A 57,671-nucleotide genomic window follows, 5' to 3' on the forward strand; every position below is an offset into this window, starting at 1 on the left:
TTCACTCGGTGTCATTTGAAATAATTTCTTAAAGGCTCTCGTGAACGTTTCGTGAGATTGAAAGCCATGCTCAAATGCGATATCAATAACTTTTTCATCCGTATGAGAAAGTTGATAAGCTGCCCGGGCTAACCTCCGCTTTCGAACATACTCCATTACTGTATCACCTACTAATGCCTGAAATACACGATGAAAATGCGACTCAGAAAAACCTGCAATACGTGCTAAATTACGCAGCGTCTGTTTTTCCATTACATCTTCCTCAATATAATCAATTGACCTTTGAATTTGTGTTTCATAGCTTTCCATCTCTGTTCACCCGCCTTATATGTATTATGATAAAAGAGAATCCTATCCAATTCTTGACGTTTTTTACTATAATTCCATAAAAAATTGTAACTTTTTTATATGTATTTCGTTGTTATGTATGAAGGGAGGGAAATGTAGTGAAACGCAAACAATCATTAGAAGACATTTACTCCGAGCATATGAAAGATTTATTTCGCTATCTTCTCTCCCTAACCGGAGATTCCCACTATGCGGAAGATCTCATGCAAGAAACCTTTTACCGAATGCTCGTCCATATTGATTATTATAAAGGAGAAGAAATTAGGCCGTGGTTATTTACAATAGCCTACAACGCCTTTATCGATTGGTATCGAAAAGAAAAAAAGTATAACACAACTACAGTGGAAGAATTCCATTTACCAAACGTGCCAAGTACAGAACATGAATATTTCGTAAAACATGAGATTGCTAGTTGGTTAGACAGTTTATCTTCTCTTCCGCTCGAAAGACGAAATGCCCTGATACTACGAGATTACTATGGATTCTCCTATAAGGAAATAGCAGAAATGACTGGTCTCTCATTAGCGAAAGTGAAAATTGAATTACACAGGGGACGAAAAGAAATAAAAAGCATAAAGGAGTGATACAGATGGGCTGTACAGAATTTAAAAAACTATGGAAGAAGTATGAAACCGGAACGCTCACGCATGATGAACAAGAACTGTTAGAAAGTCATATTGAGTCATGTGAAGAGTGTGAAGCTTACTTAGATGAGCTGTTAACAAAGACAGAACCAATTAAGAAAAAGTTACCTCCAAAAGATCTTAAAATTCCTTTTTGGAGAATTAAGTGGAAACATCGTTTACAAACGTTTGGTTTTATATTATCAATTTGCATCGTTATCTATATAATCGGCGGGGTATTATCAGCCTTTTATTTTCAAGCTAATAATGATAAAAGGCTAAAAGAAATTAGAGAGGTTCCTTCGCTGGCACTTGAAGCAACTATCCCAAATAGCCGCGTTATGGGAGGCGGAACAAGTGTAGAAGCTTTTTTCCGTACAAATAGCCAATTTGATTTAGTAAGAACCGTCGGTAAAAAAGAAATGCCACTCGGTACAATAGAAACAAAAAGCTTCTTATCATCTGTAGATATCACGAAGCAAACTTGGATGAATCCGTTCTATCAACCAAAACTCTTCTTTGTTCATCCAAAAACAGAGCAGGGTGATTATTTAAAGAATTCATCAAAAAAAGTATGGGATACACTTGCAAAAGTACATGATGGAACCGTTGCAGAAGTAGCAATTTCTTTTGATAAAGCTTACACTTTAAAAGAATTAGAACCGCTTTTATATAGCATATTCGAGGCACAAGAACTCCCTCCAACTCCTGTATGGTACGCTTTAGATACAGGACAAGAAAGAAAAAATGTAGATGACTATATCCTACATGGCGGAGAAGCTATAGGGTTTCCAGAACATGTAAGATTCCTCGATAATGAAACTGACGGGCAGAAAACGCAAGAAGACAAAGTAACCGAAATGATGCGCGTCCTTTCTATCCATAAAAAAACGGTAAGCAAAATAGCAGCGCTTTCTGAGAAAGAACTAAACTTAGATAAACGTTATCAATATGTAAAGGATAACGGTGTAAAAGTATACGGAATTGTTATTACTGGCCCATCGAAAGAGTTATTAAAATTACAAAACTCCCCGCACGTACGTTATGCGACTCTTGGAGATATTGAGATTTGGAATTGGTTTGATCATTAATAAAAAAGAAGTAGCGCTCTAAAAACGATGCGCTACTTCTTTTTTAATTCGAAATCACTTTCACATACATCCCTCTCACCGCTTTTTCATAAGCAATATCACTCATCTGTCTTATGTTTTCTGACACAACAGACGACTGAACGATTTTCCCTTCACGAAGTAACGGCGGATCAATAAGACGCACTTTATTTTTCTGATGTAAATCATAATCGTTTCTATCTTCTTTTACCTTTACATTTCGATGAACTTTGCTTAATAAAGCTTCTACTTCGGGGTCATTACATTGCTGCAATTTCGAAATAAGCTCCTCATCTTCAAGAAGAAAATCATCTGCATGAATAATCCTTTTATGAAGAGCTACCTTTAACGTTTTCGCTAACATATCATTTCCGTAAATATTCATTGGTTCCATAAAGAAATCGATTACTTCCTTGTAATACGTTTCTGTAAACCATTCCGCTATTTCGATATTTTGCAGAACCATTTTCCCCTTTACTTTGATGACATCCTCTAAAAAACTGTGAACTTCTTCTAAAGAAATATACCCATATGTATACATATCTCGTAACGTATAATCCACTCGATCTGCACATAATTCGGGCGCTGACCTTTCCAGTAACGTCCATTTCGAATCATCTAACAAAATATCTTCATAGTTATAACCATACTTCGCAAGAATCGCTGGAATTTCTGAGTTTTTCACAACAGAACTAAATATCTCTTCATGATAACTTTCATCTTCATTATCAAAAACGTAATCAATCACATGGGAAAAAGCAGTATGCGATACGTCATGCAGTAAACTAGCAATCTGTTCTTTTACTGAACCACCTAATTTTTTAACTAATAACATAACACCAACTGAATGATCAAAGCGCGTTACATTCCATTTCTCGTTCATTAAGTAACTTGCGCCATTTTGATGAATACCTTTTAGCCTTTGCATAGACTTACTTGAAATTAATTCTTCTACTACTTGATCCACTTCAAATTCTCCGTATAGTACATCTGATATGATCACTTACAATCCCCCTTTATTTTAATCGAGTCTTATAATCTTATCTCTTTTATGAAATTAGCACCAACATAAATATTTATTGTTATTTGTTTTTATTTAAAAAAATAGAGAGCCATCAGCTCTCTATTTCATAACCCCTATTCAAATGTAACTTCTACCTGCACAATCTCCGACCTACTACCAAGTCTAAGCGGTGGTCCCCAAAACCCAAATCCAGAAGAAACAATTGCGTGGAACGCGCCTTTTTGTGCGTATCCCCAGTCTAGCTCGTACATTCTTCTCGTTACAATATGATTGGGCGCCATTTGTCCGCGGTGCGTATGACCGGATAATAATAAATCTACACCTGCCGCTGCTGCTTGTTTCAACTCAAATGGCTGGTGATCCATTGCGATAACAGGCATCGATTTATCTACCGTACTCATTAATTGTTCAAAGCTTTGACGATCTCGCTCTGTTTTATCTCTTCTTCCAACGAGATAAAAGTCATCTTCAATTGTAATTACTTCATCTAAAAGAATACGAATATCAATCTTATCCATCTCTTGTAAAAACTCTGGAACCGCTCTACCATAGTATTCATGGTTCCCTAAAACACCATATACGCCTAATGGTGCTTTCATTTGTTTCATGATTGGTCCCATATTCTTTTGAATGAACACACCTGGATGATCATCGATAATATCACCTGGCAGTAAAATAATATCAGGTTCCATCTCATTTACATGACGAACAAGCCTTTTTAAATGCGAAACGCCAGACAGTTTACCGAAATGCATATCAGAAGCCATCGCAATGCGTAAACTTTTACGTCCCTCTACTTTTTTCGGTATGTGCACCTCGTACTTTCTTACTACCGGGCTATACGCATTAAATACTCCATACGCAAAGATAAAGATAAATGCAGCTATCACAGCCGCCCCTGTCCAAATAATTGCCGCTTCTTTCTCTACTGAAAACTGTAAAAGAAAGACCATAATATTAGCTAATGGCAACAGCATAAGCGCATATTGTATAACCGCAAACCAAATCGAACCTATCGTTCGCAGAAATGGCAAAAACTTAAACACTTGCACGAGAATGTACGCATATGAAATAAATGCAACTATAAAAGCATAATATCCCCAAGATTCCCAGCCAAATACCGCATGAAGCCAAACCCATCCGTTCCAGCCGATGTAAAACATAAGTAGTGTGTATATAATTAATATGGTAAATATATTGAGATAACGAAGATTCTTCACAGCCAGCCTCCTTATTGATTTCTTTTATTATAACTTGTTATGCACTTATAACGTAAATATTAAGCACTTCGCTCATCATAGCAAAAACCTATAGTTGTTAGACTTGTATCTAACAACTATAGGCACCATTTATATCAACATTGTTTTTACAAATGCTCTTTATAAAAACTTGTTAATTTTTCAACTGCAATTTTTACTGGTTCTGGTTGATCGTATAAATCGTAATGACTCACACCTTCCACAACAAGTAAATCCTTTTTCTCTGAAGCTGCTTTCTCATAAAGCTCATGACCATCTTTATAAGAACCAAATGCACCTTGCTTACTGCCGACAATAATTTGCAGCGGCTGCGTTAATAACGTATCTGCTAAATGGAACGCATCAAAACCGATTACCGATCCCATACTCGTAAAGTTTAACTTATTTGGCGAGTTCAAACTTTGACCTCGCGGCGTTGTGTAATACTCAACTGCTTCTACAATATCTATATCGGTCATACCCGCTGCTACTAACTCTTCCTGATTTTTAGGAATCCAATTTGTAATCATTTCCTCTGCTCCGCGTGCTTCAGCAGTACGTTGTTTACCAATTGCCTCTAACACACCAATCGGGTTAGACTCACGATTTAAACGACCGATATTTGCACCAACAACTGTACCAACCGCTTTAATGCGGCGCTCTGTCATCGCAGCATTTACCGCATAACCACCGCCTGCACAAACACCTAACACACCGATACGTTCTTCATCTATATAAGGAAGAGTAGTTAAATAATCTACTGCTGAGCGAATATCCTCAACTCGCGCAGCTGGCTCTTCAATATATCTCGGTGTACCTTCACTTTCACCTTGATATGACGCATCAAACGCAAGCGTTACATATCCTTGTTCCGCTAACTTCTCGGCATACAATCCTGCTGTTTGATCTTTACAGCTACTACCTGGATGCACACAAACAATCGATGGATTTTGTTTCTTTTCCTCAGCACCTTCAGGAATGTTCAAAATACCTGTAACTTGTAAACCTCTTGCATAAAATCTTATATTTTCCTTCATAACTGCCATATATAAAACCACCCTTATCTTATTATTAATTTTACACTTGTGAGAGTTATTACTCACATGTATATTTATAATAAAATGAGTAGAACCTTGTTTCAATGACCACATTTACGCATTTGGGTGATAATACACACATAAAGAAATATGTGTATCAACAACGGAGGGACACGATATGGAGAAAATCGATAGAAGAATTATAAAATCACAAAACGCCATTCAATCGGCATTTATAGAAATGTTAATTACAGATGGATTTGATGAAATTACAGTTAAAAACATTACCGAAAAAGCAAACATCGGAAGAAAAACGTTTTACTTACACTATCTAGATAAGTACAATTTATTAGATAAAATTGTGGACGATCATTTAGACCAATTAAAAGAAATATGCTACGAGAAGCAAAACAAAGAATTTATAGAAGGAACAATCATATGGTTTGAATACTTCAAAGAACACAAACCATTTTTTGCGGCACTATTTAGAAGTAACAGCACCTTATCATTTCAAAAAAAATTACTAACTTTCATCATGGGTGAAATAGAGAAAAAATTAAATACGAATACGTCAGTAAATAAAAACATCGATAAACATATCGTTTTAAAATTTTTAGGAACAGCTGTCATGGGCATTTTGGAATCTTACGTATTGGATGAGATTGATAATGATATTGAGTACGTTGCCACGCAAGTTGGGGAATTGATGAAGAGGAATATATAACGGTTATGAAAAAGTGCACCCAGATCGTTGGGTACACTTTTTATATTTATCACCTCACATATTAAGTGCATCAACATAATACAGCATATCGTCCGTCTGAAAATACATAACAGATCCGCGGCTATAATAAGTACCAAATTGAATCGGTTCTCCAAGTTCATTACGAAGATTCATATCATGCACATGATTATTATTTAAATCATAAACAACCAATTTTTTATCTTGCGTAATGAATACTACTTTGTCTTGAGCAACCGCAAAACTTTCCGACCGTATTTCCTTAATTACATTTATTTCATTCCATGACATATGAATTTCTTTATCTTTCATTTGAACTAAAGGAAATTCTGAATAATAATAGAGCCAAACGTCTCCATCTATAACGTTCATCGCATAACAATCATCTATAGGAGGCACATTAAGCCTTTCTACATATTGATCATAATGATTAAAAATCAATTGACCTTTAGAATCAAAAGCAACTATACCATTTACTCCAATTGGGCACTCTCCGAAAACCCCTTCATCACAATAACTAATCCATATATCTTCATTCGCATCAACTTGACAATCTTGAATCCCTTCTCCGGCATAAAACTTAATATATTCACTTCCGTCTGGGTTATAAATAACTGCATTATCACCTTCATAATTAAATATAAGCAACCATCTCTCTCCGATTCGTTGCATACATTGAACAGATTCAACATCAATATCCACAGTTAAATTGAAACTCTTTATATGTAAATTATTTTTATCCAGGTAAATTATACAAGGCTGATCTGTATCATTTTGTACGAGTAACATTACATTTTGTTTATAATCCAAACTCATTTTTTTAAACTGATACGCTTCAACAATGGACTTATAGCTTTTTAACTCTTTACAGACGATATCTTTCATATAGATGAAAATCCTCTCAGTGATTCTAAATATAGAAGTTGTAAAAAAACGCACCCGAAAATTCGAGTGCATTTTCATTCTCAACGTAAAAACTTTAGTAGCTTTTATTTTATTCCATAATCCGTTCTTCCGCATAACAAACAAATACTTGATTTTCCGAACATAAAGATACTATATAATACTCATCTTTAAAATGCCCTACTATATACTCACGTTGATATCAAAAATTTGTAAAATATCTTGCTCTAACTTTATTGCATTAAAATCAGACTTAGCCCTTCCCCCTAATATTCTAATAGATTGAATAACATTTCTAATTATCAGTATTTTTCTCGTAGCATAATCTGCAGATAAAAATGTTTCATAATCAATCCTTAATCTAAAATCTGCTTCTTTACTCTTCCTTTTAAAGAGCTTTCTTTCTTTATGAAAACCCGCATCTTCATATGCCGGAGTTATTTTAGCTACTATAGGGATTATAGCTATTTCTTCTACTTCCCTACCATAATCATTACTATTTAATCCTTCAAGTTCACTACCGATTTCTGAAATTATATTTATAAATTCCTCAGCAATGTCACCTTCTAATTCACCACTTAAAAAAAATCTCATAATTACTCATCCTTTTCAATAGTCACTTTTATTTAGTGGAGGACGCTTTCCATTATTTTTCTTTTTATATGCTAAAATCTTTTTATATTGCTATTATCATAATATGTTAACGATTCATTTCTGAATTTTACAAGCTGATTTCCTTCATTAAATGTTGCCGTTGTAAACTTTGTTTCTTTTCCATTCTCTCCAACTTTCAACCTTGTACGGTTTCTAAATCCCTCATATGTGTAGGATTTACTTGTTCCGTTTGGTAATGTCTCATTTAATAGTTGGTTAATCGGGTCATATACAAAGTTTGTTTCTGTTACTTTTCCGCCCGAACCTTCATGTTTAATTTTCGTACGGTTACCCGATTGGTCATATTCATATCGTTCAGATAGAAGAATACTGTTTGATGTACCTACTACTAAATCTTTAATCTTGTTCGCATGGTCATAGTTAAAGGTAGAACCCGAACCATTTCCAGCTGTATACGTACGAACATTTCCTTGATCGTCATAATCAAAGCGATACGTTTGAGAACCATCTGTCACACGAATATTTTGATCTAACGTATTATAGTCATACGATACTTTATTTGTGTATCCGCCTTGCGTTATTGTTTGTTCTTTTAATTTTTCTGTCTTACTGTTTGCTTTATCGTGATATGCCCAGTCAATTTTTCCGCCTCGGCTATCTGTTGCGCTTGTGACGCGGTCAGCCTTGTCGTATGTTTTCGTGCGTTCTATACCATTTGTGGTTATTATTAATTCAGTACCTATTTTTACAATAAAAAAAGACTATCTAAAATTTAATTTAGAATAGTCCTTCTTTATTATCACTCTACAACTTGTGTTTCCCATCCATCATAACTATCACATGTCCCACTATATAAAATCGCCAACTCAGCCATTTGCTTTGTTTCTTCCCACACATTTTCTTCTGTTGGTATACAATTTTTTCCGACTATAAATACATAAAAACTTAATCCGTCTTCTGATACTTGTTCAGATGGTTCATAAATATCATAACCTTTTTCATGTAGTACATCTGCAATTTTCTCTGCAATCTCTATTGTATCTACTAAAAAGTAATGTTCTAGATAATGTACTTTCGTTAAATTAGATCCTGCATCCTTCAAAGCTGCTAATGTTTCTATATCCTGATTTTCTCGTTTTTTTCTTTCATGAACAGTTTCTAACATTTTTATTCTCCTTCAAATCACTTTCTAAGTGTAAATCTTCTACAAATCCAATTTTCTCTTCTAATTAGTAATTTTCATTCTATGAAATTCCTTAATTCCCCTTTGTTTAGGGACTAAATTTCTTTAATTCCACCTATAAATTCTTCCTGCACCTTTTTAAATTCTTGCTCATATTTTCTTATTTTTTCAGCATCTATCTTCGAATTAAGGAAAGGTCTTTTTCTACCAATCATCATTATATCTTTTCCTTCTGTGGGCTCCATGCGTACATATGGTTTAAAAAATTCACATTCTGTATTCTGTAATACCACTGATAATTTGGCGTATTCTTCCATAGGGAATTGGTTGGATAAATTTAATTTTTTTAGCCCTTTCAAATTCATTAATGGCTCTAAAGAATGATCTTGAACTTTAATATTCATTAAAGTTAACTCATTTAATCGTACTAAATCACCAATTGGTTCCAACGTTTTTACATTTAATGCTTTTGTTGTCCCGCCTCCTAAATAAAAACCTCCTAAGTTTTCTCCATCTTTTATTGGTGTTAAGTCTTCTAATTTCGAGAAGTCTTCTATTAATAAATAAGTAAGATTTTTATTATAACTAAAATTCCACAAATCAGTATTTTTAGTATTCCAACACAAATATACTTCCCTTAAATTAGACATCATTTGTAGGGTCGATAAATTTTCTACTCTCATTTCATAAACATATAATAATTCAGGATTAACATGCATCATAATTCTATCAAATTGCTTCTGATTCACTGCAAAAACCCATAATTCCTTAATTTTCAACTTACCTAAAAGTTCTATATTCTTTGTTTTACCATCAACAGACAACTTTTGCACATCATTATTAACTCCAACTAAATCTCTAGTAACCTTAGGTTGTTTGCCTAATGGAAACATAAAATCCCCTCCAAATATTATTCAGATTAAAAATCACACTACTCCAATATAAGTGAAAATAAATCACTTTGAAAAAATCCCCCTCTAATTCGCTTAGGGGGATTTTTTTAATACTGCTCTACCCAAAATTAAAAATAAAATATCCACTTACTTTCACTTTTTATATTTTGCACGACTTTGCTGCATATAGAATTTATAGTTTTTATTTGTTTTACTTACCGGTCTAATTTTATTTCGTAATGCTTTTTTTCCACCATATTTTAGATAGAAGCGCTGTTCCATCCCTCTGGCCTGAAAATAATCTAAATTACGTCTTACACGTGTAAATTTCAAGTCAGGATGTGCCGCTTTATGAGCTAATTTCCTAGTAGCTGGATTAACAGTTCTGCCGACATATTTCACTTTACCTGCACTATTTTTCAAAACATAAACAGTATGCCTTTTAGCCAAATGCTTAGCTGTTATACGGCCAGCATACCTGATAACGTGAGGAGCAGCTACTCTGGCTCCCATTACTAAAAGTGGAGCAACAGGTATATTACCATCTGGATCTATTAACATTACTGGATTATTATCTACATACGTATATCCATTTTGTGTCACAGGATCATCTTCGTCACCCGGCTCTGGATCTATCGACAAGAACACACCATGATCCGGATTATAGTATCGCGCAATCAGATAATACATCCCAATTTCTTTATCATACATGTATCCCGCATATCCAAATGGATTATCTGCGGCGATACCTTTCGTCTCACTCTTTACTACATTACCCCATGAATCATATTCATACGTTGCTACAACTTCTTTATCCTGATTCGTCATCGCAACGACATCACCACGAGGGTTGTAGTGATAGTATAACGTTTGTCCTTTTGATTTCATGGCTAGACGCGCGCCACTTGTTGAGTATACATATTGACGAAGAACATTTCCACTACCATCAGTCTCATATAACGGATTAATACTATCTCCATCATAGAAATAACGTGTTACTTGACCATTCACACTCTTTTCAATACGACGATTATCCTCATCATACTTATATGTTGCGAATGCATTGCTTTCACCTTGTTTTGTGATCGCTACAATCTGATCGTCTTCATTCCATGTATACTTGTACTTTCCATCAGATGTACGATTTCCATTCGCATCATACGTTAACGATTCGTTTCCGAATTTGACAAGTTGATTTCCTTCATTAAACGTTGCCGCTATAGACTTTGTTTCTTTTCCATTCTCTACAACTTTCACACTTGTACGGTTTCCAAATCCATCATATGTGTATGATTTAGTTATTCCGTTTGGTAATGCTTCATTTAATAGTTGGTTGATCGGGTCATATACAAAGTTTGTTTCCGTTACTTTTCCGCCCGCACCTTCATGTTTAATCTTCGTACGGTTACCCGCTTGGTCATATTCATATCGTTCAGAAAGTAGAATACTATTTGACGTACCTACTACTAAATCTTTAATTTTGTTCGCATGATCATAGTTGAAGGTAGAACCCGAACCATTTCCAGCTGTATACGTACGAACATTGCCTTGATCGTCATAATCAAATCGATACGTTTGAGAACCGTCTGTCACACGAATGTTTTGATCTAACGTGTTGTAGTCATACGATACTTTATTTGTGTATCCGCCTTGCGTTACTGTTTGTTCTTTTAGTTTTTCTGTCTTACTGTTTGCTTTGTCATGATACGCCCAGTCTACTTTTCCGCCTCGGCTATCTGTTGCACTTGTGACACGGTCAGCCTTATCGTATGTTTTCGTGCGTTCTACACCATTGACATGGTCTTTTACTTTCGTAACTTGTCCATTTTGATCACGTTCAAATGTAAATGAATCTTTTCCGTTGCGCTTTTCACCAACGACACGATCTGCTGTATCATATACAGATTCTAGAATAGAGCCGTTTGGCATTTTTGTTTTAATCTTGTTTGCATTTTCATCGTACGTATTTTCAATACGACGGTTTAACGCATCGATATATACTGTATTTTTATTATCTACATCATATTCATATTTGTGTGTTTGCGTTTTCCCACCAAACATGACAGATTTCTCTGTTGTGTTTCCATTATGATCATAACGATAATTTACAGAAGTACCATTTTTTAATGTAACCTTTGTTAATAGATTATCTTTGTTATAATCATATAGTTTTGTATTTCCTTTTTCATCTGTCTCGCTCTTTTTATTTCCTGATGCATCGTATGCGAATGTATTTTTCTGTCCTTCTTCATCATACGTCGCAACAACATTTCCATCGTTGTCGTACTCGTTTTTAATAAGAGCGTTTCCTTCTAATAGGCGTATATCATCAAACCAAACTTTTCCTTTATTCTCTCTTCTAAAGAGCATATAAACTTCCATACGTTTAATTGGTTTAGTGGCAGGGATTACAACCGCACTACGATTCCAATCATTTGTCCCACTTGGGAATTTCGCTTGGAAATTTTCCCCACTACCATCTTGATAATGTACATCTGCCCAAATAGAGTAATCTCGAGAGAGTTTATCTGGTGCAGTATTTTCTACATTTACTGATTTAGACATTCCTGTTAGCGTAATTGGTTCTGCTTTTTTCTGATTTATAGTAATATGCTTGCCATATCCTACATCTGAACCACCATATTGGCTACGCTCTAATACAATAGATGAATGTCCCGTAAAGCTCTCTTGCTGAGAAACATCTTTCGGATCACAGCTTGTTCCATCTCCTCTAATCCAACCTGGCATACAGCCATTTCCCGCCATATTTTCTAAACTACTATTTTCAATTGGGTTAAAGCTAGAAGAAACTTCACCTTTTTCTAGTTGAATCTTATCAAACCAGACTGAACCACTCGTAGCAGAACCGCCATTTTCTACTTGTAAATAGATTTTTACTTTTCTCGTTTGTTCTGTTGTTTTAAAAGTAACTTGACGGTTAACCCAATCCCTCGTTCCTTGAACTTTATTGTGACGAGTATCATGCCATCCACCATCTACACCAGCACCGTTTTCATTTAATAACTGTACATTGAAGAAAGCGGCACCATTGGCTAAATCCGTTTTCATCATACCACTTAACGTATACGTTGTATTTGGTTCTAACGTTACTTCTTGAATTGCAGCAATATAGCCCCAATCATTATTCGTTGCTTTTGTTGAAATTTTAAGTGATGATTCTCCGCCCAGACCACCTGGTGCTGATGTTGCATCTTTTGTAATAGCTCCGGAATTATTCACATTTACTGGTACCCATTTTTCCGTACCATTCATTTCAAAGCTTGGATTTTGAATCAGGTTTTCTCCTGTTCCCAGCTCTCTAGTTGTCGCAATTGGATTTCCAAACTGATCATACTGCATGAAAGATGATGTATTTGCTGCTTGGTCTGTTTCAGATACTTCTGTATTTGCAGCCTTATAAGCAACTGTTGTTTCACGATTTTCGTTATCTGTCGCTTTTATAAGCCCGTTGTCTTTATTGTACTCAAACTTTTCTGTTCCCATTTCATCAGTAACAGAAGTTACATTCCCATTACCATCATAGGTCGCTGTTTCTGTTTGATTTTTAGGAGTTGTTGTTTTTACTAGGTTATTTGCATTATATTCATACGTTGTCGTTAAATTTAGACGTCCAGAATCTTCAACTGTTTTGACTGGGTTTCCAGCATCGTTATACGTATAAACAGTTTTACGTCCTTTAGGATTCGTTAACGTAACTTCCTTCGCATCTGTATTATATGCTAATGTCGTAGCTTTTCCTAATGGGTCCGTTACTTTTACTAATCTATTATTCTCGTATGCATACGATGTTTTATATGGTTTGGCATCGGTATGTTGCGGATCATAAATAGATGTTAGTAATCCATTATCATATCCGTATTTATATACTTTTCCTTCTGGTGTTGTAGAAGAAACGAGTAAATCTCCATCATATTTAAATGTAATCGTCTTGCTATCTGGGCCGATTACTCTTGCTGCTTTTTTATTATTTCCATCATATTGTACGACTAACTCTTTGCCAGAAGCATTTTTCACTTTTGATAAACGTGATTCACCATCATACTCATATGTCGTCGTATTTCCGTATTTATCTTTTGTATACTGGATACGACCTTGTGCATCTCCAGATTTATAGAAAGTAACCGTTTGGTCTTTATCTTTTATTTCATATCCGCCTGATACTTGTTTAATTTCTAAATATATACCAGTAGGGGCTTGATACGTATTATCTCCCGTTCTAGTAAAAGTAATATTTGCGCCATCGGCAGAAATTAATAGTAAGTTTCCATTTCCTTCAGCCAAAATTCTTTCTTCTAATCCACTAGACCAACCTGTACCAAATAAACCTACTTTTTTACTTTGGCTATTATACGTTCTTTCCACTGATACATCCGGTCCGCGCCCTGATAACGTAATATCTTTTTCACTCATGATAAAGTTACCATTTGTAGCATTTACTTTACCATTTAGTACTGGAACTGATGCCCAGTAATCAAACATCCCTATAAACCCAAAGTCTTGAGCAAATTTAGGTACAAACTCATGCGAAATTTCACTTTCAGCATGTCCGGCTTTACTATACGCTGTTACACGGAACCAATAATTTTTAAAGCCAGCATAAATTCCGCCAGAATTCTTATACACAGGTGATGGATCAACTGCTAATTCTGCACCTTTTTTATCATGATGAAGTAAATATTGGCCTTTTGCAATTTCATCTTTCGTTGGCCAAATTTTCTCATTTTGCGTTGTCCAATTTGTTTTATTTCCTACGTCGAACGCTTCGTAATCTTTTCCGTTATAAATCCAAACTTTATAGCCTGCAGCCGCTGGAACTGCATCCCACTTTAATGTGACATATCCTGTTTCTTTATCTGTCGCATTAATGTAGGCCGATCCATCTGGCTTTTTCACTTGTTCTAATGGAATAAATGGAACTATTTCATCTGAAAGTGGACTATCCCCAAACGGATACTCTGCTACAATACGAATCCAGTAGCTACTTCTTCCGCTATAATCCCCGTATGGACCTCCTGACTCGTAAGCATTTTTATATATTTGTCCTGGGTTAGTAGGCGCTTCTGCACCTTTTCCGTCATCATGTATCCAGTAACGCCCTTGTGCAATTTCTTCTGGCGTCGGGAATATTTTTTTATCTTTCGTCGTCCAGCTTGTCACATTCCCAACAGGAATATATTCATAGTCATATCCATTAAAAATGGCAACTTTATAACCTGTTGCTCCTGGAACTGCGTCCCATTGTACATTGAAGTGACCTGAACCACTCCCACTCCCATTTGAGTAAGCTTGTACTCTTGGCTTATTTGGTTTTGCGTAGGAATATTTCACTTCCAAGAATGGTGCATTCGTTCCATTTTCAGCTGCAATGAATTTCTTCCAATGGTTTTGACCATTACCATTTGCATGTAGCTTAAAGCCATTGTTTGGTCTCGCGCCTTCTACCCATGCTTTCACTGTATTCGTTACATTGAACTGGGCCCATTTTCCGCGGCCCACATCAGCGTGTGCAATGTTGTTAGAACCTGGTTTGTTATTCCAGTTTACACTTCCGACATTCCATCCACTTGTTACTTCATCTAACCAAACACCATTTGGTTGATTCGCATAATAATGCCAAACTGCATAGGCATGGAATGTTGCACTTTCAATCTTTGCACCCTTTAAGTTTGAAACATCTGGTTTAATAAATGAAAAATTAGTTCCAGATGCTCCATCATAATATCCAACTTTTAACGTATAAGCATTTTGACCTGAATCCCAAAGTTTTCCCCCTGAATAATTGACAGTTGGATACGCACTTGAAGCGTAAGCATTTTCAAAATTATCCAATTCAATTGAAGGATCTACATATACCGGATATTTTCGCTCTGGTGCTTGTAACCACTGCGGATCTGCAGTAACAGTTAATGTATATGTTTTTTCATCTTTCTTCTCAATATTGTAGCGAACTGCATCTGACGTTACAGCCTCACCTGATTGTTGATCCACATTGGAATCATTCATATATGGTTTCGGCAATGTGAATACTTTTTCTTTTTTCTCATCTTGGAAGTCGATTGAACCATCTTCCTGTAAGCTAGGTGTTAAATCTGTTTCTAATGCAAATGTAAAAATGTGGTGTCCTGTATACTCACGTAATACAAAATCTTCTTTTACATTTTCATTGAATGTCGTACTCTTTAAATCAATATTTGGGAAGACCCCTTTATACCATACTGTATTATTTTCATGTGTTGCAGTGACTGGTGATGGCTTCATTTCACCTTTTTCACCATTTGCACTTATTAGTTTATACTGAATAGTATGATCTTTTACTTTAAATTGAACGTACTTTCCATCTTGTGTCGCTTTCTCGAACTCTGGTTCTAATGTTGTATTTTCCGTTACAATTTTTTCATTTGGTGCTTCTACTAATTTCGGTGAAACCTCTTCTAGCTTTCCATCTTTCTCTGCATGAATCGGTTCCGTATATACCCTCTTTGTAAAAGTACCATCATTGTTATCAAAAACCTTTTCGGTTTCCGTTCTTTCTTCTACAATCTCAGTCGGACTCGCCTGTGCTTTAGCCTTATCCTTCTTTAATTGATCTGGATGTGGAGCTGGTAATTCCTGCTCCTCTTTCTTTTCCACTTCTGGACTTTGTTCTGAATTTGGAGATGGTGTAAACGGTGGTGCCGTTTCTGCCAACCCATTCAGTGGTATAGAAGTAACAATTAATGCAACTACGATAAGTTGTATTAAATACTGATACCACTTCCTTTGTTTCTTACCTTCCATAAACTCACCTCACTGAAATATTTTTAACATATATAATGTTACATATCACAATTTATATAAACTAAAGAGTAAAGTAAATACAGTTTTAAAGTTTTGAAGATTTTGTGCACAAAATACGACAATTTAATAACAATTTTTAAAATATCATTACAGATAATTAATTCTGTTATATAATTTAAGATTACAATAATTACATCTATTATTATTTACTAACGACAGAATATGAACATGATTCAACTAAACTTTTACATTCACTTTTGTTCTAGTATTCCAATGAAGCTAATACATTAAGTTTCATTGGAATAGCATAAATGTGGGTCTTCTAATTGTAATAACTGTGTTTAAGAAAGTAAGAGAAATATCTTCATTACTACTCATATCAAATAGTTGTTTGAACACGCTTCGCTATTATATATACAAACTTCCTACTACATTTCATATGAGAAAAAGTTATTACGATAAACAAAGAAAAGGTCTCCTAAAAGATATTTTAGGAGACCTTTTCTTATTAATAGATTTTGTAATTTAAGAGTGAACACTCTTAAATTACAAAGTCCTCCGGAATAAACACTTTCACTTCTTTCGGCTGTACGTATACGAAATCACCCGCTTGAATGTTCAGCTGTTTGAACTGTTCTTTCGTAATTTCTGCTTCTAAATATTCATCTGTTTCGTCTCGTTTTAATTCTACATATACGACAGGTCCGACTGCGTGAGAATAAGATACTTTTGCGGGGATTGCATCTATGCTTTGTTTCGTACGAGAGATTGATAAGTCATGCGGCCTTACGTAGGCTATTCCGTCTACGTTGGAAACGTGCTTATGCTCTGGTGCTTCTAGTTCGACCGATCCTACATTTAGCTTTCCTTTATGAACGCGGCCGTGAAATAAATTTACATTTCCTAAAAAGTCATATACAAACGGACTTGCTGGGTTTTCATATACTTCTTCCGGTGTTCCCATTTGTTCAATGCAACCCTCATTCATTACAACGATGCGGTCTGCAACGTCTAACGCTTCTTCTTGATCATGTGTTACGAATACGCTCGTAATTTGAAATTCGTCATGTAATTTTCGGAGCCATCTGCGTAATTCTTTTCTCACCTTTGCATCAAGTGCACCGAACGGTTCATCGAGTAATAAAATTTTCGGTTCGACTGCAAGTGCCCGGGCTAGTGCAATACGTTGACGTTGTCCACCAGATAATTGCGCTGGATAACGTTTAGCAAAGCCATCCATTTTTACGAGCTTTAATAATTCTGTTACCTTTTCTTCTATCGCTTCTGCTGACGGTCTTAAGCTTTTCTTTCTTACTTTTAAACCGAAAGCGACATTCTCAAATACATTCATATGCTTAAAGAGCGCATAGTGCTGAAAGACGAAACCGACTTGCCTGTTTTTCACGTGAATGTCTGTTAAATCTTCTCCATCAAATGAAACAGAGCCTCCATCCGCTTCTTCTAATCCTGCAATAATGCGTAATAACGTCGTTTTCCCAGAACCTGACGGGCCTAATAAGGCAACAAGTTCACCTTTTGGAATATCCAAATGAATGTCTGTTAGTGCTTGAAATGTACCATATTGCTTTGATACACCTTGAATTTGAATACTCACCGTAATCCCCCTTATTGTCGTTTTTCCATTCGCCATTCAATCCAGTTTTTTATAACGAGTGTAAACACTGCAATTAATGACATTAACGTCGCTACTGCAAATGCTGCTGAAAATTGATATTCATTGTACAAAATTTCAATATGGAGCGGCATCGTGTTCGTAATGCCACGCACGTGACCTGATACGACAGAAACGGCTCCAAACTCACCGATAGCACGGGCATTACATAGAATCATGCCGTATAAAAGACCCCATTTTATATTTGGAAGCGTAACGCGCCAAAACATTTTCCAGCCACTTGCGCCAAGTGATAAAGCTGCCTCTTCTTCACTTTTCCCTTGCGCCTGCATAACCGGAATTAATTCACGTGCAACGAACGGGAAGGTTACAAAGATTGTTGCGATAATAATACCTGGTACAGAGAAAATGATTTTCACTCCATGTTCAAGTAACCATTCGCCAAGAGCACCCCTCGGTGTGAAAAGTAAAACGAATACTAATCCTGCGATAACTGGTGACACAGCAAACGGCAGTTCAATAAGAGAGAGTAATACTTGTTTTCCTTTAAACTGAAACTTTGTAATAAGCCATGCCGCTGCGATTCCGAATACCGTATTCAGCGGTACAACGATTAACGTAACGAGAAGCGTTAACCTAATTGCTGAAAATGCTTCTTGATCTGTAATAGCAGCAATGTATACATCCATCCCTCTTTCAAAGGCTTTTAGAAAAATAGTTATGAGTGGCAGTAATAGAAAGAGAGATAAAAATAAAACTGTAATCGTAATTAATATGTCTGGTACAAGCTTAGATTCTTTTTTAGCTGATACGCTTTTTACTATTTTCTTTTCTAATAATGTTGGTTCCATTTTCTCTCCTCCTATTCACTTTTTAGTTCATGCCTTCTACTCCAGCTTTGAATCATATTAATAAGAAGAAGGAAAAGGAGGGAAATAATAAGCATCACGGTCGCTACAGCTGTTGCCCCCGCGTAATCATATTGTTCTAGTTTCGTCATAATCATCAGTGGTGCAATTTCTGTTTTCATCGGCATATTACCTGCGATGAAAACGACAGATCCGTATTCTCCTAATGCTCTTGCAAATGCGAGTGAAAAACCGGCAAGAAGAGCGGGAAAGATTTCTGGTAAAATGATTTTCACAAATATTTGTAAGCGGGATGCACCTAAACTCGAAGCTGCCTCTTCTACTTCTTTATCAATATTTTGCAGCACTGGTTGCACCATTCGAACGACAAATGGTAAACCGATAAAAGTAAGCGCAACGATAATTCCGAGTGGTGTAAAAGCTACTTTTATATGAAACAGACTAAATATTTTCCCAATCCATCCATTTTCCGCATAAAGCGTTGTAAGTGTAATACCAGCTACAGCTGTCGGAAGTGCAAACGGTAAATCAATGAGTCCATCTAATAGTCTTTTTCCTGGAAATTTGTAGCGTACGAGCACCCATGCTATTAATAAACCGAAAATGGCATTTACAATAGCAGCTGCAAATGAAGTTGTAAAACTAACTTGATAGGAATGCAACACACGCTCGTTCGTTATAACCCCAGCGAACTTCTTCCAACCTAACTGTGAAGTTTGAATAAATACGATAGAAAGTGGTATAAGTACGAATAAACTCATGTACAACATTGTAAATCCAAGCGATAATCCAAACCCTGGTAAAACACGTTTCTTCCTCATCCTCTTTCACCTCATCCCCCTTTAGCAGTACGCATTATTTTTGATAAATTTTATCGAATACGCCGCCGTCATTAAAGTGTTTCTCCTGCGCTTTTTTCCAGCCACCAAATAGTTCATCTACTGTAAATAATTGAACTTTCGGAAATTGAGATGTATATTTTTCTGCTACTTTTTCATTACGTGGACGATAAAAGTTTTTTGCCGCAATTTCCTGTCCTTTTTCTGAGTACAAATATTCAAGATACCCTTCTGCTACTTTTTTCGTTCCTTTTTTATCAACGACTTTATCTACAACCGCTACTGGTGGTTCTGCAAGTACACTAATAGAAGGGGTTACAATTTCAAATTTATCTTTTCCAAGCTCTTTTTGGGATAATAACGCTTCATTTTCCCATGCGATTAATACGTCACCAATTCCTTTTTCAACAAATGTTGTCGTTGCTCCGCGCGCTCCTGAATCTAATACTTCTACGTTTTTATAAATTTGGCTAACAAACTCTTTCGCCTTATCTTCACTATTATTATATTTTTTCAGTGCGTATCCCCACGCCGCTAAATAGTTCCAACGTGCCCCGCCTGATGTTTTTGGGTTTGGTGTAATGACAGACACACCTTTTTTCGTTAAATCATCCCAGTCTTTAATACCTTTCGGGTTTCCTTTTCGAACAAGAAATACAATTGTTGACGTGTATGGAGTGGAATTATTCGCAAGTCGCTTCTGCCAATCTTCTGCTAATTGTTTTTTCTTACTAATCGCATCAATATCATAAGCAAGTGCTAGTGTAACAACGTCTGCTTCTAAGCCATCAATAACAGAGCGCGCTTGACTTCCAGATCCCCCGTGTGATTGTTTTACATTTACTGTTTGCCCGTGCTTCTCTTTCCAATACTTCGCAAAATCTTTATTGAAATCTTGATATAACTCCCTCGTTGGATCATAAGAAACATTTAAAAGCTCAACTGTTTTTTTATCTCCACTTCCTTCAGAATTACTAGTGGATGTTGCCGAACCACACCCTGATAAAAGTACAACTGCTGATAATAAAACACCTGTACTTTTCATAAACGCTGTCTTACCCCACTTTTTCATCGTTAAGCCCCCTTAGTTTATACAATAGAAAAAGGCACACAATATATTCACAAATGTGAACATTGTGCGCCTTCAGTTTATCTGATTAGCTTCTAATGTATTCTATTCGATTTCTTTTCATTTTAATTCTGTAATTCACATGTGTCAACTTGGAATTTGAATTTTCTTATTAAACTAAAATATTGGCATACGTTGAGCCCAATGATTTTTCAAATCAGCAAATTCTTTTGGTAACTTACTATTTTCATTCCATTCTAATTTATATGCATTTACTAACACCGTAGCCATTGATTCACAGTCCACTACTCCATTTTGATTAAAATTACCGTTCTTATCACTTTCAGAGTTCATCCATAATTTCACAAATAAGATATTGCACCCGACGTAAGCGTTAATTTCTTCTGATCTACGTATGTCCCCTCCTTGTTGGTCATATACAGGTTTAAATATATGGCACCACCGCTTAATCAATACAAAAAAAATGAGGCAACCACCTCCAAAGATGGTTGCCTCATTTTTACACTTGCATCGCTTTCTCTCTCAATGCTCTTCTTAACAACTTACCCGTCGTATTCTTCGGCAATTCTATTAAAAACTCAATGCTTTTCGGCACTTTATATTTCGCTAAATGTAACGTACAGTAATGCATTAGTTCTTCTTCTGTTACGTTTGCTTGCTTCAAAACGACGTACGCTCGCACAGCTTCTCCTAAGTTTTCATCAGGAACACCGATTACGACAACTTCCGCTACTGATTCGTGCGTATATAATACTTCTTCTACTTCACGAGGGTATACGTTATAACCGCCAACTAAGACGATATCTTTTTTACGATCCACGATATAGAAGTAACCTTCTTCATCCATTTTCGCCAAGTCACCTGTATATAGCCAGCCGTCTTTCAATGTCGCAGCTGTATCTTCTGGTGCATTATAGTATCCTTTCATAACGTTAGGTCCGCGAACAATTAATTCACCGACTGCGCCGACAGGTACTTCTTCCCCAAGTTCATTTACAATTTTATTTTCTACATGCCAAATATTTGTGCCAATTGATCCTGGTTTCCGAGGACGATCTAGCGGATTGAAACAAGTAACTGGTGATGCTTCTGATAAACCGTATCCTTCTGAAACAATAACGTTAAAACGTTTTTCAAAGTTTTGCAGAAGAGCAACAGGCATCGATGCACCACCGGAAATACAAAGGCGAAGCGTCTTCACATCTTCTGCGCTTGCTTCTTCAAATAAATATAAATAATTGTACATCGTCGGTACGCCAGCAAAGATCGTTGGTTCGTACGTGCGACAAATACGGAATACTTCTTTCGGACTAAATTTCGGTAACATTAAAATCGTTGCCCCGTTCACAATCGGTGCATTTACCGCAACTGTTAAACAGAATACATGGAACATAGGCAGTGCCGCAACAACGCGGTCATCAGCCGTATATTGTAAATACGACGCCACATCGTTCGCATTACTATATAAATTTTTATGTGTTAACATAGCGCCTTTCGGTTTTCCAGTTGTGCCCGATGTGTATAGAATAACCGCTACATCTTCTTCATCTAGTTCAGGACCTTCGTAAGTTGTATCTCCAGTCCCCACAAAACTAGTAAACGTTTTCATTTTTTCGGTTTCTGTATGGTTAAAATCTGATGAGGTTTCGCATATGATGATGTTTTCTAATGAAGGAAGTCTTGTTGTAAGAGATTGTATAACAGGTAGAAGGACGTCGAGTACGATGATTGTTTTTACATCTCCATTTTGTAAAATATAATGCATTTCGTCTGCTGTATAAATTGGATTAACTGGAATAACAGTTGCTCCGGCTTTCATTGTTCCGTATAAACCGACCAAATAATGTGGTGAGTTCCCAACAACTAATGCGACATTGTCCCCTTTTCCAATGCCCATTTCTGCTAAATTGCTAGAAAACCTTGTGACCATTTTGTTTAATTGGTCATATGAGACCGACTGATCCATAAATATATAAGCCGGTTTTTCCCCCTTCTTTTTTGCCGTTTCAGCCAAAGATTGAACGAGATTCACAAAAACCCCACCTTTATAAAATTTAGAATATTTAAAAATTCTAAATTAATTATATTAAAAGAAAATTAAAGTGGCAAGTGATATTCTATTAACTGCATATAGACAGATCACCTTCTCTTAGTTTACTTTGGAAAAATAAGGGGATTTTATTTACAAGTAATTTATAACACTAGACCAAAAATCATTTTAGGATAATATGCACTCATCTTTTCTCTAAGTTTATCAAGTTCCTCTTTATGTAACGTCGTATGCTCCCCTTGCAAGTTAAGAGCGTCCGCTCCATCTTCATGAAAATACACCGTAACATATAATGTCGGTAACCCTGTATTGTCTTCATCTATTGAAAAGACGACATCTGGTGTTTTATTAACAGTGCTGAATGTTTCATTTCTTTTCCACTTCTTATTTTGAAACATGTCTTGTATATCATGTATCTTTCGTTTGTTATCTGTATGCGTAAAATATATAACATTATCTTTCGCTGGCTTTCCGATAGACAAAATTGTACGACTTGAGGGCAATCCACTGTTACACGCTGTCATTCCGATGACGAAGCTGAGTAATAATACAACGTACATCACCCTTTTCATTTCGATTCGCCTCCTTTTGAATATATATATTCCTTTATAAGAGGCAGATTTCCTGTGATTTTATGTTTTGCGGTAAATGAAATTATACGAGCGATTTTTCAGTTATATCAGCGCAGCTCGATTTATATCGGCGATTTTCCAAATATATCAGCGCAACTCGGTTTATATCGGCGATTCTCCAAATATATCAGCGCAACTCAATTTATATCGGCGATTTTTCAGTTATATCGACTTACCGACAAAACCTGACAATCTACGCAAAAAGAAAGAGGCTGCCCGTTATGGAAGCCTCCCTCATTTTTAGAAGAATAAATGTAAGAAATCTTCTGTTGTAATGTTACCGAAGTAGCGTGCGATATCTACGCCTTCTAAAGCTGCAGTGAATGCATCTTTATCGAACTGAACGCCTGTTAGACGCTCTTCGATATCATGAACATCTAGTGAACCGAAGAAGTCGCCGTAAATTTTACATTCTGTTACTGTTCCTTTTTTCACTTCAAGACGAACATCAACTTGTCCAACTGGGAAGCGGTGTGAATGTTGTAAGTTGAACTTCGGTGATTTTCCGTAGTTCCAATCCCAATTTTGGTAACGTTCTTCAGAAAGTTTGTGGATCTCTTTCCAATCATTTTCTGTTAATTCATACGTTGGAATTTCTGTTTCTCCTTCGAAAATTGTTTCTAGAAGAAGTTGTCTAAACTCCTCTGTCGTCATTTCTTCGTTTAGGAACTCTGTAATGTTCGCAACGCGGCTACGGATTGACTTTATTCCTTTTGATTGAATCTTATCCATTTTTACTTTTAACGCTGATACGACGTGATCGATTTCAGAGTCAAATAGTAACGTACCGTGACTGAACATACGACCTTTCGTTGAGAACTGCGCATTACCCGAAATTTTTCTACCTTCAGCTAAAATGTCGTTACGACCACTTAGTTCTGCATTTACGCCTAATTTACTAAGCGCTTTCGTTACAGGCTCTGTGAATTTTTTGAAGTTGCTGAAACTGTCTCCATCATCTTTCGTAATAAAGCTGAAGTTTAAGTTTCCTAAATCATGATATACTGCACCTCCGCCTGATAGACGGCGAACGACATGAATACCTTTTTCTTTTACGTAATCTGCATTAATTTCTTCTACTGTGTTTTGGTTTTTACCAATGATAATCGAAGGTTCGTTAATGTAGAACAGTAAATATGTTTCGTTAATATCTAAATTTTTCACACAATACTCTTCAATCGCTAAGTTTATTCTAGGATCTGTAATTCCTTTATTATCAATAAATAACATCGTATCACCTCATGAGTTCCATACGTAGCCACTATGCGCTAGCGTAATATGGCCACTGAAAATTTGTTTTGCTTCTGTTACTAAATCAGCTGGGTTGCCTGTATGCGGTAAGTGCGTTAATAAAAGTTCTTTTACATTTGCATCTTTCGCAATACTTGCTACTTCTGTACTATTCATATGCCCTGCTTTTGCAGCCTCTTGATGTGCATACATATTACACTCACAAATGAAAAGATCAGCATCTTTCGTGAATGGAATGAATTCAGGAATATAACTTGAATCAGCGCTGTATACTACAGCATCATCTCCAGCTGTAATACGCATCGCAAAGCATGTTACAGGATGGACAGTTTTTAAGAATGAAATCGAGAACGGTCCAACTTGAAGTGTTTCTTCTGGATTGTACGCGATTCCTTTCGTATGTGGTTCATGCGTTAAAGAATGGAATCCATTCTCGTCAAAGGTATGGCCGTATATTGGTAATTCCGGTAGTTGCCCCTTCGCCCCGCTCATAATTAATCTCGCATATTGCAATACCCCGATATCCGCAACATGATCATGATGATAGTGTGACAGTACAACTGCATCTATATGAGATGGTGTTATATATTTTTGAATCTGTGCTAGTACACCACTACCACAGTCCACAAGTAAACGAAAACCATCGTGTTCAAACAAATACCCCGACGTTGCTTCTCCCGCTTCTGGAAAGCCGCCCCAAAAGCCGACAACAGTCATTTTCATATGTATCCATCCTTTCTAAAACCGAGTAGAAATGCATGTTTTACTTACATCCTACATTGTTAACTATAATCCATTTCCTAAACTTTTTCATTAATTTTCAGTTTTGTTATAAAACAGTTGTTGACTTTTATTTTTTGTACTAATACAATGATAGTAAGAAATAGAAATGGAGGGATTGACATGATCGATCAACCAATGGAGTTTTTCAGAAATTTACCGACGAAAACTTGTGCACACTGCGGGAAAGAAATTGATGAGCAGCACGAAGCATACCATAACAAATGTGACGATTGCGTTCACGAAGAATAGTAGTTTGTGAACATAAAAAAACCTAGCAGACATAGTCTACTAGGCTAATAACATCTTATCCTTCATCGTTGAACCTTTCACCAAGAGCTCCAGTTCAAACTCATACAATTCTTTTTTTCGATAATTTTTCGTATGGATTTTATCCATCATTAGGTCGACAACTTTTCGGGCCATTTCATCAATTGGCTGTTCAATTGTCGTAATACCTGGTTCTGTAATCTGCGATAATATTTGATTATCAAAACCGATAACAGCAAGATCATCTGGAATGCTCCAGTTATGGCGTTTCGCCTCTGAGATAATTCCAGCTGCTACCTCATCGCCTCCTGCCAAAATCGCGGTAGGATTTTTTTTGTCCTTTAATACTTCATGGAATATTCGTTTTCCATCTTCCCAAGAGAAAGCGTTTTCAAGAAAGTCAATCGCTTCTACTTGGCGGCTCTTCTCAGTTATTGCACGTAAAAAGCCCATTTTTCGCTGCTGGCTAACGACTTTGGTTTCGTTACCACGGCAAAAAATAAGATTACGATATCCTTGATCTAACACATGCTTCGCAGCTATGTATGCTCCTTGCGCATGATCAAACTTCACTGTTGGAATATTTGCTTCCTCAATATATTCATTACACAACACGATTGGACCGTGCTGTAAGTATGGCTCTACATCTTCCCACGGATTTTCTAGTGAACATAGAATAATCCCATCTACTTGTTTCGTAGATAATAATTGTAAATACTCCATCTCTTTTTCCGGTAAATATCTTGTTTGACAAATAATCAGTTTATATTTATGTTCAGAAGCAGCAATCTCGATTGCTTCAATAAATCTACTGAAGAAAGGATTTGTAATCCTTGGAACTAGCACCGCAATTGTTTCCGTTTTTTGTTTACGAAGCCTTCTCGCCGCAGAATTAGGAACGAAGCCTAAATGCTTCATTGCTAATTGAACCCTTTTTTTCTTCTCATCTGAAACATATGGATGATTATTAATCACCCTAGAAACCGTTGTCCTTGATAACCCTGCTAATTTCGCCACGTCCTCTATAGTCGACACGAAATTCTCCCCCTTTGCATGAAAACGTTTTCTTAAATTGATTATATAGTATATTATTGGAAACTGCAATATCGGTTGTTATGATTTTACTATATTAATATTATACATAGGTAAAAGTCTGTTAATGCAGGGCAATATACTGCTTTTAGAAATTTACGTTATGTACATTCCTTTTCTTAATACCATATATTCTTTATTCAATATAAAAGCCCATCAATACATCATCTCCATATGATCCATCTTCATATTTAATTTGCTTTCGTTGGCTTCCTTCTTCTACAAAACCCATACGTTTGTACACTTTAATTGCCCGATCATTAACAGAAACTACACCTAAGCAAATTTTCTCTAAACCTTTCTGCCCTTTAGCCCAACTAATAAGAAATTCAATTAATTTCGTGCCGATGCCTTGATTACAATACGCCTCTTTAATCCCCATTCCCATTGTGCCTGCGTGTTGTAACCGTTCTAGTTCATATCGGTTGAAAAGTAAAAAGCCTACCACCTTATAATCTACTTCATACACAATATAAAGATTACCTTTCTCATTACTTTTCCGTATCTTTTCTCTTTCTGCATCAATATCATTCGGTAATTTCTTTGGAGATACTATGAAAAACTTTGTAGTATTTTCCGATAATATAATTTCTTTTCTAATGTTCATTATTGCTTCTGCATCAGCCTCTTTTGCTAATCGTATCATTGAATCACCTCGTACTTTTTCTTTTTAAAAATAATATTAAAACTATAAAACGTCCAATATGCAATATTGCATATTGAGAATCTTTTTACTCTTGATACAATATTCATACATCAAAATAAAAGGAATGTATGCAATGAATCCAATCTTAACAGCTGCAAAACAACTATTACATAAAGAAGAAAAGATTTTATCTACTTTAAAATGTTCACTTACTGGCTATATGATTACGCATAAAGTCCCGTATCCTGGCATGTTACTTGCTACTAATAAAAGACTTCTCTTTTTTAGCCAATATAAAAATACATTTATTGCCGAATTTGATTATGAAAAAATTCTATCCATAGAAACGAAGAGAAGAATCTTTGACAAAAAAATAATATTTTACTATGAAGATGAATATATAACGCTTGGATACATTACAAGTTCGAATGTTGAAGCGTTCATAGACTTACTACAAAGAAACAGCAAGACTAGCACAGGCTTATAATCAGCGGGGATCCCCTCGCTGATTCATTATTTTAACTCCTCCCACTTCGTCCAAACTTCTCTCCCGTTTATACGGTACATATTATCCTCTCTATCCATAAACCTATGTACAATAAATTCACGTCTAATTGTACAAAAATCATCATGATATTGTTTTATAAATGTATTAATTTCTTTTTCTGTATATTGATTTCCAGCATCTAACTTGCTAATTAAATGCTCTAACAATACTAGTTTCTTCTTCTTTTGACCTGGAATCGATTTTAAACGATCCTCTTTATCGAAAAAGTTACGAATGGTCGTATCACGGAATTTCATTTCACTTTCAGTCATTTTTTATCCTCCATCACTTTTTTTCTTTATCTTTTCACTTAAAATATCAATAAAGTAATATCCACCCATTAACACATAATAGAACGTGAGTATTCCAAATGCATCTTTCACACTTGTATATACTTCTTTATCAAACAATATAGGTGAAAGGGCATAAACAAGAAAGATTATTAGCGGATTTACGATAAAATAATAAGTAAGATTGCCTTTCATCATATCAACTCCTCTACCCTATGTTTCTCTGTAAATTGTTGTAATTCCTTTTCTTTCGTTTCTATAGCTTTTAGAAAGATTTATAGATGAACTAAGGAAAAGATGCCCTCTATTAAAATAAAAAAGCACCAAAAAGGTGCTTTTATCTACGCTTCAACCGATTGATTTTCAGCAACATTTTTAAATTGTCGTTTGTGCATCAAAGTTAAGGAAGCGATTGTTCCAAGTGATAATACAACGATAAAGATCATGAGCATTCCTATGTTTTGCCACATGAAGTCAAAGTCTCCACTCGATACGACTGCTTTCAATCCTGATACAGAGTATGTCATCGGTAACCAAGCATTGAATGGTTGTAAAAACTTCGGAATCAACTCTAACGGGAATGTTCCGGCACTCGTTGTAAGCTGCATAATTAATGTGATGATGGCGATGAAACGTCCTGCATCACCAAATGCTGTTACTAAACATTGAATTAATGCGATAAACGCTAAGCTTGTAACGATGCTAAAGAGTATGAAATACGGAATACTTTGTACTTCTACACCTAATCCGAACAGTAATATGACATCTGCTACTACAGCTTGAATAATACCGACTGATAGTAATACGCCGAACTTACTAATAAACCAACTAAACCCTGATTTTGGAACGCCGACTGTATCGCGTAATGGGTATACGATTGATAATAATAATGCCCCAACGAATAAACCGAGTGATAAGAAATACGGCGTAAATCCAGTTCCGTAGTTAGGAACTTCCGCCATTTTCTCTGTCTTCACTTTTACAGGACTTGCAAACATATCATACGTTTTATCCGTTCCTTTTACTTCCCCAGTTTTCTCTGCCCCTTCGCCAAGTTTCTCTGCAAGTTCACCTGAACCGTCGTTTACTTTTACGAGACCATCTGTTACTTTTCCTGAGCCATCTGCTAGTTTATTTACGCCGTCGATTAGCTGGGTTGAGCCATTTGACATTTGATTTAGGCCACCATTTAGAGTACCTAAGCCCGTTGTTACTTGACCAGATCCGTCTGCTAATTGATTTACTCCACCTGCCATTTGATTTGCTCCTACAGATAATGTACCTAAACCGCCTGTTACTTTACTCGAGCCATCTGCTAATTGATTTACTCCACCTGCCATTTGGTTTGCTCCTGCAGATAATTGACCTAGGCCGCCTGTTACTTGACTTGAGCCATCTGCTAATTGATGTACACCACCTGCCATTTGATTTGCTCCTGCAGATAATGCACCTAAACCGCCTGTTACTTTACCCGAGCCATCTGCTAATTGATTTATCGCATCAATTAATTGACCGGATTCATTTTTAAATTTATTTGCGCCTTCTTTTGCCACATTTAAATTCTTACCAAACCCTTGGAAATTTTCAACAAATCCTTTTTGTGCACTGGCTAATTTCTCAATACCCTCTGTTAAAGAGTCCAATTTCGCTGTATTCGGTAGTTTGTTTTGTGCATCACTTGTTTTTTGATTTATTTCACCTTTTAATTGTTTTACTTCTTCATTTAATTTATTTGTTCCACCTGCTACTCCGGCAGCTTTTTGCTGAACTGTCGCTGTACTTTTTACAGCACTTGTTATGAATGGTTGTAACTGTTCTTGATATTCTTTCGGTAAACTTTCAATTTGCTTTTGTAAATTCACTACCTCTTGTTCTGCATTTTTGGCATCTCCTGCCGTTGATTGTGTAAGTTCATTTAACTGATTTACATTCGCCCCAGCTCCATCTATTTTCTCATTTACTGTATTCAATATAGAAGGGCCTTTCGACTGTATTTCCTCTAAACCTGCAGCAGAACTTTTCACTTTACTATTTAAATCTTGCAAACCCTTTTCAATTTTTTGAGAAGCTACCTCTAATTGGTTTTGTCCCCCAACCAGTTGTTCCATACCATTTGATAGATCAGTTGTTCCTGTTTGTAATTCGCCGGATTTACTTACTAGTTTGTTCAAGCCACCAGTCAGTTTCTCAGATCCATCATGCAATTCACCAATTCCTTTTTGCATTTCACCCGTTTTGCTATTTAACGTATTTAAACCGTCTGTTACTTTTCCTGATCCATCTACTAATTTTCCGATACCTGCTTGCATCTCACTTGTTTTACTATTTAACGTATTTAAACCATTTGTTACTTTGCCTGACCCATCTACTAATTTTCCGATACCTACCTGCATTTCACCTGTTTTACTATTTAGCACATTTAAACCGTTTGTTACTTTGCCTGATCCATCTACTAATTTATTAGATCCATCTGCTAATTCCTGAACTCCATCCTTCATCTCCCCAGATTTCCCTTGAAGTGTATGAAGGCCATCCGTCACTTTACTTGAACCATCATGCAGCTCACTTGATCCGTCGTGTAGTTTATTTGCTCCTTCCGCCCCATCTGCTAATCCTTTTGAGACGTCTTGAATGGAATCAAACATTTTCTCTGCATATGTTTTCGTTAACGTGCTTGATACTTCAGTTTTAATCTTTTCAATGGCTGTTCCTCCAATTTGTGAAGATAAGAAGTTTAAGCTTTCGTTTGGAATGTACTCTAAGTTTAATGGCTTTGGATTGTCTTTTAGTAACGTTGTAGCGTTACTTGAGAAGTCATCTGGAATGCGCACTAACATGTAATACTTTCTACCTTCCATTCCTTTCTTCGCTTCTTTTTCACTTACGAACTCCCATTTAAAACTTTTATTATCTTTTAAATTATCAACGAGCCCTTTTCCGACCTCAATTGATTTCCCATCAAATACTGCGCCTTTATCTAAATTGACTACTGCAACTGGTAAGTCATCTAACTGTTTATACGGATCCCAAAAGGCCCACAAAAACATCCCTGCATATAAAATCGGTACGAATAAGACCGCAATAATTGGAATTAATATTTTTTTACTTTTTATAATTTCCGTGAACTCTTTCCGAAGTAACTGATTCCCTTTCATAATTTCTCCCCCTTTTATAAAATGACCAAAATGTTCATATAGTCATTTTTACCCAAACAAAAAGGCTATACTTGTTCATACATATGCCTTATCCCCGAATTTATTACTATGCAACTTTTTCTTATTATGATTATAATTTTTCTATATCCCCCCTTAACTTAAATATATGACCGTATTGTTCATTTGGTCATTTTTTATAAAATTAAAAGGATTATCTTAGTTTGACAATCCTTTTAGTAAATAAAGTTCAAATAACTCTGCAATTTTTTCTTTTTCTAGCGGTTCGTGATTTTTTTCCCAATCAAAAATAAGCGATACATATAGACGAAGCATAATAAATGCTGTAATTTCTGGATCACATTTGCTAATTTCACCTTTTTCAATCGCAATCTTTAAATACGATTGAATAACAGAAACGATTTCCACATCAACTTGTTGCATCACTTCTTGTACTTCTTTCGTTCCCATATCGCGCTCTTCTTGAATTAATTTAATCATGAGCTGATGTTCTTTTCTAAATTCCAAGATGCTATATAATGCTCTATGTACATTTTCAAAAAATGAAACATCTGAACGAATTGCACTTTCTGCAACTTGCTTCATTTCTGTAATTAAATTAGAAATAATTTCACCAAATAACTCTTCTTTATTTTTGAAAAAAGTATAAATCGTTCCTTTCCCTACATTCGCTAACTTCGCTACTTGATCCATCGTTGTTGCTTTATAGCCGAACGCTGAAAAAGACTTTGTTGCAGCCTCAATAATAGAACGTTTTCGATCTATTGCCACATCATCACCTCCAAAAATGACCAATTGGATAATATAGTCAATCAGTACATCTTTGATATTACCACACGCTTACATTCTATACAAGTTCTCTTTTTATTATTTCCAGTATAAAAAAATTTCAGTCAGTGTATATCATACTTTCCATAGTTTATCAGAAGAAAAGAGAAAAGGAAAAGATGTTCTAGAGATATACATCTTAAGAACACCTTTTTGCTATTTCAACATAGAAAGCATAATTTTCTCTAATTCTTCTTTATTTACATTCTTATCGAATACTGCTTCTCCTGGGTTCTCTAAACTATGATTAATAATAACGATTTGGTATGCACTATTTTTCCCTTTTGCTGGAACAATCATCTTCATACCTTGTAAATTACTATCCGAGTGATGAGTAGCGTAGAATATTTGATTACCTTCTAATTCGTACTGTTCAATATTTTCTTCTACAACAAATAAAGCATGGAACGGATCTTTACTTTCTCCAAATACTTGTGATTGATAAGTTGTATAGTTTCCTTTTCCGTTTGTATACTCTAATTCTATAATTAACTCGGGTCTTCTCTTAATAAAACAACTTACCTTTTCATCCTTTAGATCGTAGCCTTCAATTGTGTAAGTTGGCTTCTTAATTTGAAAATCTACATGTTCCTGCGCTTCCTTTACCGTGTAATTTAAAGATTCTTCCACTTTGTCATTAAACGGTTTTGATTGATCATAAAGTGCATATAATTTTTCACGATCAGCTTCTGTTAAACGTTCTTCCCTAAAAAATATTGACTCGTAGTCAGAATCTCTCGGAGCACCTTTTTTCTGTATATTAATAATTTCTTTATACAACTTTATGTACTGTTGGAACTCATCTGTTGTTAAAGCCTTTTCAGCTAAATATAAATAATCTGTCTTATTTTCATACACTCTTGCTGAATACCTATATTCTTTTTTTGCATTTTCTTCTGTACCAAACAGCATATCTACAGCATTTTGGAAAGCATCCTTTGACTGCTCTACTTTATCCTTTTGTTTTTCTTTCCCTTCCGTTGCACGTGCGTTGAATAAAGAAAGAGATGCTATAGCAACTATGACAATCACTCCAAGTAAAGAAAGACGATACGATTTCTTTTGGAATTTTTTAATCATAATGATTCTCCTTTTTAGTGTTCGTTTATTTCTACTTAAATTTGCTAGGCTTGGTACTTGATAGGAATAGTGTTCTAAAAGGGTAATAATTGTATGACCGTATGCAATTTGTTCCTCTTTATCTATAAAAGTAAGTGCATATGCATCACAGGCTAATTCTTGATCTTCTCGCATACAAAAATAGGCGTACCAAAGAATTGGATTGAACCAATTTAATAGGATTAAACTGTACATAATCCAATTTACAGCTACATCGTTTCTCTTAATATGAGCTAACTCATGGTAAAAGACATATTGTAATTGTTGTTCATTTAATACTTTCATATGTTTTTTTGATAGTAATACTTTCGGGCGAAAGAAACTAAAAACCGTTGGACTTGCAATCTTTCCTGCAAGATGTAATGAAACTGCCTTCTTCATTTTCATAGACTGCTTACAGCGATTAAACACTGTAGTGACCTGTTCGTCCGTAATATCCGGTTGTTTCTTTATGTAAGAATATAAACGTCTATTTGTAAGAAACGTGATGGCTGCTAATATGATTACCCCAGCTAGCCACACATACAAAGCAAGTTTATATAAAGAAAATGTAGTCTGTTTTTCCGAACTGACTTTTACTTCCGGTTCGCTAGTTTTTGTCACCATTTTAGAATTTGATTCCAATTCCACTTTTCGGTCGCTTTCTATGTTCACTATATTCTCAGTAGCCGGCATATTTTTTGGAATAACTTCCGATACGCTAGAACTATAAGAAAGTAATGAGTAAATGCTATAAGAGCTATCTGGCGACCACGGTAAAAGGAGTCTTATCATTAATACGATCCACAGCATATATTGCCACCGGGGGGTTAATTTATTTCTAAATAGAACTTTTATACATAAAATAAATCCGACTAATATGCTAGCCATAAGTGACGTTTCTATAAGCCAATCAAAAAAATGAGGAAGGTATACATTTATAAGCGTGTTTATCATTTTTATCGATCCTTCCTCTTATTCTCCTCTGTCTTCTCATCTAAAATGCGTTTTAATTCATTAATATCTTCTGAAGATAATTTCTCCTCTTTTAAGAAATTAACAAGTAATGGCTTAAACGCTGCACCGCAAAAACGTTTTAGTAAAGATTTCGTTTCCACTTGCAAATAATTATCTTGTGATACTAACGGGTAATAAGCGTACATACGCCCTTTATCTTGATGGTAAGAAACGGCTTCCTTTTGCACTAATCGATTAATTAATGTGCGGATTGTTTTCGGTTTCCAGTCCATTGCATCTTCCAGTTCTTCTATAATTTCATTCGCTGTTTGCGGAGAACTCGACCAAAGTACTTTCATAATTTCTAATTCCGCTTCAGATATTTTAGGTAATTGATTTGTCATCGTATGTTTCACTCCTAAGTATTACATTTGTAATCTATAATTAAGATTACAAATGTAATACTTAATTGTCAACCATATTTTAGAAAAATTAATTTCAGCTAAACCTTACTTCACAACAACAAAATTCCTCTTTTTCAAATAATCAAATAAAAAAACAAGAAAATCTTTACAATTAATAGTAATATAGAAAATAGACAAGTTTATCAAAACAGTGGAGGCTTTTTCAGTCATGATGCGTGCACTTCGTTTAAATATAAAGCAAGCTTTTTGTAGTCGTATTTCTTTAATTATGATGCTTAGTGGATTCGTTCTTATTTGCATTTATCACTATTATTATGTAATTCGTTATTTAGGAAACGCGGCAAATGGTCCTATATCAACAGATTTAAAATGGATTGGATTTCGCGACAATGAAATGGATGTTTATTTATTATTAATGCCAGTTATTGCGAGTTTCCCCTTTAGTACAAGTTACAATTCGGATAAGTCCGATGGTTTTAAACCGTTTGTGAGTAAGGGGATTTCTATATTTCCTTATTCAGTAGCGAAATATATCGTTACGTTTTTTTGCGGAGGATTTCTTTATACACTTCCATTCATCTTATCGTTATTATTTTGCAAATTAACCATTCCAGACGGAACACCTACTGTTGGTTCAGGCATCATAAATGCTGATGGAATGTTCGCAAACCTATATTTTGATGCGCCTCTCACTTACATTGCTGTATATATCGGAATTAATTTTTTATTTGCAGGTTTAATGGCCCTTTTAGGACTTGCTGCATCTGTATGGTCACAAAAAGACTATATGGCAATTCTCTTTCCATTTGCAGCCGCCTCCATTCCGTACGTCCTGCTAAATACAATACTTCCTTCAATAGGCGGAGCACCTTTTCATTTATATGATCCGAAACAACCATTGCAAGGCATGTCACCATATATTTTAATGACGCAATGTGCTTTCTTCCTTTTCGTTAGCTTACTTATGTATATACAAGGAGTAAAGCGGGATAGAAAAAAATATAAAAGAAGACTGCAAAAAAGAGAGCGGTGTAGAAAAGCGTTTCAAGTATAATAAAACCCTAATTTCCTTACTATATTGGAAATTAGGGTTTATTTACTATTCACTTATGGCGTACCTGCCAACCCCCATAAAATAACAACCGCTACAAAATAAATCGCTTTAATACCTACAACTAAACATAATGAAACAATTGCATATTTACTTAATTCTCTTCTTGCACCTATTAAAGTGAAAATAACCGCCAAACTAAATGTTATATAAGAAGCTGCTGTATGTATTAAGTTATACGTAATATCTAGATTGCTTGTAAGTCCTGTTATATCAGCTACAAACTGAAGCATGACGATCGTACTAAAAAAAATTGCAAACTGATTCATTACCTTTCCATTTATTTGTAACTGCATTGTTGTCCTCCTTGTTAAAAACTGAATATTCAATCAATTTTATCATTAGATTACAAAAAAAGGAATCATCTCTTTATACTATTCTATAACGATGCAAAAAAAGAACGCTTAGTCACCTAAGCGTTCCCCACTTTAAGAAGCCTTCTTCAAATCAATTTGAGCAAGTACTGGGTCGTGGTCACTTACACGTCCGTGTTCTTTCATAATGTTTGAGTTTAAGTGTACTGGGTCTACAATTGTGTGCGGTGCGATGTTGTTTGTTACTAAAATATGATCTAACACTTGTGCATTTCCTTCATGAATGTACGTGTAACGATTCTCTTTCGGCACTGTGTTTAACATATCTTTTAAGATTGTTCCCTCTAGTGTTTTTAGTGGTTTAGAGAATTCGAAATCGTTCATATCACCTAACACAACAACTGGTGCATTTGTATTCTTTTTCTGAATTCCTTGCACGAAATAATTTACTTCTTGTGCTAACTGAATTCGTTTGTCTTCACTCTTTAATACGAGCGGCTGCACTTTTCCAAATGGCGTTGCATCTCCTAGTTTTGAGTTTAAGTGATTTGCAACGACAACAATGTTTTGTCCTTGGAACGTAAATTCTGCCGCTAGCGGTTTACGTGTACTTTCAAACAATGGATTTTCGTCTCCAATACGAACAACATTTTTATCAAGTAACTTCGGTACCGTCGCTAATTTCACGCGTGATGGATTATAGAAGAAGCCGACGCGAATATTCGCTCCTGGTGCTCCTCCGTCTTGATTATTGTTTGGAGCGATTTCTACATACTCATACTTCGGTCCACGAATTTCTAGAACTGCATCAATGATACGTTTTGCGCTTAATGACGCATCTGTTGTACCGTCATTAATTGATCCGTTATTATCTTGCATTTCCTCTACACCGATAATATCTGGCATTTTTAAGTTGTATTTAATAGAATACGCTAACGCTTTTACTTTTTCATCTGTTGTTTCTTTTTTATTCGCTGAGAAGTTTTCAATGTTATATGTAGCAACCGTTAACTTATCAAGACGTGGCTGAATATTTGCCCCTACTTGCTTAAATCCACCATCCACTACAGCTGGCAGTTCTGTTATTGGCGAAATACGGAAAGAACCGTAATCATATCCTACTACCCCTGTTATATCTCCAGTAAAAGTATCTCCTACTTTTGCTACATAATCGCGAGGTACTTTTACAGAAAGGCGCTCTGGGTTTAATTGATTTTCATCTAATAGAGGTGTGCCATATTGTGTTACTATTTTATCTCCACCATTTTTTACTGTTACATATAAATTTCCGTTTTTCTGAGGTGTAATAATTTTTGGTGTTGGCATCGTAACACGCATACCTTCTATACTTTCATAGAAGTCGATTGCATCTTCATTTGGATCAAATAAACCAAATGCATCATTATCAATAATCTGGTCCGGGATTTTCACACCGTTTTCCCCAAGTACAATCGGTGCTGGCAAAGATTGATCTTTTGCGATTACAGCAACGCGGCTCGCTTTAATTTCAGTCGTCGTTAAGTCTGTTTCAAATCGCTCTGCATATCCTGGTCCAACATATTCTTCTACTACTCCATCAACTTGAATAAGATCTCCTACTGCTACATTCGCATCTTTTTTATATACGTACATACCTTCTGAAGTAGCTGGATCATTATCTGGCTGATTATCTTCTATATAAAAGCCGTTTTTATCAAGCGCTGTGACAACGCCTTCCACATTGTTTACTTTCTTCCCGTTGTAAGGAGACATATGTGATTTCCCTTGAATGTCATGAATACGAACCTGTTCATTATTTACGATAATAAATGAAAATGTCGAAATTGCTGAAGGAGTAAGTCCTTCTTTTTCTGCGATTGCTTTCACTACACTATTTTCATTCACTACAATTTGTCCATTATAACGAACGCTTTTATTAGTAGGATTAGAGCCATCTAACGTATAGTAGATTGTTGCGTCTTCTGTATTCGTCGTTAATGTTACCGCTGTTCCTTTAGCAACTTCTCCACCGTTCGGTGAAGCTACTACATCGCTAACACGGTTTTGTCCTTCACCTTGAAACTTATAAGCTGTTACTGATTTTAGACCTGGGTTACTAAAATATAATTCAAGGGTCCCAGTCAAACTAACTTTCTTCCCGATATTTTCAGGGTGATCTTTTACATTCACTGCCGTTCTCACATCACCTTTCGGTAACTGAACGGGCATGATTTTGTCTGGATTCGTTTCGTTTGGCGAATCTGCAATTGCTACGTTTGTATCATCAAACTTAGCTGGATCCTTCGTATATTTAGAAGAACTTTGCGTATATCCAACAATATATCCTTCTACTATCCCCTTCGTTTTCCCTTGCTGCTTAAATACTTGAATTGCTTTTTCTACTGACATAGAAGCAGTTTCTTCTGCTTGCGCTAAAGTTCCAGTAAATGAAAGCAATAGCAAGAATGATAAAAAGACACTTAACAATTTCTTCACAGCCATTTTCCTCTCTCTATTTCATATTTTCTCAGCATTTCTATCATAACAAATGATTCGTTATATAGAACTATATTTCGACAAATTTTACAAAAGATTTATTTAATTTACAAGCTTTCAAACTATAATACAAAATAATAATTTTACACCTTCTACAAATACACTCTATAATGTTAGAGAGAGAAAACAGAAAATACCGACATTTAATTGGCATGTAAAATGGATTCATTTGAATAGGAGTGATTGGATGGAAGTGCAAACAGAAACATACCGCGCAGCTATGAATGGAACATTAGAACGTCATTTTTCAGATATGATTGCCGTTATACCAACTAGAATTACAATTGAGCAGTTAAAACAGCGACTAGAAACGATCGCTACTAAAGTTGATGATTTAAAAATTGTTTATAGTGATGAGACAAGCCTTATTGTTGAATTACATATGGGTGAAACAGTCATACCGTATGAACTGCATATTGATGAACCGAACGATCCAGAAGGATATAAAATGTACAATAGACAAGATGCTACAATCGTAGATCGTAATTTTGAAGATGCAGCTTTCGGCACTGAAATTTTCACTCGTACGCTATTTGTAGGCGATGTACTGGACTGCTTTTTCCAGCAGTTACAGTTCTTATGGAATCTCGCCCCAGATTTGTTATTTGTAATCGATTCAAGTGCAGCAATGAAAGTGATATCTAGAAGCTATATTGAATATCACGTTGAAAATGAATTATTACCTGACATTCCTGACTTATACGTTATTCATTCCGTTTATGAAGACGATAAAGACGGTGAGCCTACGCAATATTGGTTTCATACACATGGTCTTTTAAGAGCAGGCGTAACTGAAATAGAGTTAATTATTCCAAATCGCATTTCTTCCTACTACGGCATTAGCGATCTCTTTCAAACATTTGCTAATAATGCCGTTGAGAATGGACAAGTCCCTATGAATGAGCCTATCGTTATCGCGCATAGTCAGCAAGGTTCTATACATACAGTCGCTGTTCCGTGGGAAAAAGGATTATCTTATATAGGGCATAAAACGAGTATGGACCAATTATCTTCAATCGAAGATGAGGAAGTGAAACTACAACCAATAGATGCACAAAATACATTCTTAGGCGGAATGGATGCCCGAGATGAATACCATCAATCTCCATCCGTTCTCTTATTCAAATTTAATACTTCAGAAGAATATATTGAAAGTTTTTTCAAAGAACACGAGGAAGCTACAGGGCTCATGTTCTATAAAACAAATAGTGAAACCGATCGTATGGCTTACAATGCGAAAAATACTTTTGGGTATTTCAGCAACATTTTTCACATTGAACAATCAAATGAAGATTTTCGTTTCCTTGCTAAGTTTGGTGTCTCCTACGAAGAAGGAAAAAGTGAACATATGTGGTTTGAAATGCAAAACATTACGGAAGATTTCATTCAAGGAATACTCATTAATGAACCATATTTCATAGAAGATATGAGTGAAGGAAATAGTTATCATTTAGATTTTGATAACTTAACAGAGTGGGTTATTTATGCAGGAGATGCTGTTATAAAGCCAAATAACTTATATATGTTTATTGGCGAATAAGTATTTTATATAATAAACGAAACGCCTTCAATATGATTGAAGGCGTTTCTTATAATTTATTGTGCGATTAATTCAGCATCTATTACTTTCTCCAAATGAGATAATACACGCTTTGCAGCTTCCTCACCTTGATTAATACAGTCTGGAAGTCCAGCGCCAGCATAGGAGCTGCCTGCAAAGTATATACCTGGCAACTCTTTCTCCATAAATGTTGTGAGCTGTTTCATTCGCTCGTTATGGCCTACTGTATATTGAGGCATCGCTTCTTTCCAGCGACTTACGATTGTAAACTCTGGATCCTCTGTAATATCCATCGTCTTCTTTAAATCTTCTAGTACGAGCTGAACGAGTTCTTCTTCAGTTTGTTCTACAACCGCTTCATCACCAGCACGTCCAACGTAACAGCGAAGGAGTGTTTTTCCTTCTGGCGTTGTATGCGGCCATTTTTTATGCGTCCACGTACATGCTGTAATGGTGTAATCGCTATTTCGTGATACGACAAATCCTGTACCATTAATATCGCGCTGGATTGCAGACTTTTGGAAAGCAAGTGCCACATTCGCAACGGATGTGGATGGAATATTACGGAAGAAACGAAACTGCTTGTACTGAGCAAACATGGACGGCAATACTTTATGCGAAGTTGCCACTACGATGGCGTCCGCTTCTATTTCTTTTCCGTTACTAAGAGTAATTGTATAACCATCACCCTGTTTTGCAACTTTTTCAATGCGAGTTCCCTTTATTATCGTACCTTCATGCATCTTTGCTTCGAGAGATTTTACGATAGATTCTAAACCTGTTTTCACTGTTTGGAACATTCCCTTTTTCGGTTCAGCTTTCTCTTCTTTCGGAGCGAGCGTACGCATACCGAGTGAAATACTGCGATGTTTCTGCTCAATCTGATACATTTGCGGGAATGTTGACATTAAGCTCATTTCATCAATATCCCCTGCATAAATACCCGATAGTAACGGTTCTATTAAGTTTTCAACCACTTCGTTTCCAAGACGATGTCTGAAAAATTGTCCGAGTGATTGATCAGATACTGGCTTTGACCTCGGCATTAATAGATCAAAACCAGCTCTTAGTTTACCAATTGGGGAGAACAGCCCGGAAAATAGAAACGGCGTAATTTGCGTTGGAATTCCCATCATTGATCCGCTCGGCATTTTATGTAACCGATTGTTTACGAGGATAAATGATTGACCGGCTTGATTATTTACAAGTTCATCGCCAAGACCTAATTCTTTCACTAATCTAGCTGCACTTTCTTTTCGTGCTAAGAAAGAATCCGGTCCGCGCTCAATTGTAAATCCATCTTTTCGAACGGTTTGAATTTTTCCGCCAAGTTTACCCGATGCTTCTATAAGTAATGTATCAATCGGCAAGTTTTTTTCATGAATATTTTTTTGTAAGTTATACATTGCTGTTAATCCAGTGATGCCTCCGCCGACGATCACAACTTTTTTCCTCAAGCAGGCTCCCCCTTTCTTCTTACAGTACAGATTCTTTTTTCTTTAATACAACATCTGTTAAACAATCAATAAATGCGTCCGATGCATTTGGCATTTCTGGACGATAATATTTCGCACCAATTTCATCCGTTACAACTTTACACTCAAAGTCGTTGTCATATAAAACTTCTAAATGTTCCGCAACAAATCCAACTGGTGCATATACGAATGAAGTATAACCGTGCTTTTCATTTAGTTCTCTCGTTAAATCTTGTACATCTGGACCAATCCAAGGATCTGGTGTGTTTCCTGCACTTTGCCAGCCTACTGCATAGTTTGCTACTTCAGCTCCGCGCGCGATATAATCCGCTGTTTCATTTAATTGATCTGGATATGGATCGCCCATTGCAATAATTTTCTCTGGTAAGCTATGTGCAGATACGATTAATACTGCTTTTTCACGCTCTGCATCTGACATACCGTTATATATACCTTTCACTGCATCAACCCAGTACTGGATGAATTTCGGCTCTTTATACCAGCTATCAATGCCGTGAATTGTTAAGTTTCCAAGTTTCTCAGCTTCTTCTTGTGCTCGTCCAACGTATGATTTCACGCTAAACGTAGAATAGTGAGGTGCAAGAACAAGTGCGATTGCATCTTGTATTCCGTCGTTATGCATATCTTTCACCGCATCTTCAATAAACGGTTCAATATGTTTTAAACCAAGATACATATGGTACTCTACTTCATCTTGTACTTCATTTAAACGCTGTTCTAACTTCTTAGCTTGCTCTAATGTAATAGTAGCTAAAGGAGAAATACCACCAATTGCACGGTAACGCTCTGTTAAATCTTCCAGCATTTCAGGACTTGGCTTTCTTCCTCTACGAATATGTGTATAGTAACGTTCAATATCTTCTTCTTTATATGGCGTTCCGTATGCCATTACAAGCAAACCAATTTTCTTTTTCATACAGCAATTCTCCTTTACTTCGCTAACTGCCCTTTAGAGTATTCATGAATAAATGTAGTTAAACGTTTTAATGTATCCGGATTTACTTCTGGGAATACACCGTGACCTAAGTTAAAGATATAACCCGGCTGTTTCATCCCTTGATCTAAAATACCTTTTACATGTTCTTCAATAACAGACCATGGTGCAAGTAAGAATGAAGGGTCCATATTACCTTGTACCGCCTTATGAACGCCACGTGCACGTGCTTCTTCAATCGGTAAGCGCCAGTCTAAGCCGACTACATCAAGCGGTAAGTCGTGCCACTCATTCACTAAGTGTGCAGCTCCTACGCCGTGCATAATCATCGGTACACCCATCTTACGAACTTCTGCAAAAATACGCTCCATTGCTGGTTTAATAAATACGCGATAATCTGCTACATTTACTGTTCCAACCCAAGAATCGAAAATTTGAACTGCTTTTGCTCCTGCGTTTATTTGCGCTTTTAAATATGTAATAACCATATCTGCTAGTTTATCCATTAAAGCGAACCAAGCTTTTGGCTCTGCATACATGAACGCTTTCGTATTATGGTAGTTACGAGATGGACCGCCTTCAATCATATAGCTCGCTAATGTAAATGGAGCTCCTGAAAAACCGATTAACGGTACGTCTAACATTTCTGTCGTTAATAAACGAATTGTATCTAGTATGTACGGTACGTCATCTTCTGGATTGATTTCCCCTAGTTTTTCTACGTCTTGTAAAGAACGGATTGGATTATCAATAACTGGGCCAATACCTGATTTAATTTCTACATCCACACCAATTGCAGGTAGTGGTGACATAATATCTTTATAAAGAATTGCTGCGTCTACGTTATATTGATCAACCGGCAATTTTGTAACGTAAGCACATAACTCTGGATTATGTGTAATTTCAAATAAAGAATACTTTTCTTTAATCTTTCTATATTCCGGCTGTGAACGACCTGCTTGACGCATATACCATGCTGGTACATAATCGGTACGTTCCCCCCTACATGCTTTTAAAAATGTCTCATTTATAGTTCTTACCAAGACCCTTGCTCCCTTCCTTACCAATGCTTCGAATACGTTCGATATTTATCTTTTTTTACTATACAGCTTGTAAAAACAAAATGCATAATATTATGTACGTTGTTCATTAAATTGACACAAACATTCTTAAAAACGCTTACTATTTTCACAACATTCTTATTATAACACAGAGAAAAACTATGGTTTAGCTACTTTTGACTTTTCTCCTTCACGATTCGTTTGTGTATTATATGGTACAACGTAAAAGCTCGGTTTTGAAAATATGTTAACGAACTTTTCCTCATATTCCCCAGCACCATTTACAGTGCTAACATGTGTATGAATTCCGTTCTCCACTCTATAGATTCGGTACATAATTCTGTTATCTGGAAGTGGTTTCCAACTTAATTTTGCTTTAAATAAACCGAAAGGGCTAAATGATAGTTTCATTTTTACATCTTCAATTTTGCGCAGTCGAATCGGAGCGCCGATTGTTTCCACACCTTCAGGCTTCATAAACTTCTCTTTATGTTCTACATTAGCCTTCGTTAAAATTTTCTTAAACAATTTTGTCGCAGATGCACTTTCTCCTTGCAACTGATGCTCCTTATCCGTACGGTCATAACCAATCCAAACAGCGCCTACTAAGTTAGGTGTATAGCCGACGAACCACATATCTCTTGCTCCCTTATCGTCATTTGGCAATGAAGTTGTACCCGTTTTTCCAGCTAACGCACCGTTATATACACCAGCTCTCGCTGTTCCTTCCTTCACAACTCCTTCTAACATTTTCGTCATATACCATGCTGTCTGCTTCGAGAAGATTTTCGTCTCTACTTTTGGAGATTCCCCAATGACTGCACCGTGTCTATTTAATACTTTATCAATAACGTGCGGCTCAATAATATTTCCATTTGCTAAAAATGAACGATACATTTTTACAAGATCAAATGTTGAAACGCCATTTTTTAGTCCCCCAAGCGCTGTACTTAAACCAGCATCTGCAATATGGACATTTCCTTTTTCTAAATATTGCTTTCCTTCTTCTACCCCTAACTCATTTAATAAAGAAACTGCCGGTACGTTTGCCGACTCTAAAATTGCATCATACATCGTCATTTCTTTTGAATACTCATGATTATAATTTCGAGGTTCATACCCTTCAAAAGAATTTCTTTCATTCGTTAATAAAGAATACGGATTATACTTTTTCGTTTCTAGTGCTGGTGCATAAACGATAAGTGGTTTTAAAACAGATCCGGGCTGCCTTTTGGCAAAAACACGATTAAATCCTCTCGGGACGTACTTTCTTCCCCCAATCGCCGCTTTAATCCCTCCCGTACGATTATCCATTAATAAGAAAGCACCTTGCGCCCCTTCTTCTTTCCCAGGAAAATTCCTTGCATCTTGAAACTGGTTATATGCTACCTTTTGAATCTTTTCATCCATAGGTACGACAAACGTATATCCTCCGCGAAGTACTTCTTGATGAGACAACCCGTATAAACGAGCGGCTTCATCTATGACCATATCAATATACGGCATATATGCAAGCTCATTCTCATCTAAATTTTTATATAGAGCAATTGTCTTCCCTTGATAACGAACGCTTTCTTCTGCAGTCAAATAGCCTTGTTTATGCATAAGTGACAATACTAGATCGCGGCGTTCCTTACTCTTCTCTGCAGAATAGTACGGTGAATATCCGTTTGGTGACTTCGGAAGGCCTGCAAACATTGCCCCTTCCTCTACTGTTAAATCCTCAACATTTTTATTAAAATACAACTTTGCTGCCGCTTGAATACCGTAAGCCCCATGACCAAAATAAATATGATTCATATACATTTCAAGAATTTGTTGCTTCGTATATTTTTGCTCTAATTGAAGAGAAATTGCGACTTCCTTCAATTTGCGCGTAAATGTTTTTTCACGAGTTAAAAAGACGTTTTTAGCGAGTTGCTGCGTAATGGTACTACCACCCTCTACCTTCTCTCTAGCTAACGTATCTTTATAAAGAGCACGGAATATAGACGGATAATCAATCCCTTGATGCTCATAAAAACGAGAATCTTCCACCGCAACAAACGCCTGCTGCACATACTTCGGAATTTGCTCGATCGGTACGAGGTCTCTATTTTCTACGTATAATTTCGTAATTTCTTTCCCTTTCTGGTCAACGATACGTGATGAAGAGTGGAAAACGAGCTGCTTTTCATCCATCATATAGCCACCAGCTAACACGATAAGTTTATAGAGTACAATCGCTACTACGAACGTTGCGACGCCGCCTAATAAAGTCCACTTTACTTTCTTCATACATCGTCCTTCTTTCCAAATGATGGTACATTTATTATTTGAAAAAGAAGTATCTTTATGTATATAATCTTCGAAGTTTTTTAAGAGAGTTGATATAATAGAAACAAACTAGTAAGGGGGCATTAAAATGAAGGCTATTATTTCATACGAAACACCTCTAGAACAAGCACATTTCACTGCAAAAAATGATGAGAAAAATATGTTTTATAAAGAAAATACAGAAGAATCTGTAGAAGGCTCACTTCAGTATGACGTACTAGATGCTGTCGGTGAATTTAAAGGACAACCTGGCTATATCGTTTGTAACAATATTTCTGTAACAGACGAAGGTCGCCCTGTATTTGAAAACCGCTTTAAAAACCGCGCAGGCCTTATCGAAAACGAACCAGGATTCCAAGCGATCCGTGTTCTACGCCCATTAAGTAACGATACATATGTCATCTTAACGATGTGGGAAACAGAGCAAAACTTTAAAGACTGGACAGAATCACGTTCATTCGAAAACGCTCATAAAAAACGTCCCACGCAAGCAGAAGGAACACCTCAGGCTCAAGCGCATCCACATGCCGAACAGCAAAAGAGTATTTTCTCTCGCCCTTCTTTTGTGACTACTTTTGATGTGTTAGTTTAATTTTTTTGAGTTTGGAGTTCGGAAACCGCGGTATGTGAAATTATATCGGCGTTTTTTCGAATTTATCGGCGCAACTCGAATTATATCAGCGTTTTTCTGAATATATCGGCGCAACTCGAATTATATCAGCGATTCTTCGAATATATCGACTTATCGACAAATCATGACACAAAAAGGAAACACCATTACACACCGGTGTTTCCTTTTTCTTTGTACCAATTATATATACGAAGTGAATCTTTTTTTCTCATATGCTTTACTTCATAACCCCGCCCCGCTACCGTTACAAGAGTTGTACATAATTCATCCTTTCTTTGAAAATACGATTGATTATAACCTACTGCTTGAACATGTCTTCTTCGCATTATTCCTGTATATTTCGAAAAATTACGATATACAACCGTTAGTTGATTTTCTCTTAATTCATAACCGCCACTTTTATATCTAGCATACGCAAGTAACGAAAACACGATAAATAACGGTAAAACAAAAAATAACGCAATATATTGTTTTAAATATATACTCACGCTAGCAATTAGAACTGTGAGTATGATACTTATTAACCAGCCCATAATGAAATAACGACGCAACGCTGTTTTTGGTAAGTGAGCGATCTCCGCTTCAATTTCATAAGGTAACTCTAAATATGTGAGCAGGTGCTGTACATCTTTTTTCTTCATAAAAGGATGCAGCATCACTTCATTACTTGCTGCTCCAATACTGTGAATTGCTTCCACTTCAACAGCGCAATAACCAAATGGCTGGCGAAGCATACATTCTTTTACAGTAATCGCTTGAATTCGGTGCAATTTTAAGACAAACTCTTTCTTTTCAAATAACCCTTGAACGATACGAATTTCTTCCCCTTTTCGCTCAATTTTAAAGTTTGCATATTTCAACACATATCCAGCCGTGGAAATAATCCATGAAATTGCCATTAAAATTAATGCTATTACAATTAGTTTATAAACACCGTTTCCCATCACATACGCTTCTACTTTACTTGTGAATCCTTCAGGAAGAACAAAATCAAACTTTGTGTAAAGAAGTACCAGTCCAGAAAACACTAGTCCGAACCGACCAGATGTAATCGCTGCTGCTAAAACCTCTTTCGCTGTTAACTGATAAACCGTCTTGCTTTCTTCCTCTTCTATTTCTTCTTTTACAGTAGTTTCTTTCTTATGTAATAAAGAGATTAAATGTTTTGCCTCGTCTTCTTTAATACCAGCCAACATCACTTCTGGTTCACTACCACCACCCGCTACTTCTATATTTAACTTCATAAGCCCAAGCATCTGATAAATGACATTAGAAGACGTACTAACATTTTGCACACGTTCTTTATTTAAATAACTTTCCTTCTTTACAAAAACACCGTGCTTTATATGTAAAATATTATTCTCAATCCAGTACACTTTAAAATACCATTTAATTGCTGAAAAAATAGCCATGATGAATAAAACAACCAGAAGGAAAAGATAAAATAAATACCAAGGTTCCACTTGTTCATCAGGTTTAAATAAAACAAGAATAATAAGTGGCAACAAACTCGCAACTCTAATACCTAACAATATCGTAATCGGATGTTGCCTCTTATACATCCTTATCACTCACTTTCGCAAGTTCTCCAATTTGTCTTTTTAGCTGTTCTGCTTCTTCTTTCGTTAAACCTGGAATACTATGAGAAGTTGCGGCTGTTGAAATGTGTAATTCTGCTAAATTATACTTTCTCATGATCGGCCCTTGCTCAATCGTTACGTGCTGCACACGGATCATCGGAATAAGTACGCGTTTTACAACGAACATTCCCTTTTGAATCTCAATCTCTTCTTCATTTAATCTGTAACTATAATAGCGCTGACGTAAATTTGGAAACACAAAATAATCAAGTGGAATAAATGTAATAGCTCCTGTTACTAATAGTCCAAACAACCAGCCCCACCAGTTAAAGTTAATCATAAAAAAGAAATACGCAATTACGACTGTTAGTATAACTGCCGTCCCAATTAAAGCGTGAATTCGCCACACTTTCAGCATATTAGAATGAATCTCCCTTTCTAACGGCTGCATCTCATCACTCCAATTCTATGAATTTATTACTTATATATTATCAAAAAATAAGATTTCATATACATTTTTGTAAATTTATAGTCAAATAATAACATTTGAATCAAAAGCATATTAAAGAAAAACATACCTCAGTTTTGAAAATTATATATTATAAATATGAATTATATTGAACTAAAATAAACCTTACATGATTCATGTAAGGTTTATCGTTTTATACACAATATATTTCATTATTGTTGAGATATACTAGCATCGCTTTCAATTCGCTTTTCTTTTTGGCTCAGTTTTTTATCTTTAGATTTTTTTAATGTTAAAGTCATACCAATAAAAATAAAAAGAATTCCTGTTATTTGCATTAAAGTTGGACGGAATCCAGTAAGTACAGTATCTAATAATATTGCCACTGCCGGATCCAAAAAAACTAATATTGAGATTGTTTTTGTAGATAAATAGCGTAAACTATCAAAAAACAGATAATATACTATCCCTGTGTGAATAAAACCAGTAGCTATAATATATGTCCAATTACTTTGAGTGAGGCCACTAAAAGCATCTAAATCTATAAATGGTATTAAAAGAAATATCCCCAAGAATGTTTGTAAAAATGTCATTGCATACGCACTCATTTTGTTAATCCCTTTACCAAATAAAGTTGTAAATGCATAAAAGAGAGCTGCAAGAAATCCCCATATCATACCTGAAGACATTAATGAACCGACAGAGAAACTTCCATCGATACCAGCAATTAATAAAGCTCCTGCAAAACACACAACTATTGAAATGATAGATATTAATGTTAATTTTTCTTTAAAGACGATACTTCCAATTAACAGTACAATTACTGGTGCAAGATGATAAACCGAGATAGCAATTGTAACTGACATATTTTCAAAGGCTTTAAATAAGAAAACCCAATTAAATACTAAGAAAAAGCCACATATTAAAACTTGAATAACTTCTTTTCGTTCCCATTTATCTTGTTTATATTGCCCTGTAAGCAACCAGCATACACTTAAAAATATTGTCGCAAAAATACACCTTACAAACACTAATTCAAACGAAGGTAAGTTTGTTTGAACTGAAAAAAATCCAACTGATCCAAAGATAACCATTGATGCTATCATCTTTAAAGCCGGTACCGTTTTCTCTTGCTTAAAACTTTTTTGAAGCAAATTAATCCCCCTCCAATAAAAACTCGGTTTATAGTGAGAAAAACACCAGCCTAAAAAAGGACAGGTGCTTTTCCTCAAAAACACTCAATTATAAATTTTTCCCAGCAGTCCAACCACCATCAATTACAAAATTAGAACCAGTAATAAAGCGGGCCTGATCAGAAATCAAGTACTCAATACATGAAACAATATCCTGCGGCAACCCCCAAGTATCTAAAGATTGATTACTTTTTATCATAGACATCAAAGCTGTATTACTAAAGTATTCTTCTGTAAGTTCAGTTCTAATAACACCGGGAGAAATGCTATTCACCCTTATATTTTGCTTTCCAAATTCCATAGCCATCTGTTTAGTCAATCCGATTAAAGCATGCTTTGATGCAACATAAGCAGCTCGCTCTGGTTCAGCCATTAATCCAGAAACCGATGCTATATTCACAATACAACCTTTTATTTTCGATTCACACCATCGCTTAGCTACTTCCCTAGAAAGGATAAATGGGGCTACTAAATTTACATCAATTACTTTTTTAAACATATCATCGGATAAATGTAAAACAGGTGTTATCTCTCGAATACCAGCTGCATTTATTAATATATCAGGAGAAAGCTTTTCTAAATCTAATTGAGTAAAAAGATTATGAATCGCTTCGCTATTACTTAAATCAATTTGCACTACTTTCAAAGGCATATCTGTTTTCATATAATCTATTAAATTATTATTATTAATATCAAGCGCTATTACATGAAATGATTTTTCTAAAAAGTATTTTATACAAGCATGACCTATACCGCTATTGGCTCCAGAAATCATAATTATTTTATTCTCTCTCATTTTGTCTCCTTATAAGAAAATGTTACTAATAAAATATCACGAAAAGCCTCCGTACTACATTCTGTTCCAAGTGGCGTTACGGCATGGAAGACCTTTTGTCCAAATACTAAAGTTTCTAAAGGCTCCTTCAAACTTATAAACTGATTAATTTCCCGAGGAGAATTAGCTATTAAATTATCTCCACCAATAGCTGTATTACTTAAATTCATAAGGTGTAAAAACACTACTGGTTCATCATCTTTATGTAACCAAATAGGTGAACTAAAAGATGGTCTTTCTTTAGTAGCTTTATATCTTACTTGATGTAAACCTATAATTAAGTCTTTACTTGTATCTATTATATTTGTTTTAAATGCAAATTCAGTATCGAAGCGCACGATATTTTGAATTAAAGGATTACATAAAAAGCTATCATTTATGCTATTGAACTGTCTAACTTTCCCGCCATCGTCATAGTTATATTCTTTAGATTGGAAGTAATCATTACTATTATCTAAAATATAATCTGGTGAATCAACATACTTTATATACCTTGAATAAGATCTAGCACGGCATTCACCGTATGCATCATCTTCCAAATTATAATAATCTAACTGTGCTTGTGTTAATAGACGATGATTCTCTTCCTCTTGTAAAAAGATTTCATTTGAGATTTCAAGGAATCCTTTAGATTCAAATTCATGTACCTTTTCTTCTATGCTAAAGCCACTCATTTTACTAAGAACAAACGTCATTATAAAAACCTCCACACTATTGTATTTTTCTATCTCACCCTATGTTAGAAATGCAATAAGTAACCGAGATTCTTGCTTAATAAAATTAAAAATTATGATATTCAATTAATACACCAAATGAAATATACGTAATTCATTAAAATTATTTATTAAGCAATATTATATATCCTTTCGGGTATTTTTTCTAATTATCTGAAGATTTATCAACATTAGTCTTAATATTCAAAAATAAAGAAATGGATTTTTCAGAAAGATAAAACTGCGCGTATTGCAATTATTTATGTATATAACTTTTTTTAAAATTATATTTTAAATATAGCTAGTTTTTTATAAATTTTTTGATATAATTACATACGGGAAAAGGGAAGAACTTTGTCTTCCCTTGTGTTTTTATTTGCATCTAGTACTTTTGCTAGATGCTTTTTTTTATGCTAAAAAAGGTATCCTCAAATACTTTGAGGATACCTTTTCACCTTTATTATCTCTGCTGTTTTCTACCTAATATGAGTAATCCAAAACTCATCATTACAAGAAGTGCTCCCATATATGGTTCCACAGGCATTTTCTGCCCTGTCTTCGGTAATTCTTTTTCAGGTTTCTCTGGATTCGGTGTCCCAGGCTTTTCTGGATCTGGTGTCCCAGGTTTTTCTGGATTCGGTGTTCCAGGCTTTTCTGGATTCGGTGTTCCAGGCTTTTCTGGATTTGGTGTTCCAGGCTTTTCTGGATTCGGTGTTCCAGGTTTCTCCGGATTCGGTGTTCCAGGTTTTTCTGGATCTGGTGTTCCAGGTTTTTCTGGATCTGGTGTTCCAGGTTTTTCTGGATCTGGTGTTTCTGGGCCTGGTGGCGCTAAATGATTCAATTTGTTTAATACTTCTAATTGAACTGCATTTATCATTCCATTTGTAATTTCAAATGGAATTGGATTAGTTAATTTTTCATATCCTTTTGGTGCTTCTACTTCTACTAGTGTGTAGTTACCTACAGATAGATCTGTGATTTTTGCCTTTCCATCTTTATCTGTTGTTACTTTCACTACTACTTTTCCCTTTTCATCATGAACCTCAAACACAGCTCCTGATAAGACTTCCTTGCTTTCAGCGGCCATTTTTGTAATCTCCACTGAACCTTTGTCTAACTGTTCATTCTCTACTTTCAATGATAAGACTTTCGTCATACCTTTTGTAATTTCGAATGAAACTGGCTTTTCTAGTGGTTTGTAGCCTGCTGGTGTTTCTACTTCTACTAACTCATACTTTCCAATAGATAAATCTGAAATGTCTGCTTTTCCTTCTTTATCCGTTGTTACTTTCGCAACTACTTTGCCTTTTGAGTCACGTACTTCAAATACAACATTTTCTAATGGTGCTTTACTGTCTTTATCTATTTTTGTGATTTCTACATTCCCCGTATCTACCATTTCATTTTCTACAGTGAACGCTAAAGATTTTGTCATACCTTTTGTAATTTCAAATAGTACAGGCTTTTCTAATTTTTTGTAGCCTGGTAAACTCTCTACTTCTACTAACTTGTACTTTCCTACTGATAAATCTGCAACTGTTGCTTTTCCAGCTTTATCTGTCGTTACTTTCGTTACTACCTTGCCTTTGTCGTCTTGAACTTCAAAGACTACACCTGCTAACGGTGCCTTATTATCTTTATCTATTTTTGTAATTTCTACATTTCCCGTATCTACCATTTCATTTTCTATGTTTAATGATAGAACTTCTGTCATACCCTTTTTAATTTCGAATGATACTGGCTCTGTTAGTTTTTTGTAGCCTGGTAAGCTCTCTTTCTCTACTAATTTGTACTTTCCTACAGATAAGTCTGAGATTTTTGCTTTACCATTTTTATCTGTTTTTACTTCCGTTACTACTTTTCCTTGTTCGTCTTGCACTTCGAAGACTACGTCTTCTAATACTTTTTGACTATCTTTATCCACTTTTGTGATTTCTACTGAGCCTTTGTCTACTAGTTCATTCTCTACTTTTAGTGATAAGACTTCTGTCATACCTTTTTTGATTTCAAATGATACTGGTTTCGCTAGTTTTTTATATCCTGGTAAGCTCTCTACCTCTACTAGCTTATATTTTCCTACTGATAAATCAGCAATCTTTGCTTTTCCTTCTTTATCTGTCGTTACTTTTGTTACTACTTTGCCTTTTTCATCTTGTACTTCGAAGACTACACCTGCTAATGCTTTTTGACTATCTTTATCTACTTTTGTAATCTCTACTGAGCCTTTGTCTAACTGTTCATTCTCTACTTTTAATGATAAGACTTCTGTCATACCTTTTTTGATTTCGAATGATACTGGCTCTGTTAGTTTTTTGTAACCTGGTAAGCTTTTTTTCTCTACTAATTTGTACTTTCCTACAGATAAGTCTGAGATTTTTGCTTTCCCTTCTTTATCTGTCGTTACTTCTGTTACTACTTTGCCTTGTTCGTCTTGTACTTCGAAGACTACACTTGCTAATGCTTTTTGACTATCTTTATCTACTTTTGTTACTTCCACATTTCCCTTGTCTAACATTTCGTTTTCTACTGTTAAAGCAAGAGATTTTGTCATGCCTTTTTCAATTTGGAAAGTAATCGGATCTACTAATTGTTTATATCCTTTTGGTGCTTTTACTTCTACTAACTTGTATGTGCCGACTGATAAATTAGTAACTTGTACTTGTCCTTTTTTATCTGTCGTTATTTTAGCGACTACTTGCCCTGCTTCATCTTGAATTTCAAAGACTGCATCAGCTAAAGCATCTTTATTTTCTTTATCTACTTTTGTAATTTCTACATTTCCTGTATCCACTAATTCATTTTCTACTGTTAGCTTTAGCGCTGTTACTCTACCCTTTTCAATTTCAAATGAAATTGGCTTTTCTAGTGGTTTGTATCCTGCCGGTGTTTCTACTTCTACCAACTCATACTTCCCGATAGATAAATCTGAAACGTTTGCTTTTCCTTCTTTATCCGTTGTTACTTTCGCAACTACTTTTCCTTTTAAATCACGTACTTCAAATACAACATTTTCTAATGGTGCTTTACTATCTTTATCTATTTTTGTTATCTCGACATTCCCTGTATCCACCATTTCATTTTCTACTTTTAATGATAGGACTTCGGTCATGCCTTTTTTGATTTCAAATGATATTGGTTTTTCTAATTTTTTATAACCAGGTAAACTTTCTACCTCTACTAATTCATACTTTCCTACAAGTAAATCTGAAACATTTGCTTTTCCATCTTTATCTGTCGTTACTTTTGTAACTTCATTACCCTTTTCATCTTGGACGATGAATGTTACTCCCGCTAACGGTGCTTTATTATCTTTATCTATCTTTGTTATCTCTATATTTCCCGTATCTACCATTTCATTTTCTATTTTTAATGATAGAACTTCGGTCATGCCTTTTTTGATTTCAAATGATACTGGATCTGTTAGTTTCTTATAGCCTGGTAAACTTTCTTTCTCTACTAATTTGTACTTTCCTACTGATAGATCTGAGATTTTTGCTTTACCATCTTTATCTGTTTTTACTTCCTTTACTACTGTTCCAGCTTCATCTTGCACTTCAAAAACTACGCCTTTTAATGCTTTTTTGCTGTCTTTATCTATTTTTGTAATTTCTACTGAACCTTTATCTAACTGTTCATTTTCTACTTTCAACGATAGGACTGTTGTCATACCTTTTTTAATTTCGAATGATACTGAATCTGTTAGCTTTTTGTAGCCTGGTAAACTTTTCGTCTCTACTAATTTGTACTTCCCTACTGATAAATCAGAGATTTTTGCTTTACCATCTTTATCTGTTTTTACTTCTGTTACTACTTTTCCTTGCTCATCTTGCACTTCGAAGACTACGCCTTCTAATACTTTTTGACTATCTTTATCTATTTTTGTAATTTCTACTGAGCCTTTGTCTAACTGCTCGTTTTCTACTTTTATTGCTAAAGCTTTTGTCATACCTTTTTTTATTTCAAATGGTACTGGTTCTGTTAGCTTTTTATAACCTGGTAAGCTTTTCGTCTCTACTAATTTGTACTTTCCTACTGATAGATCTGAAACATTTGCTTTTCCATCTTTATCTGTTACTACTTTTCTTACTACTTCATCTTTCTCATCTTGGACTTCAAATTCGACACCCGCTAATACTGCTCCGTTTTCTTTGTCCACTTTTGTAATTTCTATATTACCTTTGTCTACCATTGCATTTTCCACTTGTATTGGGAATATGCCGTCCCCTGTTACACTTACTTCGAACTCTGTTTCTTTTAATTGGTAGCCTTCAGGCGCTTTCGTTTCTTTTAAAATATATTTTCCTAGTGCTAACGGTTTAGAGATTGCCTTACCATCTTTATCTGTAACAATATGTTCGACTACTACACCGTCTTTTACTATATCAAACTCTGCATTTGCTAATGGTTTTTCACCATTTTCCGAATCAATTTTCTTTATTTCAATTTGACCCTTTTGCACAGTATTTTTAATTTCAATTGTTTTTGTTTCTCCAGCTTGAAGTGTAACCTCTACTGGGCTTGTTAATTTTTGATATCCTTCTGGTGCTACTGTTTCATAAACTTTATACGTCCCAGGAGCTAAAGTTTGAGGTACTGAAAAACCTTTTTCGTCCGTTGTCAGTTTTGCAACAACTTCATTTGCACTATTTCGAACTTCAAATTCGGCACCTTTTAACCCTTTGTTCGGATTCTCAGAATCTATTTTATGAAGCGATACTGTACCATCTTTTGGAGCTTCAGGCGGTGTAATAGTTACTTCTTTTGATGTTAATGTTTTATCATCAAAATGTAATTCCGCTTTATTAGGAATCTTCTTATCTACGTAAGAAGATAAGTCTGCATTATTTTTAATTTTCGCCTTGATACTAAGATTAATTATCTGGTCTTCATATGACTTATAATCAAAATTCTCACCAAACGTAAATGTTACTTCACTTCTTTGTTTATCTATATTTAACGTCCCTTTAGAAGTAATATCTTGGCCATTTTTATCATACACTTTTGCCTCTAATACTTCTAAAACATCTTCTAAATCATCACTAATTACCATAGATGTGTATTTAGAAGGATCGTTCGGTATATGTGTACCAACTTGGTATTGAATAACTTGATCCATTTGTGTTAGCTGCTCATTCTCTACAAGCTTGCCATTCTCATCAACTATATTTTTTTCAATGCTAGGTGGATTATTGTCACCTGAACCAGATCCTCCCCCACCACTCACAAATACTTGTCCTACTTTTTCTTCAGTTTTAATATTTTTACCTTCTAATTTCACAGTATTTTTATGAGGTTTTGCAGCAGGATTTGTAACCTTTGTTTTATATCTTAAAATATAGCCTTTTGAACTGTCTGGAAATTCAATTGTAAATCCAGTCTTTGTTGCATTTATTTTAATGTTAGATAAATTTGCTGGCTTAATATTTGTTGGTGCATAACCATCTTCAAATACAGCCTCTTCTAATACTACGCTGTCTGTAATTAACTCATGCCCAGGTCCTAATGTATCTGTTAATTTAAGATCTTGCATTTCTGTTCCAGTTGCATTTACATATACAAGCCAATCAGCAATAGACGGATCTTCTTGATTATAAGAACCCCATTTCAATAGATTTTCCGTATTGGGTTGTGGCTTCGGTCTCTCTGTCGTATTACTTACATTTACTTCTTTATTTACGATTTGACCATCAACGTTAAATTCTAATGGAATTTCTTTAACACCATCATATGCTTCTAGACCAAAGTAGAATTCTACGAATAAAGAACCTTTAATGTTGTTCTTTCCTTCTACGTAATCACCCATAGTACACGTTAATAGACCCTTTTTCATCTCACATGTACCAACTGTTTTTCCTTCAGCATCTTTTAAAGGAAAACTCATATTCATAAGGTCTTTTCGAAACTCTTTTGGCATATCAATTGTGAATTGATCTCCACTT

The 57,671-nt window shown here is 35.5% G+C and carries 46 protein-coding genes and 1 pseudogene (2 of these 47 only partly in view); 8 read left to right on the forward strand and 39 right to left on the reverse strand.

Going from position 1 to position 57,671, the window contains the following annotated elements:
* A protein-coding gene (locus AB6801_RS21165) for an AraC family transcriptional regulator (protein ID WP_000446846.1) crosses the window boundary here: on the reverse strand, positions 1–309 show its start. It extends 594 nt beyond the left edge of the window; the window shows 309 of its 903 coding nt (coding positions 1–309); it begins with the start codon at positions 307–309; its stop codon lies off the left edge, out of view.
* A gap of 137 nt (positions 310–446) precedes the next feature.
* Between AB6801_RS21165 and AB6801_RS21170 the strand changes: the two genes are divergently transcribed.
* Both AB6801_RS21170 and AB6801_RS21175 read left to right on the forward strand, forming a co-directional pair.
* Positions 447–932 carry an RNA polymerase sigma factor gene (locus AB6801_RS21170; RefSeq protein WP_000823977.1) on the forward strand — a complete coding sequence of 162 codons (486 nt, stop codon included), beginning with the start codon at positions 447–449 and terminating at the stop codon, positions 930–932.
* Positions 933–937: 5 nt separating this feature from the next.
* Complete coding sequence (locus tag AB6801_RS21175; protein ID WP_000501948.1) at positions 938–2,062, forward strand: anti-sigma factor; 1,125 nt, start codon at positions 938–940, stop codon at positions 2,060–2,062.
* A gap of 43 nt (positions 2,063–2,105) precedes the next feature.
* Here the strand turns inward: AB6801_RS21175 and AB6801_RS21180 are convergent, their stop codons facing one another.
* The 3 genes from AB6801_RS21180 to AB6801_RS21190 form a co-directional block, all read right to left on the reverse strand.
* Positions 2,106–3,083 (reverse strand): HD domain-containing protein, encoded by a 978-nt coding sequence (locus AB6801_RS21180; RefSeq protein WP_000587070.1) that lies wholly within the window; start codon positions 3,081–3,083, stop codon positions 2,106–2,108.
* Between the two features lie 134 nt (positions 3,084–3,217).
* On the reverse strand, positions 3,218–4,324 hold the full coding sequence (locus AB6801_RS21185) for a metallophosphoesterase (protein ID WP_000793735.1): 1,107 nt from the start codon (positions 4,322–4,324) through the stop codon (positions 3,218–3,220).
* Positions 4,325–4,470: 146 nt separating this feature from the next.
* A complete protein-coding gene (locus tag AB6801_RS21190; RefSeq protein ID WP_097998873.1) occupies positions 4,471–5,388 on the reverse strand; it encodes an alpha/beta hydrolase in 918 nt (305 codons plus the stop codon).
* A gap of 169 nt (positions 5,389–5,557) precedes the next feature.
* Between AB6801_RS21190 and AB6801_RS21195 the strand changes: the two genes are divergently transcribed.
* Positions 5,558–6,103 (forward strand): TetR/AcrR family transcriptional regulator, encoded by a 546-nt coding sequence (locus AB6801_RS21195; RefSeq protein ID WP_097998872.1) that lies wholly within the window; start codon positions 5,558–5,560, stop codon positions 6,101–6,103.
* Between the two features lie 54 nt (positions 6,104–6,157).
* Here AB6801_RS21195 and AB6801_RS21200 read toward each other — a convergent pair whose 3' ends face one another.
* From AB6801_RS21200 to AB6801_RS21270, 15 genes and pseudogenes are all read right to left on the reverse strand, one after another.
* The gene (locus AB6801_RS21200; protein ID WP_103570941.1) at positions 6,158–7,006 is read right to left on the reverse strand and encodes a hypothetical protein; all 849 of its coding nucleotides are present in this window, start codon (positions 7,004–7,006) and stop codon (positions 6,158–6,160) included.
* A 201-nt stretch (positions 7,007–7,207) separates the two neighbouring features.
* On the reverse strand, positions 7,208–7,618 hold the full coding sequence (locus AB6801_RS21205) for an Imm44 family immunity protein (protein WP_097998871.1): 411 nt from the start codon (positions 7,616–7,618) through the stop codon (positions 7,208–7,210).
* Positions 7,619–7,704: 86 nt separating this feature from the next.
* A pseudogene (locus tag AB6801_RS21210) lies at positions 7,705–8,355 on the reverse strand (hypothetical protein); the annotation flags it as partial.
* 83 nt (positions 8,356–8,438) lie between these two features.
* A complete protein-coding gene (locus AB6801_RS21215; protein WP_097998870.1) occupies positions 8,439–8,804 on the reverse strand; it encodes a ribonuclease E inhibitor RraB in 366 nt (121 codons plus the stop codon).
* Positions 8,805–8,917: 113 nt separating this feature from the next.
* Complete coding sequence (locus AB6801_RS21220) at positions 8,918–9,715, reverse strand: leucine-rich repeat domain-containing protein (RefSeq protein ID WP_097998869.1); 798 nt, start codon at positions 9,713–9,715, stop codon at positions 8,918–8,920.
* A gap of 153 nt (positions 9,716–9,868) precedes the next feature.
* A complete protein-coding gene (locus AB6801_RS21225; protein ID WP_097998868.1) occupies positions 9,869–16,513 on the reverse strand; it encodes a DNRLRE domain-containing protein in 6,645 nt (2,214 codons plus the stop codon).
* Between the two features lie 541 nt (positions 16,514–17,054).
* On the reverse strand, positions 17,055–18,128 hold the full coding sequence (locus AB6801_RS21230; RefSeq protein ID WP_048565023.1) for a sulfate/molybdate ABC transporter ATP-binding protein: 1,074 nt from the start codon (positions 18,126–18,128) through the stop codon (positions 17,055–17,057).
* An 11-nt stretch (positions 18,129–18,139) separates the two neighbouring features.
* Positions 18,140–18,997, reverse strand: coding sequence for a sulfate ABC transporter permease subunit CysW (gene cysW, locus AB6801_RS21235; protein ID WP_097998867.1), 858 nt, complete (start codon positions 18,995–18,997; stop codon positions 18,140–18,142).
* 11 nt (positions 18,998–19,008) lie between these two features.
* Complete coding sequence (gene cysT, locus AB6801_RS21240; protein ID WP_001227879.1) at positions 19,009–19,836, reverse strand: sulfate ABC transporter permease subunit CysT; 828 nt, start codon at positions 19,834–19,836, stop codon at positions 19,009–19,011.
* A gap of 34 nt (positions 19,837–19,870) precedes the next feature.
* Positions 19,871–20,926, reverse strand: a complete 1,056-nt coding sequence (locus tag AB6801_RS21245; RefSeq protein ID WP_000758703.1) for a sulfate ABC transporter substrate-binding protein — start codon at positions 20,924–20,926, stop codon at positions 19,871–19,873.
* A gap of 174 nt (positions 20,927–21,100) precedes the next feature.
* Complete coding sequence (locus AB6801_RS21250; RefSeq protein WP_001999272.1) at positions 21,101–21,277, reverse strand: hypothetical protein; 177 nt, start codon at positions 21,275–21,277, stop codon at positions 21,101–21,103.
* A gap of 166 nt (positions 21,278–21,443) precedes the next feature.
* Positions 21,444–22,976 carry a fatty acid--CoA ligase family protein gene (locus AB6801_RS21255; protein ID WP_001055203.1) on the reverse strand — a complete coding sequence of 511 codons (1,533 nt, stop codon included), beginning with the start codon at positions 22,974–22,976 and terminating at the stop codon, positions 21,444–21,446.
* A 161-nt stretch (positions 22,977–23,137) separates the two neighbouring features.
* On the reverse strand, positions 23,138–23,566 hold the full coding sequence (locus AB6801_RS21260) for a hypothetical protein (RefSeq protein ID WP_097998865.1): 429 nt from the start codon (positions 23,564–23,566) through the stop codon (positions 23,138–23,140).
* Positions 23,567–23,866: 300 nt separating this feature from the next.
* The gene (lplA, locus tag AB6801_RS21265; RefSeq protein WP_000897285.1) at positions 23,867–24,856 is read right to left on the reverse strand and encodes a lipoate--protein ligase; all 990 of its coding nucleotides are present in this window, start codon (positions 24,854–24,856) and stop codon (positions 23,867–23,869) included.
* A gap of 9 nt (positions 24,857–24,865) precedes the next feature.
* Positions 24,866–25,600, reverse strand: coding sequence for an MBL fold metallo-hydrolase (locus AB6801_RS21270; protein ID WP_097998864.1), 735 nt, complete (start codon positions 25,598–25,600; stop codon positions 24,866–24,868).
* Positions 25,601–25,780: 180 nt separating this feature from the next.
* Between AB6801_RS21270 and yhfH the strand changes: the two genes are divergently transcribed.
* Positions 25,781–25,909, forward strand: a complete 129-nt coding sequence (gene yhfH, locus AB6801_RS21275) for a protein YhfH (protein ID WP_000567010.1) — start codon at positions 25,781–25,783, stop codon at positions 25,907–25,909.
* A 39-nt stretch (positions 25,910–25,948) separates the two neighbouring features.
* Here yhfH and AB6801_RS21280 read toward each other — a convergent pair whose 3' ends face one another.
* Both AB6801_RS21280 and AB6801_RS21285 read right to left on the reverse strand, forming a co-directional pair.
* The gene (locus AB6801_RS21280; RefSeq protein WP_000103715.1) at positions 25,949–26,962 is read right to left on the reverse strand and encodes a LacI family DNA-binding transcriptional regulator; all 1,014 of its coding nucleotides are present in this window, start codon (positions 26,960–26,962) and stop codon (positions 25,949–25,951) included.
* A gap of 193 nt (positions 26,963–27,155) precedes the next feature.
* Positions 27,156–27,665: a GNAT family N-acetyltransferase gene (locus tag AB6801_RS21285; protein WP_097998863.1), complete on the reverse strand. Its 510-nt coding sequence runs from the start codon at positions 27,663–27,665 to the stop codon at positions 27,156–27,158.
* A gap of 133 nt (positions 27,666–27,798) precedes the next feature.
* Between AB6801_RS21285 and AB6801_RS21290 the strand changes: the two genes are divergently transcribed.
* Positions 27,799–28,152 carry a PH domain-containing protein gene (locus AB6801_RS21290; protein WP_001068217.1) on the forward strand — a complete coding sequence of 118 codons (354 nt, stop codon included), beginning with the start codon at positions 27,799–27,801 and terminating at the stop codon, positions 28,150–28,152.
* 26 nt (positions 28,153–28,178) lie between these two features.
* Here AB6801_RS21290 and AB6801_RS21295 read toward each other — a convergent pair whose 3' ends face one another.
* From AB6801_RS21295 to AB6801_RS21320, 6 genes are all read right to left on the reverse strand, one after another.
* Entirely contained in the window at positions 28,179–28,484 is a 306-nt protein-coding gene (locus AB6801_RS21295) for a DUF2087 domain-containing protein (RefSeq protein WP_000140286.1), read from the reverse strand.
* A gap of 3 nt (positions 28,485–28,487) precedes the next feature.
* On the reverse strand, positions 28,488–28,700 hold the full coding sequence (locus AB6801_RS21300) for a hypothetical protein (protein WP_033667903.1): 213 nt from the start codon (positions 28,698–28,700) through the stop codon (positions 28,488–28,490).
* A 143-nt stretch (positions 28,701–28,843) separates the two neighbouring features.
* Positions 28,844–31,657 carry a YhgE/Pip domain-containing protein gene (locus AB6801_RS21305; RefSeq protein WP_097998862.1) on the reverse strand — a complete coding sequence of 938 codons (2,814 nt, stop codon included), beginning with the start codon at positions 31,655–31,657 and terminating at the stop codon, positions 28,844–28,846.
* Positions 31,658–31,873: 216 nt separating this feature from the next.
* Positions 31,874–32,446, reverse strand: a complete 573-nt coding sequence (locus tag AB6801_RS21310; RefSeq protein ID WP_000963381.1) for a TetR/AcrR family transcriptional regulator — start codon at positions 32,444–32,446, stop codon at positions 31,874–31,876.
* A 213-nt stretch (positions 32,447–32,659) separates the two neighbouring features.
* Positions 32,660–34,558 (reverse strand): M56 family metallopeptidase, encoded by a 1,899-nt coding sequence (locus tag AB6801_RS21315; protein ID WP_097998861.1) that lies wholly within the window; start codon positions 34,556–34,558, stop codon positions 32,660–32,662.
* A gap of 2 nt (positions 34,559–34,560) precedes the next feature.
* A complete protein-coding gene (locus AB6801_RS21320; protein ID WP_000184509.1) occupies positions 34,561–34,962 on the reverse strand; it encodes a BlaI/MecI/CopY family transcriptional regulator in 402 nt (133 codons plus the stop codon).
* Between the two features lie 229 nt (positions 34,963–35,191).
* Between AB6801_RS21320 and AB6801_RS21325 the strand changes: the two genes are divergently transcribed.
* Positions 35,192–36,037, forward strand: coding sequence for a hypothetical protein (locus tag AB6801_RS21325; RefSeq protein WP_000984174.1), 846 nt, complete (start codon positions 35,192–35,194; stop codon positions 36,035–36,037).
* Between the two features lie 53 nt (positions 36,038–36,090).
* On the opposite strand, the gene AB6801_RS21330 is transcribed toward AB6801_RS21325, so the two are convergent.
* Together AB6801_RS21330 and AB6801_RS21335 are read right to left on the reverse strand one after the other, a co-directional pair.
* Complete coding sequence (locus tag AB6801_RS21330) at positions 36,091–36,390, reverse strand: hypothetical protein (RefSeq protein ID WP_001176849.1); 300 nt, start codon at positions 36,388–36,390, stop codon at positions 36,091–36,093.
* 132 nt (positions 36,391–36,522) lie between these two features.
* Complete coding sequence (locus AB6801_RS21335; RefSeq protein WP_025966982.1) at positions 36,523–38,889, reverse strand: DUF6359 domain-containing protein; 2,367 nt, start codon at positions 38,887–38,889, stop codon at positions 36,523–36,525.
* 241 nt (positions 38,890–39,130) lie between these two features.
* Between AB6801_RS21335 and AB6801_RS21340 the strand changes: the two genes are divergently transcribed.
* Positions 39,131–40,483 (forward strand): DUF4026 domain-containing protein, encoded by a 1,353-nt coding sequence (locus AB6801_RS21340; RefSeq protein WP_000453718.1) that lies wholly within the window; start codon positions 39,131–39,133, stop codon positions 40,481–40,483.
* Positions 40,484–40,539: 56 nt separating this feature from the next.
* Here the strand turns inward: AB6801_RS21340 and hemY are convergent, their stop codons facing one another.
* From hemY to AB6801_RS21360, 4 genes are all read right to left on the reverse strand, one after another.
* Entirely contained in the window at positions 40,540–41,961 is a 1,422-nt protein-coding gene (gene hemY, locus AB6801_RS21345) for a protoporphyrinogen oxidase (RefSeq protein WP_097999651.1), read from the reverse strand.
* A 19-nt stretch (positions 41,962–41,980) separates the two neighbouring features.
* Complete coding sequence (gene hemH / locus AB6801_RS21350) at positions 41,981–42,916, reverse strand: ferrochelatase (RefSeq protein ID WP_000726800.1); 936 nt, start codon at positions 42,914–42,916, stop codon at positions 41,981–41,983.
* 14 nt (positions 42,917–42,930) lie between these two features.
* On the reverse strand, positions 42,931–43,977 hold the full coding sequence (gene hemE, locus AB6801_RS21355; RefSeq protein WP_000252605.1) for a uroporphyrinogen decarboxylase: 1,047 nt from the start codon (positions 43,975–43,977) through the stop codon (positions 42,931–42,933).
* A 177-nt stretch (positions 43,978–44,154) separates the two neighbouring features.
* Entirely contained in the window at positions 44,155–46,272 is a 2,118-nt protein-coding gene (locus AB6801_RS21360) for a transglycosylase domain-containing protein (RefSeq protein WP_097999650.1), read from the reverse strand.
* 127 nt (positions 46,273–46,399) lie between these two features.
* Between AB6801_RS21360 and hmoB the strand changes: the two genes are divergently transcribed.
* The gene (gene hmoB / locus AB6801_RS21365; protein ID WP_000644065.1) at positions 46,400–46,903 is read left to right on the forward strand and encodes a heme-degrading monooxygenase HmoB; all 504 of its coding nucleotides are present in this window, start codon (positions 46,400–46,402) and stop codon (positions 46,901–46,903) included.
* A gap of 185 nt (positions 46,904–47,088) precedes the next feature.
* On the opposite strand, the gene AB6801_RS21370 is transcribed toward hmoB, so the two are convergent.
* The 6 genes from AB6801_RS21370 to AB6801_RS21395 all read right to left on the reverse strand — a co-directional run.
* The gene (locus AB6801_RS21370; RefSeq protein WP_097999649.1) at positions 47,089–48,504 is read right to left on the reverse strand and encodes a PH domain-containing protein; all 1,416 of its coding nucleotides are present in this window, start codon (positions 48,502–48,504) and stop codon (positions 47,089–47,091) included.
* Positions 48,497–48,973 (reverse strand): PH domain-containing protein, encoded by a 477-nt coding sequence (locus AB6801_RS21375; RefSeq protein WP_001182725.1) that lies wholly within the window; start codon positions 48,971–48,973, stop codon positions 48,497–48,499. Before AB6801_RS21375 ends, AB6801_RS21370 begins: the two co-directional genes overlap by 8 nt.
* 230 nt (positions 48,974–49,203) lie before the next feature.
* Positions 49,204–50,145: a DMT family transporter gene (locus AB6801_RS21380; protein WP_000939630.1), complete on the reverse strand. Its 942-nt coding sequence runs from the start codon at positions 50,143–50,145 to the stop codon at positions 49,204–49,206.
* A gap of 88 nt (positions 50,146–50,233) precedes the next feature.
* Positions 50,234–50,980, reverse strand: coding sequence for an SDR family NAD(P)-dependent oxidoreductase (locus AB6801_RS21385; protein WP_001208941.1), 747 nt, complete (start codon positions 50,978–50,980; stop codon positions 50,234–50,236).
* Positions 50,977–51,714: a 2OG-Fe dioxygenase family protein gene (locus AB6801_RS21390; protein ID WP_000144819.1), complete on the reverse strand. Its 738-nt coding sequence runs from the start codon at positions 51,712–51,714 to the stop codon at positions 50,977–50,979. The genes AB6801_RS21385 and AB6801_RS21390 overlap by 4 nt, the downstream gene beginning before the upstream one ends.
* A gap of 478 nt (positions 51,715–52,192) precedes the next feature.
* A protein-coding gene (locus tag AB6801_RS21395; RefSeq protein WP_370941156.1) for a SpaA isopeptide-forming pilin-related protein crosses the window boundary here: on the reverse strand, positions 52,193–57,671 show its 3' portion. Its footprint extends 224 nt past the window's final position; 5,479 of the gene's 5,703 nt are visible here — the last part of the coding sequence; the start codon falls outside the window, past its right edge; it ends in the stop codon at positions 52,193–52,195.

Origin of the sequence: Bacillus sp. RCC_6_1, from assembly GCF_041360755.1 — a bacterium.
GTDB classification, from domain to species: domain Bacteria; phylum Bacillota; class Bacilli; order Bacillales; family Bacillaceae_G; genus Bacillus_A; species Bacillus_A cereus.

What these genes read in the sequence shown, in the direction of transcription:
- AB6801_RS21175 (WP_000501948.1), top strand. Translation starts at nt 938, where the DNA reads ATGGGCTGTACAGAATTTAAAAAACTATGGAAGAAGTATGAAACCGGA.
- AB6801_RS21190 (WP_097998873.1), bottom strand. Translation starts at nt 5,388, where the DNA reads ATGGCAGTTATGAAGGAAAATATAAGATTTTATGCAAGAGGTTTACAA.
- AB6801_RS21195 (WP_097998872.1), top strand. Translation starts at nt 5,558, where the DNA reads ATGGAGAAAATCGATAGAAGAATTATAAAATCACAAAACGCCATTCAA.
- AB6801_RS21200 (WP_103570941.1), bottom strand. Translation starts at nt 7,006, where the DNA reads ATGAAAGATATCGTCTGTAAAGAGTTAAAAAGCTATAAGTCCATTGTT.
- AB6801_RS21205 (WP_097998871.1), bottom strand. Translation starts at nt 7,618, where the DNA reads ATGAGATTTTTTTTAAGTGGTGAATTAGAAGGTGACATTGCTGAGGAA.
- AB6801_RS21215 (WP_097998870.1), bottom strand. Translation starts at nt 8,804, where the DNA reads ATGTTAGAAACTGTTCATGAAAGAAAAAAACGAGAAAATCAGGATATA.
- AB6801_RS21220 (WP_097998869.1), bottom strand. Translation starts at nt 9,715, where the DNA reads ATGTTTCCATTAGGCAAACAACCTAAGGTTACTAGAGATTTAGTTGGA.
- AB6801_RS21225 (WP_097998868.1), bottom strand. Translation starts at nt 16,513, where the DNA reads ATGGAAGGTAAGAAACAAAGGAAGTGGTATCAGTATTTAATACAACTT.
- cysW (WP_097998867.1), bottom strand. Translation starts at nt 18,997, where the DNA reads ATGGAACCAACATTATTAGAAAAGAAAATAGTAAAAAGCGTATCAGCT.
- cysT (WP_001227879.1), bottom strand. Translation starts at nt 19,836, where the DNA reads ATGAGGAAGAAACGTGTTTTACCAGGGTTTGGATTATCGCTTGGATTT.
- AB6801_RS21245 (WP_000758703.1), bottom strand. Translation starts at nt 20,926, where the DNA reads ATGAAAAAGTGGGGTAAGACAGCGTTTATGAAAAGTACAGGTGTTTTA.
- AB6801_RS21250 (WP_001999272.1), bottom strand. Translation starts at nt 21,277, where the DNA reads ATGAACTCTGAAAGTGATAAGAACGGTAATTTTAATCAAAATGGAGTA.
- AB6801_RS21260 (WP_097998865.1), bottom strand. Translation starts at nt 23,566, where the DNA reads ATGAAAAGGGTGATGTACGTTGTATTATTACTCAGCTTCGTCATCGGA.
- lplA (WP_000897285.1), bottom strand. Translation starts at nt 24,856, where the DNA reads ATGTTATTTATTGATAATAAAGGAATTACAGATCCTAGAATAAACTTA.
- AB6801_RS21270 (WP_097998864.1), bottom strand. Translation starts at nt 25,600, where the DNA reads ATGAAAATGACTGTTGTCGGCTTTTGGGGCGGCTTTCCAGAAGCGGGA.
- yhfH (WP_000567010.1), top strand. Translation starts at nt 25,781, where the DNA reads ATGATCGATCAACCAATGGAGTTTTTCAGAAATTTACCGACGAAAACT.
- AB6801_RS21285 (WP_097998863.1), bottom strand. Translation starts at nt 27,665, where the DNA reads ATGATACGATTAGCAAAAGAGGCTGATGCAGAAGCAATAATGAACATT.
- AB6801_RS21290 (WP_001068217.1), top strand. Translation starts at nt 27,799, where the DNA reads ATGAATCCAATCTTAACAGCTGCAAAACAACTATTACATAAAGAAGAA.
- AB6801_RS21295 (WP_000140286.1), bottom strand. Translation starts at nt 28,484, where the DNA reads ATGACTGAAAGTGAAATGAAATTCCGTGATACGACCATTCGTAACTTT.
- AB6801_RS21300 (WP_033667903.1), bottom strand. Translation starts at nt 28,700, where the DNA reads ATGATGAAAGGCAATCTTACTTATTATTTTATCGTAAATCCGCTAATA.
- AB6801_RS21305 (WP_097998862.1), bottom strand. Translation starts at nt 31,657, where the DNA reads ATGAAAGGGAATCAGTTACTTCGGAAAGAGTTCACGGAAATTATAAAA.
- AB6801_RS21315 (WP_097998861.1), bottom strand. Translation starts at nt 34,558, where the DNA reads ATGATAAACACGCTTATAAATGTATACCTTCCTCATTTTTTTGATTGG.
- AB6801_RS21320 (WP_000184509.1), bottom strand. Translation starts at nt 34,962, where the DNA reads ATGACAAATCAATTACCTAAAATATCTGAAGCGGAATTAGAAATTATG.
- AB6801_RS21325 (WP_000984174.1), top strand. Translation starts at nt 35,192, where the DNA reads ATGATGCGTGCACTTCGTTTAAATATAAAGCAAGCTTTTTGTAGTCGT.
- AB6801_RS21330 (WP_001176849.1), bottom strand. Translation starts at nt 36,390, where the DNA reads ATGCAGTTACAAATAAATGGAAAGGTAATGAATCAGTTTGCAATTTTT.
- AB6801_RS21335 (WP_025966982.1), bottom strand. Translation starts at nt 38,889, where the DNA reads ATGGCTGTGAAGAAATTGTTAAGTGTCTTTTTATCATTCTTGCTATTG.
- AB6801_RS21340 (WP_000453718.1), top strand. Translation starts at nt 39,131, where the DNA reads ATGGAAGTGCAAACAGAAACATACCGCGCAGCTATGAATGGAACATTA.
- hemH (WP_000726800.1), bottom strand. Translation starts at nt 42,916, where the DNA reads ATGAAAAAGAAAATTGGTTTGCTTGTAATGGCATACGGAACGCCATAT.
- AB6801_RS21360 (WP_097999650.1), bottom strand. Translation starts at nt 46,272, where the DNA reads ATGAAGAAAGTAAAGTGGACTTTATTAGGCGGCGTCGCAACGTTCGTA.
- hmoB (WP_000644065.1), top strand. Translation starts at nt 46,400, where the DNA reads ATGAAGGCTATTATTTCATACGAAACACCTCTAGAACAAGCACATTTC.
- AB6801_RS21370 (WP_097999649.1), bottom strand. Translation starts at nt 48,504, where the DNA reads ATGTATAAGAGGCAACATCCGATTACGATATTGTTAGGTATTAGAGTT.
- AB6801_RS21375 (WP_001182725.1), bottom strand. Translation starts at nt 48,973, where the DNA reads ATGCAGCCGTTAGAAAGGGAGATTCATTCTAATATGCTGAAAGTGTGG.
- AB6801_RS21385 (WP_001208941.1), bottom strand. Translation starts at nt 50,980, where the DNA reads ATGAGAGAGAATAAAATAATTATGATTTCTGGAGCCAATAGCGGTATA.
- AB6801_RS21390 (WP_000144819.1), bottom strand. Translation starts at nt 51,714, where the DNA reads ATGACGTTTGTTCTTAGTAAAATGAGTGGCTTTAGCATAGAAGAAAAG.